The sequence below is a fragment of the Cellulosimicrobium sp. BMG9.23 genome (genome assembly GCF_059159985.1).
Genome location: NZ_JBZGBZ010000003.1, coordinates 335,843 through 392,227, shown reverse-complemented (window position 1 = coordinate 392,227; position 56,385 = coordinate 335,843). Strand labels below are relative to the sequence as shown.

General features: G+C 73.4%; 50 protein-coding genes (2 of these 50 only partly in view). 27 read left to right on the top strand and 23 right to left on the bottom strand.

Annotated elements, in window-relative coordinates:
• Positions 1-2,608, top strand: partial view of a metallophosphoesterase gene (locus AC4H2G_RS06155; RefSeq protein ID WP_494364870.1) — the 3' portion only. 2,021 nt of this gene lie to the left of the window's left edge; only the last 2,608 of its 4,629 coding nucleotides appear in the window; the start codon falls outside the window, past its left edge; the stop codon is at positions 2,606-2,608.
• 124 nt (positions 2,609-2,732) lie between these two features.
• Here the strand turns inward: AC4H2G_RS06155 and AC4H2G_RS06150 are convergent, their stop codons facing one another.
• The gene (locus AC4H2G_RS06150; RefSeq protein ID WP_494364869.1) at positions 2,733-3,194 is read right to left on the bottom strand and encodes a VOC family protein; all 462 of its coding nucleotides are present in this window, start codon (positions 3,192-3,194) and stop codon (positions 2,733-2,735) included.
• 82 nt (positions 3,195-3,276) lie between these two features.
• On the opposite strand from AC4H2G_RS06150, the gene AC4H2G_RS06145 reads away from it, so the two are divergent.
• A complete protein-coding gene (locus tag AC4H2G_RS06145) occupies positions 3,277-3,753 on the top strand; it encodes a hypothetical protein (RefSeq protein ID WP_494364868.1) in 477 nt (158 codons plus the stop codon).
• 86 nt (positions 3,754-3,839) lie between these two features.
• Here the strand turns inward: AC4H2G_RS06145 and AC4H2G_RS06140 are convergent, their stop codons facing one another.
• From AC4H2G_RS06140 to AC4H2G_RS06125, 4 genes are all read right to left on the bottom strand, one after another.
• Positions 3,840-4,793: an ion channel gene (locus tag AC4H2G_RS06140; RefSeq protein ID WP_494364867.1), complete on the bottom strand. Its 954-nt coding sequence runs from the start codon at positions 4,791-4,793 to the stop codon at positions 3,840-3,842.
• Between the two features lie 146 nt (positions 4,794-4,939).
• A complete protein-coding gene (locus tag AC4H2G_RS06135) occupies positions 4,940-5,242 on the bottom strand; it encodes a hypothetical protein (RefSeq protein WP_494364866.1) in 303 nt (100 codons plus the stop codon).
• A gap of 153 nt (positions 5,243-5,395) precedes the next feature.
• Positions 5,396-5,824, bottom strand: a complete 429-nt coding sequence (locus AC4H2G_RS06130; RefSeq protein ID WP_494364865.1) for a type II toxin-antitoxin system VapC family toxin — start codon at positions 5,822-5,824, stop codon at positions 5,396-5,398.
• Positions 5,821-6,099, bottom strand: coding sequence for a FitA-like ribbon-helix-helix domain-containing protein (locus AC4H2G_RS06125; RefSeq protein ID WP_494364864.1), 279 nt, complete (start codon positions 6,097-6,099; stop codon positions 5,821-5,823). The genes AC4H2G_RS06130 and AC4H2G_RS06125 overlap by 4 nt, the downstream gene beginning before the upstream one ends.
• Before the next feature lie 346 nt (positions 6,100-6,445).
• Here AC4H2G_RS06125 and AC4H2G_RS06120 point away from each other — a divergent pair, with 346 nt between their 5' ends.
• Complete coding sequence (locus tag AC4H2G_RS06120) at positions 6,446-11,317, top strand: DUF3418 domain-containing protein (RefSeq protein ID WP_494364971.1); 4,872 nt, start codon at positions 6,446-6,448, stop codon at positions 11,315-11,317.
• 47 nt (positions 11,318-11,364) lie between these two features.
• On the opposite strand, the gene AC4H2G_RS06115 is transcribed toward AC4H2G_RS06120, so the two are convergent.
• Positions 11,365-12,069, bottom strand: coding sequence for a flavin reductase family protein (locus AC4H2G_RS06115; RefSeq protein ID WP_494364863.1), 705 nt, complete (start codon positions 12,067-12,069; stop codon positions 11,365-11,367).
• Between the two features lie 204 nt (positions 12,070-12,273).
• On the opposite strand from AC4H2G_RS06115, the gene AC4H2G_RS06110 reads away from it, so the two are divergent.
• The gene (locus AC4H2G_RS06110) at positions 12,274-13,482 is read left to right on the top strand and encodes a beta-ketoacyl-[acyl-carrier-protein] synthase family protein (RefSeq protein WP_494364862.1); all 1,209 of its coding nucleotides are present in this window, start codon (positions 12,274-12,276) and stop codon (positions 13,480-13,482) included.
• A 104-nt stretch (positions 13,483-13,586) separates the two neighbouring features.
• On the opposite strand, the gene AC4H2G_RS06105 is transcribed toward AC4H2G_RS06110, so the two are convergent.
• Positions 13,587-14,963 (bottom strand): APC family permease, encoded by a 1,377-nt coding sequence (locus AC4H2G_RS06105; RefSeq protein ID WP_494364861.1) that lies wholly within the window; start codon positions 14,961-14,963, stop codon positions 13,587-13,589.
• Between the two features lie 128 nt (positions 14,964-15,091).
• Here AC4H2G_RS06105 and AC4H2G_RS06100 point away from each other — a divergent pair, with 128 nt between their 5' ends.
• On the top strand, positions 15,092-15,307 hold the full coding sequence (locus AC4H2G_RS06100) for a PspC domain-containing protein (protein ID WP_494364860.1): 216 nt from the start codon (positions 15,092-15,094) through the stop codon (positions 15,305-15,307).
• Between the two features lie 220 nt (positions 15,308-15,527).
• Here the strand turns inward: AC4H2G_RS06100 and AC4H2G_RS06095 are convergent, their stop codons facing one another.
• Positions 15,528-18,536: an esterase-like activity of phytase family protein gene (locus AC4H2G_RS06095; protein WP_494364859.1), complete on the bottom strand. Its 3,009-nt coding sequence runs from the start codon at positions 18,534-18,536 to the stop codon at positions 15,528-15,530.
• Between the two features lie 392 nt (positions 18,537-18,928).
• On the opposite strand from AC4H2G_RS06095, the gene AC4H2G_RS06090 reads away from it, so the two are divergent.
• The gene (locus tag AC4H2G_RS06090) at positions 18,929-21,112 is read left to right on the top strand and encodes a hypothetical protein (RefSeq protein WP_494364858.1); all 2,184 of its coding nucleotides are present in this window, start codon (positions 18,929-18,931) and stop codon (positions 21,110-21,112) included.
• Between the two features lie 156 nt (positions 21,113-21,268).
• Entirely contained in the window at positions 21,269-22,075 is an 807-nt protein-coding gene (locus AC4H2G_RS06085; protein WP_494364857.1) for an SDR family NAD(P)-dependent oxidoreductase, read from the top strand.
• On the opposite strand, the gene AC4H2G_RS06080 is transcribed toward AC4H2G_RS06085, so the two are convergent.
• From AC4H2G_RS06080 to AC4H2G_RS06060, 5 genes are all read right to left on the bottom strand, one after another.
• Positions 22,066-22,758, bottom strand: coding sequence for a hypothetical protein (locus tag AC4H2G_RS06080; protein WP_494364856.1), 693 nt, complete (start codon positions 22,756-22,758; stop codon positions 22,066-22,068). The two genes, AC4H2G_RS06085 and AC4H2G_RS06080, sit on opposite strands and share 10 nt — an antisense overlap.
• 68 nt (positions 22,759-22,826) lie before the next feature.
• Positions 22,827-23,720 (bottom strand): energy-coupling factor transporter transmembrane component T family protein, encoded by an 894-nt coding sequence (locus AC4H2G_RS06075; protein ID WP_494364855.1) that lies wholly within the window; start codon positions 23,718-23,720, stop codon positions 22,827-22,829.
• Positions 23,717-25,474, bottom strand: a complete 1,758-nt coding sequence (locus tag AC4H2G_RS06070) for an ABC transporter ATP-binding protein (protein ID WP_494364854.1) — start codon at positions 25,472-25,474, stop codon at positions 23,717-23,719. Before AC4H2G_RS06070 ends, AC4H2G_RS06075 begins: the two co-directional genes overlap by 4 nt.
• 56 nt (positions 25,475-25,530) lie before the next feature.
• A complete protein-coding gene (locus AC4H2G_RS06065) occupies positions 25,531-26,535 on the bottom strand; it encodes a DUF8171 family membrane protein (protein WP_494364853.1) in 1,005 nt (334 codons plus the stop codon).
• Between the two features lie 63 nt (positions 26,536-26,598).
• Entirely contained in the window at positions 26,599-28,527 is a 1,929-nt protein-coding gene (locus AC4H2G_RS06060) for an HAD family hydrolase (RefSeq protein ID WP_494364852.1), read from the bottom strand.
• Positions 28,528-28,658: 131 nt separating this feature from the next.
• On the opposite strand from AC4H2G_RS06060, the gene AC4H2G_RS06055 reads away from it, so the two are divergent.
• Entirely contained in the window at positions 28,659-29,675 is a 1,017-nt protein-coding gene (locus AC4H2G_RS06055) for a LacI family DNA-binding transcriptional regulator (protein WP_494364851.1), read from the top strand.
• Positions 29,676-29,784: 109 nt separating this feature from the next.
• Here the strand turns inward: AC4H2G_RS06055 and AC4H2G_RS06050 are convergent, their stop codons facing one another.
• Positions 29,785-30,636 (bottom strand): ABC transporter permease, encoded by an 852-nt coding sequence (locus AC4H2G_RS06050; RefSeq protein ID WP_494364850.1) that lies wholly within the window; start codon positions 30,634-30,636, stop codon positions 29,785-29,787.
• A complete protein-coding gene (locus AC4H2G_RS06045; protein ID WP_494364849.1) occupies positions 30,633-31,832 on the bottom strand; it encodes an ATP-binding cassette domain-containing protein in 1,200 nt (399 codons plus the stop codon). Before AC4H2G_RS06045 ends, AC4H2G_RS06050 begins: the two co-directional genes overlap by 4 nt.
• 104 nt (positions 31,833-31,936) lie before the next feature.
• Here AC4H2G_RS06045 and AC4H2G_RS06040 point away from each other — a divergent pair, with 104 nt between their 5' ends.
• From AC4H2G_RS06040 to AC4H2G_RS06020, 5 genes are all read left to right on the top strand, one after another.
• On the top strand, positions 31,937-32,797 hold the full coding sequence (locus AC4H2G_RS06040; protein ID WP_494364848.1) for a TetR/AcrR family transcriptional regulator: 861 nt from the start codon (positions 31,937-31,939) through the stop codon (positions 32,795-32,797).
• A gap of 103 nt (positions 32,798-32,900) precedes the next feature.
• Positions 32,901-33,551, top strand: coding sequence for a DNA-3-methyladenine glycosylase I (locus AC4H2G_RS06035; RefSeq protein WP_494364847.1), 651 nt, complete (start codon positions 32,901-32,903; stop codon positions 33,549-33,551).
• Positions 33,552-33,597: 46 nt separating this feature from the next.
• A complete protein-coding gene (locus tag AC4H2G_RS06030) occupies positions 33,598-35,049 on the top strand; it encodes an L-serine ammonia-lyase (protein WP_494364846.1) in 1,452 nt (483 codons plus the stop codon).
• 127 nt (positions 35,050-35,176) lie between these two features.
• Positions 35,177-35,743 (top strand): AAA family ATPase, encoded by a 567-nt coding sequence (locus AC4H2G_RS06025; protein ID WP_494364845.1) that lies wholly within the window; start codon positions 35,177-35,179, stop codon positions 35,741-35,743.
• Between the two features lie 55 nt (positions 35,744-35,798).
• A complete protein-coding gene (locus AC4H2G_RS06020; protein WP_494364844.1) occupies positions 35,799-36,443 on the top strand; it encodes a shikimate kinase in 645 nt (214 codons plus the stop codon).
• Here AC4H2G_RS06020 and AC4H2G_RS06015 read toward each other — a convergent pair.
• Positions 36,427-37,044, bottom strand: a complete 618-nt coding sequence (locus AC4H2G_RS06015) for a TetR/AcrR family transcriptional regulator (protein ID WP_494364843.1) — start codon at positions 37,042-37,044, stop codon at positions 36,427-36,429. The genes AC4H2G_RS06020 and AC4H2G_RS06015 overlap by 17 nt on opposite strands.
• 119 nt (positions 37,045-37,163) lie before the next feature.
• On the opposite strand from AC4H2G_RS06015, the gene AC4H2G_RS06010 reads away from it, so the two are divergent.
• Both AC4H2G_RS06010 and AC4H2G_RS06005 read left to right on the top strand, forming a co-directional pair.
• Positions 37,164-37,586 carry a DoxX family protein gene (locus AC4H2G_RS06010; RefSeq protein WP_494364842.1) on the top strand — a complete coding sequence of 141 codons (423 nt, stop codon included), beginning with the start codon at positions 37,164-37,166 and terminating at the stop codon, positions 37,584-37,586.
• A 75-nt stretch (positions 37,587-37,661) separates the two neighbouring features.
• Positions 37,662-38,309 (top strand): methyltransferase domain-containing protein, encoded by a 648-nt coding sequence (locus tag AC4H2G_RS06005; protein WP_494364970.1) that lies wholly within the window; start codon positions 37,662-37,664, stop codon positions 38,307-38,309.
• Positions 38,310-38,643: 334 nt separating this feature from the next.
• On the opposite strand, the gene AC4H2G_RS06000 is transcribed toward AC4H2G_RS06005, so the two are convergent.
• Both AC4H2G_RS06000 and AC4H2G_RS05995 read right to left on the bottom strand, forming a co-directional pair.
• Complete coding sequence (locus AC4H2G_RS06000; protein ID WP_494364841.1) at positions 38,644-40,260, bottom strand: MFS transporter; 1,617 nt, start codon at positions 40,258-40,260, stop codon at positions 38,644-38,646.
• 193 nt (positions 40,261-40,453) lie between these two features.
• Entirely contained in the window at positions 40,454-40,840 is a 387-nt protein-coding gene (locus AC4H2G_RS05995; protein WP_494364840.1) for a MerR family transcriptional regulator, read from the bottom strand.
• 49 nt (positions 40,841-40,889) lie between these two features.
• Here AC4H2G_RS05995 and AC4H2G_RS05990 point away from each other — a divergent pair, with 49 nt between their 5' ends.
• Positions 40,890-41,810 carry an NAD(P)-dependent oxidoreductase gene (locus AC4H2G_RS05990; RefSeq protein ID WP_494364839.1) on the top strand — a complete coding sequence of 307 codons (921 nt, stop codon included), beginning with the start codon at positions 40,890-40,892 and terminating at the stop codon, positions 41,808-41,810.
• Here AC4H2G_RS05990 and AC4H2G_RS05985 read toward each other — a convergent pair.
• The 3 genes from AC4H2G_RS05985 to AC4H2G_RS05975 all read right to left on the bottom strand — a co-directional run bounded on the left by AC4H2G_RS05985 (position 41,807) and on the right by AC4H2G_RS05975 (position 43,750).
• Positions 41,807-42,178: an iron chaperone gene (locus AC4H2G_RS05985; protein WP_494364838.1), complete on the bottom strand. Its 372-nt coding sequence runs from the start codon at positions 42,176-42,178 to the stop codon at positions 41,807-41,809. The two genes, AC4H2G_RS05990 and AC4H2G_RS05985, sit on opposite strands and share 4 nt — an antisense overlap.
• 82 nt (positions 42,179-42,260) lie before the next feature.
• Positions 42,261-43,133, bottom strand: a complete 873-nt coding sequence (locus AC4H2G_RS05980) for an RNA polymerase sigma-70 factor (protein WP_494364837.1) — start codon at positions 43,131-43,133, stop codon at positions 42,261-42,263.
• Positions 43,130-43,750, bottom strand: a complete 621-nt coding sequence (locus AC4H2G_RS05975) for a carboxymuconolactone decarboxylase family protein (RefSeq protein WP_494364836.1) — start codon at positions 43,748-43,750, stop codon at positions 43,130-43,132. Before AC4H2G_RS05975 ends, AC4H2G_RS05980 begins: the two co-directional genes overlap by 4 nt.
• A gap of 240 nt (positions 43,751-43,990) precedes the next feature.
• On the opposite strand from AC4H2G_RS05975, the gene AC4H2G_RS05970 reads away from it, so the two are divergent.
• From AC4H2G_RS05970 to AC4H2G_RS05945, 6 genes are all read left to right on the top strand, one after another.
• On the top strand, positions 43,991-44,413 hold the full coding sequence (locus AC4H2G_RS05970; protein ID WP_494364835.1) for a hypothetical protein: 423 nt from the start codon (positions 43,991-43,993) through the stop codon (positions 44,411-44,413).
• 289 nt (positions 44,414-44,702) lie between these two features.
• Positions 44,703-44,873 carry a hypothetical protein gene (locus AC4H2G_RS05965; RefSeq protein ID WP_494364834.1) on the top strand — a complete coding sequence of 57 codons (171 nt, stop codon included), beginning with the start codon at positions 44,703-44,705 and terminating at the stop codon, positions 44,871-44,873.
• The gene (locus AC4H2G_RS05960; RefSeq protein WP_494364833.1) at positions 44,870-45,580 is read left to right on the top strand and encodes a hypothetical protein; all 711 of its coding nucleotides are present in this window, start codon (positions 44,870-44,872) and stop codon (positions 45,578-45,580) included. The genes AC4H2G_RS05965 and AC4H2G_RS05960 overlap by 4 nt, the downstream gene beginning before the upstream one ends.
• A gap of 498 nt (positions 45,581-46,078) precedes the next feature.
• Entirely contained in the window at positions 46,079-46,819 is a 741-nt protein-coding gene (locus AC4H2G_RS05955; RefSeq protein ID WP_494364832.1) for a methyltransferase domain-containing protein, read from the top strand.
• Positions 46,820-46,981: 162 nt separating this feature from the next.
• The gene (locus AC4H2G_RS05950) at positions 46,982-47,587 is read left to right on the top strand and encodes a SigE family RNA polymerase sigma factor (RefSeq protein ID WP_494364831.1); all 606 of its coding nucleotides are present in this window, start codon (positions 46,982-46,984) and stop codon (positions 47,585-47,587) included.
• A complete protein-coding gene (locus tag AC4H2G_RS05945) occupies positions 47,584-49,119 on the top strand; it encodes a hypothetical protein (RefSeq protein WP_494364830.1) in 1,536 nt (511 codons plus the stop codon). The genes AC4H2G_RS05950 and AC4H2G_RS05945 overlap by 4 nt, the downstream gene beginning before the upstream one ends.
• Before the next feature lie 98 nt (positions 49,120-49,217).
• Here the strand turns inward: AC4H2G_RS05945 and AC4H2G_RS05940 are convergent, their stop codons facing one another.
• Positions 49,218-50,066, bottom strand: a complete 849-nt coding sequence (locus AC4H2G_RS05940) for a glycerophosphodiester phosphodiesterase (protein ID WP_494364969.1) — start codon at positions 50,064-50,066, stop codon at positions 49,218-49,220.
• 42 nt (positions 50,067-50,108) lie between these two features.
• Entirely contained in the window at positions 50,109-51,263 is a 1,155-nt protein-coding gene (locus AC4H2G_RS05935; RefSeq protein WP_494364829.1) for an RNA-guided endonuclease InsQ/TnpB family protein, read from the bottom strand.
• On the opposite strand from AC4H2G_RS05935, the gene AC4H2G_RS05930 reads away from it, so the two are divergent.
• The 5 genes from AC4H2G_RS05930 to AC4H2G_RS05910 form a co-directional block, all read left to right on the top strand.
• On the top strand, positions 51,201-51,551 hold the full coding sequence (locus AC4H2G_RS05930; protein ID WP_494364973.1) for a hypothetical protein: 351 nt from the start codon (positions 51,201-51,203) through the stop codon (positions 51,549-51,551). The genes AC4H2G_RS05935 and AC4H2G_RS05930 overlap by 63 nt on opposite strands.
• Before the next feature lie 180 nt (positions 51,552-51,731).
• A complete protein-coding gene (locus tag AC4H2G_RS05925; RefSeq protein WP_494364828.1) occupies positions 51,732-52,331 on the top strand; it encodes a sulfite oxidase-like oxidoreductase in 600 nt (199 codons plus the stop codon).
• Positions 52,324-53,157 (top strand): ferredoxin reductase, encoded by an 834-nt coding sequence (locus AC4H2G_RS05920; RefSeq protein ID WP_494364827.1) that lies wholly within the window; start codon positions 52,324-52,326, stop codon positions 53,155-53,157. The genes AC4H2G_RS05925 and AC4H2G_RS05920 overlap by 8 nt, the downstream gene beginning before the upstream one ends.
• Positions 53,158-53,302: 145 nt before the next feature.
• Positions 53,303-54,628: a serpin family protein gene (locus AC4H2G_RS05915; protein WP_494364826.1), complete on the top strand. Its 1,326-nt coding sequence runs from the start codon at positions 53,303-53,305 to the stop codon at positions 54,626-54,628.
• A 181-nt stretch (positions 54,629-54,809) separates the two neighbouring features.
• Positions 54,810-56,385, top strand: the 5' portion of a protein-coding gene (locus tag AC4H2G_RS05910; protein WP_494364825.1) for a discoidin domain-containing protein. It continues 1,835 nt past the right edge of the window; 1,576 of the gene's 3,411 nt are visible here — the first part of the coding sequence; its start codon is at positions 54,810-54,812; its stop codon lies beyond the right edge, outside the window.

Below are 56,385 nucleotides of genomic sequence, written 5' to 3'. Positions count from 1 at the left end.
CGCGGCCATGAACCTGCGGCTCGCCCTGCCCGACGGCCGGGTGCTGCGCCCCGAGGTGTGCGGCGGCGCGGGCGAGGGCCAGGAGGAGACGGTCCGCGAGTGCCCCGACCCCACCACGCGGATCGGCTTCAACGACGCCAACCAGGTCTACTTCACCGCCACCTTCTCGGTGCCTCAGGACGCGTTCGACTCGCTCGCGCACACCTGGGACACCACCGCGGTGGACGACGGCGAGCACACCGTCTCGGCGAGCAGCGGCAGCGGGGCGGGCGCCCGGTCCGTGACGCGCACCGTCGTCGTCGACAACACGGCCCCCGAGCTCAGCACGGCGCTGGTCGACGGCGAGACGTACCGCGGGAGCTTCACGATCGACGCGCAGGCGTCGGACTCGGGCTCCGGCGTCGACTCCGTCACGGCCACGCTCGACGGCGAGGAGATCGACCTGCCGTACGCGACGTCGTCGCTCGAGCTCGCGGCCGGCGACCACACCCTGGTCCTGAGGGCGACGGACGCCCTGGGCAACCTCGCCGAGCGGACGCTCGGGTTCACCACGCCCGACGAGGTCCCGACGGTCGAGCTCGGTACGCCGGCCGACGGCGCCACCGTCGAGGCCGGTGACGTGACGCTGTCCGCCACGCCAGGCTCGGCGACCGGTGACGACCTGGACGTGGAGTTCCGGGTCGGGCACACCCTCGACGCCGCGGACCCGGGGGTCGAGGCGTTCTCCGGCACCACGACGGACGCCTCGTCCACCGACCGGGACGGCAGCACCGTCCTGAGCGCCGACGAGCTCGACAGGATCGTCGGCACCGACGGTCTCACCGCAGAGGTCTCCTCCGACACCGAGCTCCCGTACCAGCTGTTCACGGTGGACGTCCCCGAGGACGCCGCCGCCGACAGCGAGGTGCGGATTGCCTGGTCCGGATCGGCGAACGCCGACGCGAAGGTGCTGCTGTCCGTCCTCGACGTGGCCGGCGACACCTGGCAGGAGGTCGACCGCCACGTCACGACCGACGGGGCGGCCACCGAGTTCGAGCTCGGCGGGACCGTGCCCGTGGAGGGTCATGTCCGCGACGGTCAGGTGACGGTGCTCGTGCAGCACTCCGAGGGTTTCGCCGGGACGCCGCGCTCTGGCCGTGAGGACGTCGCCACGCCGTTCCACCCCGACGCCACGCCGCGGTCCGGGTACGACTTCACGATCGCCTGGGAGTCGGACACGCAGTACTACAACGACAACCAGGGGCAGCCGACGGACGGCTCGGGCGACGAGTGGTACGCGCACCAGGAGGCCATCCACGACTTCGTCCTGGAGGTCCGCGACGAGGTGAACCTGCAGTACCTCGTCCACACCGGTGACATCGTCGACAACTGGGACCAGGAGCACCAGTGGCTCAACGCCGACCCGACGTACCGGAAGCTCGACGACGCCGGGCTGCCGTACGGCGTGCTGGCGGGCAACCACGACGTCGGCGGGGCTCTGGCCGACTACTCGGAGTACTCGACGTACTTCGGTGCCGACCGGTTCTCCGCCAACCCCTGGTGGGGAGGTGACATCCAGGACAACCGGGGGCACTACGACCTGGTGAGCGCGAACGGCGTCGACCTGCTCCTGCTCTCCATGGGCTGGGCGCCGGGTGACGAGCACATCACGTGGATGAACGACGTCATCGCGAGGTACCCGGAGCGCACGGTCTGGATCAACCTCCACGAGTACATGCTCACCACCGGGGGACTCGGGCCGATCCCGCAGCGCATCCTCGACGAGGTCGTGGCGCCGAACCCGAACGTCGCGCTCGTGAGCTCCGGCCACTACCACGACGCCTACACCCGGACCGACGACTTCGACGACGACGGCGACGGCGTCGCCGACCGCACGGTGTACTCGATGCTGTTCGACTACCAGGGCCTGCCGGAGGGCGGGCTCGGGTACCTGCGGCTGCTGCACTTCGACAACGACGGTGGCACCGACGGGAGCGGCCGGATCGTCGTGCGGACGTACTCGCCGTCGCTGGACGACTTCGACTCCGACGACGCCGCGCTCAACGACCCGGCCGGCATGCAGGACTTCGAGATCCCCTACGCCGCGCTCGGGCTGGAGCCGACCACGAAGCGGCTGGCGACCGACGGCCTGACGGTCGACGTGCTCACCTCGACGACGATCGACGAGGTGTCCGGCGTGCCGGCCGGCACCGTCGCGTCGGGGACCTGGTCCGACGTCGGGCCCGGTGAGCACGGGTGGTACGTGGTGGTCTCGGGCCCCTACGGCGGCACCGCGATCTCGCCGGTGCACACCTTCACCGCCGCCCGGACCACCGGGCCGTCGATGCTCTCGGACGTCACGGCGGAGGCCCGCTGCCTCGCCGGCCGGGCCTACGTCGCGGTCCGCGTGGGGAACGCCGACGACGCCGCGCTCGACGTGCGGTTCGACACGCCCTTCGGGGCGAGGGACTTCGCCGCGGTCGCCCCGGGCAGGTCTGCCTACCAGTCGTTCTCGACCAGGTCCGGCACGGTCGAGGACGGCGAGGTGACCGTCACGGCATCCGCCGCGGACGGCACCGGTCCCGAGGAGAGCGTCACCGTCCCGTTCGAGGGCGTCGCCTGCGGCTGACGACCCGCACCTCACGCCCGTGGCCCGTCCGCCCGTCCCCGGGCGGGCGGGTCACGCCGTCCGGGCGGGGGGACGCCGTGCGGGCGGGGAACGCTGTCCTCGCGGCAGGACCTGGCCGACGTCCTCAGTCGAGGCAGAACTCGTTGCCTTCGGGGTCGGCCATGACGATGAACCCGACGCTCGTCGGGGGCTCCGGCTCGAAGCGCCGCAGCCGCGAGGCACCGAGCGCGACGAGCTCGTCGCACCGGGCTTCCAGGGCCGCCATCCGCTCGTCGCCGCGCAGCTCCGGTGCCGTCCGCACATCCAGGTGCACCCTGTTCTTGGCCACCTTCTCCTCGGGCACCTGCTGGAAGAAGATCCGCGGACCCTTGCCGTCCGGGTCCTCCAGCGCCGACGCGCTGTTGCGCTGGTCCTCGGGCACGCCCGACCGCTCCAGGAACTCGTCCCACGCCGCGAGCGGGTCCGCGCCCTCCGGCAGCTCGACGCCCGGCGGGCCCGGGTGGACGTAGCCCAGCAACTCCTTCCAGAACGTCGACAGGGCGCGCGGGTCCCGCGCGTCGAACGTCACCTGGACCGTGCTGCTCATGGTTCCTCCCCGCTCGGCGATGTCGTCCGAGCGTCCCACTGCCCCCCGACACCCGACACCCGACACCCGCTACGGTCGCGGCATGACACGCACCGGCGCGACGGCGCGCCCGCGCACCCGGCACCCGGCGTCCCGACAAGGACGACGGCGCGCCGTCATCGCAGCGGCCCTCGTCGCGCTCGGCACGGGTGCGGCGGGCGGCTGCGCCTCGCTGTGGCCAGGGTCGGGCGGGGTCACGGTCGACGAGGTCGCGCTATGGGGCGAGAGCGTCGGTGCGGGCGACGACGCCCTCCTCGAAGCACGCCTGACGGTCGAGGAGGGGTGCGTGTACGTCACCGACGACATCGGCACCCGCTGGCTGCCCGTGTTCAGCAGCGACCTCGTCGCCTGGGACGGCGAGACGCTGAGCGGCGCGGGCGGGTCGTACACCGACGGCGACGCCGTCGCGCTCCCCGGCGGCGTGCTCGTCGAGGACGCTCCGGACGGCTGGCGACCGCCTGAGGGACTCCACGTCCCCCCGGCGTGCGAGACGACGAACGTCTGGAGCGCGACGCGCTGACCTCGTGCGGCCCCGCGGTCGCGCCGCCGCCCGAGACATCGCCACGGTCAGTCACCGTCACGACGGGACGCGGACGCGCCGTCACGTCACGCGCGATCGGCGCCTGACGTGCCCGGTGCACCGGGCGCTCGTCGGGTGTCGTGCGGAGCAGTCTGCTGGTCCTGGTCGTCCGCGTAGGCGGCGAAGACGTCGCTCGTCGAGCCGCCGGTGCGCAGGTACGTCTCGTCGAGCAGCGCGGCGAACCGGTCGAGCGTCCACCGGAGCGACGCGCCCGAGCGTCGTACCGCGGGGTCGTCCGAGCACATCGCGCCGTCCGCGAGCGCGACGCCCGTCCCGATCGCCGCCGGCAGGGCCTCGTCGGTCACCGAGTCGCGGAAGTAGTAGGTCTCCCCGTAGTGCCTCATCTCGACGTGGATCGTGCCGATCTCCTGCACGAGGCCCTCGAGCGTCGTGACGGGGACGGCCACCCTCTCTCCGTCGGACACGCCCGACGCGCGCTCCGCCGTGGCGAGCGCGGTCAGGCGCCGCGCCAGCGCACGACGCCGCGTGAGCGCCGGCGACACCTGCAGGACCCACGACATCGACGCGCTGAGGAGCGCGAACCCGACGATCGCCTGCAGCGCGGTCCAGGTCCGCGTCCACGGCGTCGTCGGCACGATGTCGCCGATCCCCAGCGTGGACAGGCCCACCATCGAGACGTAGCCGGTGTTCACGAGCCTCTCCCACACCGTGGCCGGCGGGGGACCGGTGGTGTCGTCGAAGCCGCTGGGCATGTGCGGCCAGAACACCAGCCCCCACGCGACGAGCACGCCTGCGACCCACATGAGCACGACGGCGGCGAGGACGAGCGGGCCGGCCAGGTCCATGAGCAGGCGGCGCGGCCTCGACCTCGCCGGCAGGCGGTGCACCGCACCCCAGACGCCGCGGCCCACCAGGCCGCTCAGGCGTCCCTCGCCGGCCGGGTGCCACAGGGTGTGGAACACGTCGCGCAGCACGAGCACGATGACGGCGACGCCCGCCACCGTCAGGACCACGTCCATAGGGCTCCTCTCGGCGTTGGATCACGGTAGGCGCGCTGCAGACGGCACGCTCCCCCGAACGCCTCTCCCGAGCCGGGAGGGGTTCCTCGTCCAGGTCCTGGGCCGAGGGTGCCGCGCAAGGGCAACGCTGCGGTACACGACGCGCGCTACCCCACCCGCAGGAACGCGCTCACCTCGCTCGAACAGCTCTTCGAACTGGTTCGCCAGGACGTGTGCCCCCGCCGGCAACGCTCGGTGCCCATCACGTCGCGAGAGGTGCGGCGCCTCTGCAGAACATCGGGCGCGACACGGTCACGGCTGTTGAGCTGGTCGTTGAGCTGGTTCACCAGATGCTGAGCCGCGTAGAACGTGGGGTCGGCCAGGTGGTCCGAGTGCAGCGCCTCGAGGTCGTCCACCGAGCCCGCGGACACCGCATTCGCAAGGGCGTCGCGGAACTCCTTCAGGTTCAAGGAGTCGTACCCGTCGATCAGGAACTGAATGCGCGGCGAGCACGTGAAGCGCGCGGATGATGGCGCCGGTCCGACGCGCTCTGCCCGGGCGATCCCTGCCCACGCTGCAGAGCGAACGAACCAGCACGACGGCGACGAGAAGTACGCCTCGTGTCAGTGACCATCAACAGTCCACGGATCGACGACGTCCACGCCCGCCTCCACGAAGTCCCGGACGTTGCGCGTCGCGAGCGTCGCGCCGTGGACCCGGCAGATCGCGGCGATCTGCGCGTCCGCGATGCTCATCGGACGCCCGGTCCGCTCGCGGAGGGCGAGGAGCGTGCCCTGCACCCGCGCGGCCGCGACGTCGTAGGCGAGGACCCTCCCGGCGAACGTCACCGTGAGGTGCTCGTCCACCTGAGCCGCGATCCGGTTCCGGCGCATCCCTTCCGGGAGCCGGGCCACACCGTGGACGAGCTCGCCGACGCTGACCGCCGTGATGCACAGGTCGCCGGGGCTCTGGGCATCCAGCCAGCGCAGGACGCGCTTCTCCGGTGCGGGCCGGATCGCCTCGGACACGACGTTCGTGTCGAGGACGATCATGCGTCAGCGCGCTCGGTGTCCGGCGCCGCGGAGAAGTCGGCCCCGCGACCGTGCTCCGACCGCTCCGGCAGGTCGAGCTCGACCGTCAGCCCGGCGTCCGCGAACGACCTGTGGATGAACGTGCCGAGCCCTTGCTCGAACCCCCGCGGAGGTGACACCGCGGACGCCAGGATCTCCCGCACCTCGGCCTCCATCGACCGACCGTGCTCCTTCGCCCTCGAGCGCAACCGCTCCCGGACGTCGTCGTCCACGCCCCGGATCGTCAACGTCGCCATGGTGACCACCTCCGCGCCGATGCTAGCACTTTGACAGCGTCGTGGACGGTTCTCGCTCGGCGAAGCCCGCACGGTGATTTGCGGTTGCCACCGCTTGAGAGAATGGGTCGTCGTGAGTCCCGAGTCCCCTCAGCCCCAGCCTGACGTGCGCCCTCACCAGCAGGGCGGCGCCACCGAAGGCACCCCGCGTGCGGACGGCGCACCGCGTGCGGCGGGCAGGCGGCGCGGCAACCGTCGCCGGGGGCGCGGGCCGCAGGCCGCCGGCCAGGCGCCGAACGAGACCCAGGGCGCGGGACCGGGGACCCGGCCCGACCGGCGCGAGCGGACGACGTCGGGCACGCGTCAGGTGAGCCGGGCGCAGCTCGAGCGGGCGGCCGAGAAGCGCGCGGCCGTCGAGGTCCCGCCGATCGTCTATCCGGAGCAGCTCCCCGTCAGCGCGCGCCGCGACGACATCGCGGCCGCGATCCGTGACCACCAGGTCGTGGTGGTCGCGGGCGAGACCGGCTCCGGCAAGACGACGCAGCTGCCGAAGATCCTCCTCGACCTGGGGCGCGGGCGCGCCGGGCAGATCGGGCACACGCAGCCCCGCCGGATCGCCGCGCGCACGGTGGCCGAGCGCATCGCCGAGGAGCTCCAGGTGCCGCTCGGCGGCGTCGTCGGCTATCAGGTGCGGTTCACCGACACGTCGAGCGAGGACACGCTCGTCAAGGTCATGACCGACGGCATCCTGCTCGCCCAGATCCAGCGCGACCCCCAGCTGCTCGCGTACGACACGATCGTCATCGACGAGGCGCACGAGCGGTCCCTGAACATCGACTTCCTCCTCGGGTACCTCGCGCGGCTGCTCCCGCAGCGCCCGGACCTCAAGCTCGTCATCACGTCCGCGACGATCGACTCCGACCGGTTCGCCGCGCACTTCTCCCCGGCGCACCTCGCCGGGCTCGGCGGCGCGCCGGACTACGTGGTCGACGCCCTGCCCGACGCCGCGCCCGTCGTCGAGGTCTCCGGCCGCACGTTCCCGGTCGAGATCCGCTACCGCCCGCTGTCCCCCGACGTCGATCCCGCGACCGGGAAGACCGTCGGCAAGGCCAGGGCGGAGGAGAAGGACCTCGTCACGGGCATCGTCGACGCGTGCGACGAGCTGATGCGCGAGGGCTCCGGCGACATCCTCGTGTTCCTCTCCGGCGAGCGCGAGATCCACGACGCCGCCGACGCGCTCGAAGGCCACCTCAAGGACCGCGTGCGCGACCCGAAGCACCCGCAGCGCGTCGAGATCCTGCCGCTGTACGCGCGGCTGTCCTCGGCGGAGCAGCACCGCGTGTTCCAGCAGCACGCGTCGCGCCGCATCGTCCTCGCGACCAACGTCGCCGAGACGTCGCTCACCGTGCCGGGCATCCACTACGTCGTCGACCCGGGCACCGCCCGCATCTCGCGCTACTCCAAGGCGACGAAGGTCCAGCGCCTGCCCATCGAGCCCGTCTCGCAGGCGAGCGCCAACCAGCGCTCGGGCCGCTCCGGCCGCGTCGCCGACGGCATCGCGATCCGCCTCTACTCTGAGGACGACTTCGGTTCCCGCCCCGAGTTCACCGAGCCCGAGATCCTGCGCACGTCCCTCGCGTCGGTGCTCCTGCAGATGATCTCGGTGGGCGTCGTCGACTCTCCCGACGACGTCGCGCGCTTCCCGTTCGTCGAGCCCCCGGACACGCGCGCCGTGCGCGACGGCGTCCAGCTCCTCACCGAGCTCGGCGCCCTCGAGACCGTGGACCTGTCAGCGCCCCAGGGGTCCCGAGACCGGCCCGGTGCTGACACGATCTCCGGCGCGACGAAGTCAGCGCTGCACGGGTCCTCCGACCGGCCCGGCGCTGACAGTTCGGCGACCCGAGGCGTCACGCGCCTGACCGAGGTCGGCCGCGTCCTCGCGCAGCTCCCCATGGACCCGCGCCTCGCGCGCATGATCTGGGAGGGCTCGACGCTCGGCGTCGCGCGCGAGGTCGCCATCATCGCCGCCGTCATGTCCATCCAGGACCCCCGCGAACGCCCCGCAGAGCAACGACCGCAGGCCGACCAGCTCCACGCCCGTTTCACCGACCCCCACTCCGACTTCCTCACCTACCTCAACCTGTGGGAGTACGTGCGCGAGCAGCAGCACGACCTCTCGTCGTCGGCCTTCCGCCGCCTCTGCAAGGCCGAGTACCTCAACTTCCTGCGCATCCGCGAGTGGCAGGACGTCGTCGCCCAGCTCCGCGACATGGCCAAGCCCCTCGGCATCGACATGTCGTACCGTCCGCGCGGTTCACGGTCGAGCACGACGGCGGAGGGGGCGGGGTCGCCCGCGGCGACCGGCTCGCCAGGGCGAGACGACCGCGGAGCGGCGGCTGCGCCCGAGGATACGAAGGGCGTGGGGGGCCTGGCGGGAGGAGCCCGAGGAACGAGGGCTCCGGATGCTAGCCCGAGCACCTCGGGGGCAGCTGTCGCGAACCCAGCCATCGCGCCCGACCCGAGCACCGCGTACAAGCGCGCCTGGGACGGCGACACGATCCATCGCGCGCTGCTCGCCGGGCTGCTGTCGCAGATCGGGATGCAGGACACGGGCGACGTGAAGGCGTCGTCGGTCGCGCACCTCAAGGGCGAGGCGCGCGCGAAGGCGCTGCGCCGGGCGCAGAAGCAGGCGCGCAACGAGTACACCGGCGCGCGTGGTGCGCGGTTCGCGATCTTCCCGGGGTCGCCGCTGAGCAAGAAGCCGCCGGCGTGGATCATGGCGGGCGAGCTCGTGGAGACCAGCCGCCTGTGGGCGCGCGACGTCGCCCGCATCCAGCCGGAGTGGGCCGAGGACCTCGCGGGCGACCTCGCGCGGCGGACCTACTCCGATCCGCACTGGTCGACGAAACGCGGCGCCGCGATCGCCGTCGAGAAGGTGCTGCTGTACGGCGTCCCGATCGTCGCGGACCGCAAGGTGCTGTACGCCAAGGTCGACCCGGAGGGCGCGCGCGAGCTGTTCGTGCGGCACGCGCTCGTGCAGGGCGAGTGGACCACGCACCACCAGTTCTTCCACGAGAACCGGCGTCTCCTCGAGGAGGCGGAGGAGCTCGAGGCGCGCTCGCGCCAGCGCGGTCTCGTGATCGACGACGAGGCCCTGTTCGCCTTCTACGACGAGCGCGTCCCCGACGACGTCGTGTCCGCTGCGCACTTCGACCGCTGGTGGAAGACGGCGCGCCGCGACGACCCCGACCTGCTCACGTTCACGCTCGAACAGCTCGTGCCCGACGCCGAGCAGATCGACACGTCGCAGTTCCCCGAGACCTGGCCGCAGGGCGAGCTCACGCTCCCGCTCACCTACCAGTTCCAACCCGGCACCGAGGCCGACGGCGTCACCGTCCACGTCCCGATCTCGGTCCTCAACCGCGTCGTCCCCGACGGCTTCGACTGGATGGTCCCCGGCCTCCTCGACGAGCTCGCGACCGCGACGATCCGCTCTCTGCCCAAGCCGGTCCGCGTCCAGCTCGTGCCCGCCCCGGACGTCGCCCGCGACGTCGTCGCCTGGCTGCGCGAGAGCACGCCCGCCTGGGAGGACATGGCCCGCGCCGGCGACATGGCCGAGCCGTTCCCCGCCGCGTTCACGCGAGCGGTCCGCGCCCTGCGCGACGTCGTCATCCCCGACGACGCCTGGGGCCCCGAGCAGGAGTCCCGCCTCCCCGCGCACCTGCGCATGACCTTCCGCGTCGTCGACCCCCGCCGCCAGGGCGAGGTGGTCCTCGACGAGTCGAAGGACCTCCGCGCGCTCCAGCGCCGCCTCGCCGCCCAGAACCAGGCGGCGGTCCGGGCCGCCGTGAAGGGTGCGGTCGGTGCGGCGTTGCGTGAGGCCGGGTCGTTGGCTGGGGCGGCGCCGGAGGGGGCGTCGGCGCTCGGGCTACCATCCGCATCGCTCGTTCCTCGCGATGCTCCCGCCAGGCCCACCACGCCCTTCGCCACCGACGCCCCCTCCCCCGCCTCCGCGTCCGGCTCACCCCGCGGCGGTGGCTCCACGGTGCCCGACGGCGCCGGGTCACCTCGCGCGGCCGGCTCACCCGGGCGACGTGATGCGAGAACCGACGGCGCGGCGTCGGGCACGGCCGGCCAGTGGCGAGATGACCGCGGAGCGGCGGCTGCGCCCGAGGATGCGAAGGGCGTGGCGGGCCTGGCGGGAGGAGCCCGAGGAACGAGGGCTCCGGATGGTAGCCCGAGCACCTCGGGGGCAGCCGCCGCGGACCCGACCACCACCGCGAACCCGACCACGGCAGCCCTGGTGGCCGAGCAGACCGACCTGAAGACATGGCCGGAACTGCCGGACAGCACCCTGCCGGAGACGGTGTCGACGGACCTCGGGGGCGGTGTCGTCGTGCGCGGGTATCCGGCGCTCGTGGAGGAGCAGGACGCCAAGGGGAAGCCGAGCGTCGCGCTGCGGGTGCTCGCCGACGCGAACGCTCAGGCGCGGGAGCACGCGCGCGGCGTGCGGCGGCTGCTGCTCGGGGAGGTGGCTCTCACGACGGGTCGGATCACGAGCCGGTGGAGCGGGATGCAGTCGTTGACGCTCGCGGCGAGCCCGTACCGGAACACGGAGGCGCTCGTCGCGGACCTGCAGCTCGCGGCGGTGATCGCGCTGACGAGCGGGGGCAGCGGGGCGTACGGCGCGCAGCCGGACGCCGTCGCGATCCGCGGCGCCGTCGCCTACGCCACGGCGCGGGCGTTCGTCCGGGCGCACGTGGAGGACCAGGTGCACCAGGTGGTCGGGCACGTGGTCGCGGCGCTCACGGCGTCGCGGAACCTCGACGCGGAGATCCGGGCGGCGAACAGTCTCGCGCTGCTCAACACGCTCACGGACCTGCGCGACCAGGTGGCCGGACTGGTCCACGACGGCTTCGTCTCGGCGAGCCCGCCCGAGCGGCTGCCGCACCTCACGCGGTACCTGCGTGCGGCGTCGTACCGGTTGGAGAAGGCGCAGGCGAACCCGAACCGCGACGCCGAGCTGGCGTGGCGCGTGCACGACGTCGAGGAGGCGTTCGCGAAGGCCCGCGCCGCGTACGCGGCCGGCCCCAGCGACCTGGTGCGGGCGCAGGAGCTGGCCGAGGTGCGGTGGCTGGTCGAGGAGCTGCGCGTGTCGTTGTTCGCGCAGCAGCTCGGGACGGACGGCCCGGTGAGCGAGAAGCGGATCCGCAAGATCCTCAGCCCCGGCGGCTGGTAGCCCCGGGTCGACGTCCCGGCCCCGCGCAGACGTCACGGGCACCGACGTCAGCGGTACCAGTCCTCCTCGATCGACGCGAGGCGCGAGGGGTGAGCCTCGACGCCGAGCCCGTAGTACCGCTGGAAGCTCATCATGAGCGGTCGCCACCGGTCGGGGTCGATGCGGTGGTCCGTCCCCGGCACCCGGACGTGCTCGTGCACGTGCACGCGGGACACCGCGATCTCGAACGCGACGAGCGACCCGGCGCGCGCCGGGTCGTCCCGCCCCAGCGGGTGGGCGTGCGTCAGGGTTCCCTCCACGGTGACCGGGCACTCGGCGACGCGAGGCGGGGCGACGGTGTCCGCGGGAACGGGCGTGAGCCCGGCGCGCGCGAACTTGTCCGGCTCGTGCCGGTAGCCGACCGCGGCCTTCCGCGCGGGCACGGGATCGCGGCCCGTGGTGAGCGCGATCCTGTCGACGGCGTCCACCTCGCTCGTCGACGGCAGGTTGACGACCACCTCGCCGGTCGCGGCGAGGTTGAGCGCGGTCTGGGAGCGCGCGCCGAGACCGAGCACGACGGTGCGGCCGAGCCAGAAGACCGAGGACATCGGCGCGAGGTTCACCCGACCGTCGACGTCCACGGTGCTGAGCAGCGCGACGGGCGTCCCGAAGTACAGGATCCCCGGGTCGACGACGACGTGGGTGGGCGTCGCCGTCGGACCGGGCGTTCCGGGGGGCGCGGGCAGAGGAGAGGGAGAGGGACGACTCGTCATGCGCCCAGCCTCCCCATGTCCCGTCGTGACGTCTGGCGGTCATCGGCCATGTCATCGCGGGCGCCGGTCGGGAATCGAGTGGTGTGAGATCGCCCCGGCCGTCGTCGCGCGCCCCGAGACGACAGATGCGGCCTCCATGTCCTGGAATAGTGCCCATCAGCCGGCACCCGTCGCGGTGACGGGTCGAGGGAGCGGGGGGCGTCCATGACACGCGTAGTGGTGACAGGGTTCGGAGCGGTGACCCCTCTGGGGACCACCGCGGCGGCGACGTGGGAGGGACTGGTCGCCGGCCGCTCGGGCGTCCGGGCGATCGAGGACGAGTGGGCGCGGGACCTCCCGGTGCGGATCGCGGCCAGGGTCGACGACACGTTCGCGGAGTCGCTGAGCGTCCGGGAGTCGCGCCGGACGGACCGGGCCGAGCAGCTCACGCTCGTCGCCGGCCGTGAGGCGTGGGAGTCGGCCGGAGCTCCCGACGTCGACGCGACGCGCCTCGCGGTCGCGATCGGGTCCGCGAACGGGGGCATCGCGACGACGCTCGCACAGGCGAAGGTGCTCGACGAGCAGGGCTACCGCCGGGTCTCCCCCCACACCGTGACGATGCTCATGGCCAACGGGCCGGCCGCGTGGCTGTCGATCGTCCTCGGCGCCAAGGCCGGAGCTCGGGCGCCGATCAGCGCGTGCGCGGCGGGCACGGAGGCCATCGCGATGGGCCGGGAGATGATCCTCGCGGGCACGGCGGACGTCGTCGTCTGCGGCGGGGTCGAGGCGGGCGTGCTGCCGTTCTCGATCGCCGCGTTCGCGCAGTCGCGCGCGCTGTCCACGCGCAACGATCATCCCGAGCGCGCGTCGCGGCCCTTCGACGTCGGTCGCGACGGCTTCGTCATGGCCGAGGGGTCGACGGTGCTCGTGCTCGAGAGCGAGGAGCACGCGCGGGGGCGGGGTGCGACGGTCCACGGGGTCGTCTCCGGGGCCGCGCTCACGTCGGACGCGTTCGACATCGTCGGCGGCGACCCGGAGAACCAGGCGCGCACGATCACGCAGGCGATCCGGTCCGCGGGGCTCACGCCGGCCGACGTGGGGCTGGTGCACGCGCACGCGACGTCGACGCCCGTGGGGGACGTGAACGAGGCCACCGCGGTCCGCGCGGCCCTGGGTTCCCCGCCGCCCGTCACGTCGACCAAGGGCGCGACCGGGCACCTGCTCGGCGCCTCGGGCGCGCTCGGGGTGCTCACCGCGGTGCTCGTGCTGCGCGACGGCGTCGTGCCGCCCACCCTCAACCTCGACACGCAGGACCCGGCGATCGACCTCGACGTCGTGCGGGGTTCCGCGCAGGCGACGACGGCGCGGCACGCGCTGGTCAACGCGTTCGGGTTCGGCGGGCACAGCGCGAGCGTCGTGGTGTCGCGCGACTGAGCTCACACCTCGAGATCGGCACGAGAGCACGAGATCGGCACGACGGCGCGAGATCGGCACGACGGCGCGAGATCGGTCCTTCAAAGGGCCGATCTCGGGCTGGGCTACCGGTCTCGCGCCGAACTGCCGATCTCGGCGCGCGGGCGACGGTCGCGGCCGACGCCGCCCGTCCACCGCATCACCAGGTACAGCACCACCCCGACGGCGAGCAGCGCCCCCGCGCGGAGCCACGTCACGCCGTCCTGCTGGGTGAGCAGCAGCACGCACGACGCGACACCCAGCACCGGCACGACCGTCGCGACGCGGAAGTGCGGCTGGTCGACGTGGTCCCGCCGCAGCACGAGCACCGCGACGTTGGTCGAGGCGAAGACGAGCAGCAGCAGGAGGACGACGGTCTCGGCGAGGGCCGCGACGTCGCCCGTGAAGACGAGGCCCATGGCGACGATCGTCGTGACGACGATCGCGACCCACGGCGTGCGACGGCCGGGCAGCACGCGCCCGAGCGCGGACGGCAGGATGCCCTGCTCGGCCATCCCGTACGCGAGGCGGCTCGCCATGATCATCGTGAGCAGCGCGCCGTTCGCGACGGCGATGAGCGCGACGAGCGAGAACACCCACGCCGGCACGGAGCCCTCCGCGTCGACGACCTCGAGCAGCGGTCCTGACGAGCCCGAGAGCGTCTCCGGGGACACGACCGCGACCGCCGCGAGCCCGACCAGGACGTACACGACGCCCGCGGTGATCAGCGCGCCGAACAGCGCACGGGGATAGGTGCGCCGGACGTCGCGCACCTCCTCGGCGAGGTTGGCCGACGTCTCGAAGCCCACGAACGAGTAGTACGCGAGGATCGCGCCCGCGAGGACGGCGAGCGCCGGCGTCGTGCCCTCGGCGAACTGGGTGACGCGCGCAGGCTCGCCGTCGCCCCGCCCGAGCACGACCGCCGCGAGCACGACCACGAGCACGAGCCCGGACAGCTCGATCGCGGTCATGGCGACGTTCGCACGCAGCGACTCCTTGATGCCACGTGCGTTGAGCGCCGCGACGGCCCCGAGGAAGAGGACGGCGACGAGCCGGTCGGGCGCGTCGACGAACGTCGCGAAGTAGTCGCCCGCGAAGGCCAGCGACAGGCCGGCCGCGCTCGTGACGCCCGCCGCGAGCATCGAGAAGCCGACGAGGAACGACACGAGCGGGCTGCGGAACGCCCGGTCGGCGAAGACCGCGGCGCCGCCCGCTCGCGGGTACTTGGTGACGAGCTCGGCGTACGACCCGGCGGTGAGCAGGGCGAGCCCCAGCGCGACGAGCAGCGGGAGCCAGACGGCCCCGCCGACCTCGCCGGCCATCTCCCCGACGAGCGCGTACACGCCCGCCCCGAGGACGTCGCCGAGGATGAACAGGTACAGGAGCCGGCCGCCGACGGACCGGGACAGCCGCGTGTCCGGGTCCGCGCCCTGTGGGCTCTGCGAGGTGTCGGTGCTGCTCATCGGGCCAATGTGGCACCGTCTCCGGTTGCTCGCGGCCCGAACCGTCCGGGTCGGTGCCCGCCGGGACCAGGGTCGAATGGGGGGTTTTCCGGATGTCGCCGGGGAACGAGCGGCCGTAGCGTCGAGGCATGAGCACCTCAGCAGCCTCCGCCGGCAACTCCTCCACGCTCTCGCGCCCGCGTCAGGGCCGCATGATCGCCGGCGTGTGCGCCGGGATCGCGCGCCGCTTCGGTTGGAGCACGACCGTCGTGCGCGTCGTGACGGTCGTGTCGTTCCTGCTGCCCGGGCCGCAGGTCCTGGCGTACCTCGTCCTGTGGCTCCTCATGCCGAACGACCGGGACTGACCCGCGCGAGGGTAGCGTCCGACCGGCTCGGGTCGCCCTGGAGGGCGGCGTCGGTGCTCGGGCTGCCGCGCCGTCACCACGGTCTCCCGGCTGTCCGTCGCCGCGCGCGGCTCTGACGCCCTTCGCCCCCGACGCCGCCCTCCAGGGCTCGTGCTCGCGTCGCCTCCCGCCGTGACCCGCTCCCCGGGGCCTCGTGCTCCCGGGGAAGCGGGTCGGGCCGTCAGCCGGGGATGCGGCGCATCCGGCGGCGGGCGACGACGATGGCGACGCCCGCGCCGATGAGGACGATCGCGAGGCCGACGAAGGCGCCCACGTGCGCGCCGGTCGTGGCGAGACCGCCCGGCGACCCGGCGTCGTCGTCCTCGCTCGAGCCTGAGCCGTCGGCGAGCACCTCGAGCTCCGTCCACAGGACGCGCCCGTCCACCTGCCCGACGATCGCGAACCGGTGCGTCCCCGCCGCGACGTCGGCCGGGACGGTCACCGTCGCGGTGAGCACGCCGTCGGCGTTCGCACGGAACATCCCGAGCTCGACCCGCGTCGAGAACAGCGTCGCGGAGACCCACTCCCCCGGCGCGAAGCCCTCGGCGGTGGCCGTGACCTGCTGACCCGGGCGCACGGTGCTCGGCGAGAGCGTCACGCCCCCCTGGTCGGCGTCGGTGAGGTCGTCGGCGTCGACCGTGTGCAGCGCCGGCGACGGCGGCTCCTCGCCCGCTCCCGGCGTCTCGCCCCCGGGCCCGCCGGGCCCGGGCTCGCCCGGATCCGTCGGGTCGAGGTGACCCTCGAACACGTCCGCCGCGTCGCCGAGGCCGAGGAGCACCGTCTCGCCCGTCGCGTCGGACAGGCCGTCGTTGTCGGTGACGGCGTAGATCATGCCGTCGCCCCCGATCGTCAGGCCCTCGAGCTTCTCCTGGGTCCAGCCGTTCGTGGCGCGCAGGTCGGGCAGCACGTCGTGCGCGACCTCCTTGGTCAGCGCGACCGAGGTGGACGACGCCGCGCCGACCGCCGTCTGCGGCACGTCCACGACGTAGACGCGCTTCACCGCGGCCGCCGGGCCGTTGAGCTTGTCGCGCTCGATCACGGCGAGCGTGTCGTCGTCGACGACGGCGACCTCGCTGAGGCCCATCCAGTCACCCGCCGTCGTGGTCGTCTCCAGCGGGTAGGCGAACCAGTCCCACGTGCTCGTCGCGACGTCGTACCGGCCCAGTCGCGCGGTCCCGGCCGTGCCCCCGGCGTCGGTCGTCAGGCCGCGCTGGAGCGCGACCCACACCTGCTCGGTCTCGCCCGAGCCCTGGATCGCGACACCTTCGAGTCCCTGCTTGCCGAGGCCGGCGGCGACGCCGTCGGGCAGCGCGACCGTCTCGGCGACAGCCCCGTCCGCGCCGACGCGGACGACGGCGTTCTCCGCGCCCGACGCGCCCTCGACGGCGAGCCAGAACCCGCCGTCCGGGCGGGCGGCGAGGCCCTCGACGTCCAGGCCGACGGGCTCGCCGTCGGCGGTGAGCGTCACGGACCGGTCGATGACCGCGGGCGACCCGTCGCCGTGCGCGCTGACGTCGAGCGACAGGAGCTGCGTCACGGCGTACGCGGCGTCGGTCGCCGTCCACAGGCGCTGGGGATCGGCCGGGTCGGCGGTGAGGGCGCCGAGCGCGCCCCAGCCGATCGGCGCGCCCGCGGCGTCGCCCTCGGTCGCGTCCGCCGAGACGACGCTCGGGAACTGCGGCGACCCCGCGGCGTCGGCCCACTGCTCGCCGAACCCGAACACGGTGACGGCCGAGCGCACGCCCGCCTCGGAGTCGTCCTCCTCGCTCGACACGACGAGCAGGTCGCGCTCCGGCACGACGAGCAGGCCCTCGGGGCCGTTCGTCGTCGCGAGCACCTGGACGAACCGGGGCGAGGTGGCGTCGGTGACGTCGTAGACGGCGACGACGTTCGAGCGCTCCGACCCGACGAACGCGTAGCGCGTCCCGCCGAACGTCGCGACCGTCAGGCCCTCCGGCTCGGTGCCCTTGTTCTCCGCGCGGCTCTCGTTGTGGAGGCCCACGCGCGCGGCGAGGTGCTCCATCTCGGCACCGGCCTCCCACACGACCTCGCCGGAGGTCGTGTCGAACACGGTCCAGCCGCGCGAGCCGCCCTTCCAGTCGCCCTCGTCGGCGGTCGCGACGTGCGTGTCGTCGATCCAGCCGATCGCGTCCGGCTCGCGCGGGACGTCGGTGATGGACCCGGTGAGGTCGATGACGTCGTCCTCCACCGTGTCGACGCCCTCGACCGACGCGGCGCCCGCCGTGAACGCGCCCTCGAGCTCGCCCGTGGCGACGTCGACCAGCAGGATCCCGTTGTTCTCCTGCAGCGTCACCGCGGCCGTCGTCCCCGCAGGGTTGACCGCGACGTACTCGGGCTCCGGGTCCTGCGGCGTGTCGAGACCGGCCTGGACGAGCAGCGGCAGGGCCGAGCCGTCCTCGGCGACGAGCGGCACGGGGCGGGTCGACCAGGCCGCCGGGTCGTCGCCCGGCAGGTCGAGGATCTGCAGGAAGCCGGCGGGAAGCTGCGGCAGGTCGCCCTCGTCCGCGCCCTCGGGCGTCGCCTCCTCGTCGCGCTGGTTCTCCATCGCGACGACCGCGTGCTTCCCGTCCGGCGTGACGACGATCGAGTCCGGCTGTCCGCCGAGCTCGAAGGACGTCACCTTCTCGCGGGTCTCGAGGTCCACGACGTCGAGACGACCGCTCGCGTCGACGAAGCTCGCCGAGGTGTCGACGACGACGAGCACGTAGCCGCCCACGATCGCCACGGAGGTCGGCTCGTCGTGCTCGGACCCGAGCTCGGCGAGGCTCAGCGTGCCGAGACCCTTCGGCGCGCTCGGGTCGGAGATGTCGAGGAACCCGATGCGTCGCGCGGCGGCGTCGGTGTGCACGACGGTCTTCCCGTCCTCGCTCACCGCCGAGATCTCCGCGACCGTCGTGTCCTCGACCGCGGCGCCGCTCGGGCGGTTCTCGAAGACGGGGTACGTCGCGAGGCGGTGGAACGTCTCGCCCGCGGCGGGCTGCACCCAGGGGGACGTTGCCGCGCGGGCGAGGGGCAGACGTGCCTGCTGCGTCCCCTGCGTCCCGGTGCTCGACGGCGCGGCGGCCAGGGCGGGGACCGCACCCAGCCCGAGGGTGAGCGCGGCGCCGGTGGCGACGAGCGCGGCGAGGCGCGAGCGGCGGGTGCCGGTGCGCGCGGTGGTCGGTGGCATGGGTCTCCTTCGGCGGGTCGAACGGGCCGAAGCAGAGCGTCGTGGCGCCGCGTGGCGCGCGGGCGTCCGGTGCGGGACCTGCGGGTGACGTCGCGGTGAACAATCCACGGCTCTGTCCACCGCCGGTGGACGACGTCGGTTGCCGCGGGCGACGTCGTGGCCGACCAAGTACTGGATACTCCGCCCCCGTGACCGAATCGTGACGGGCTGGGCGGGCCGATCTACCTGCTACTCGCTGTCCTCCGTGGCGGTCGCGTTGCTAGCGTCGATCGAGACTTACCTGATACCCGGCGTCCCGCCAAAGGGGGCGGACGTCCGGCGGCCCACTCCCCGGGCCTCCCTCCCCGCTCCCGACCGCCCGGCGACGACGCCGGGCGCGAGGAAGGACGACCATGCCGACCACGCTGCACGCCGCCACGCGACCGTCCCGTACCCACACCGTCCTCACGTCCGTCGCCCTCGTGGTGCTGGCGCTGCTGGTGGGCGGTCTCGTCGCCTACCTCCTCGTCTTCAACGGCCGGGTTGCCGACGGCGCCACCCGGCTCGACGACGGCGCCTCCCGCCTCGACAGCGGCGCCGCCGAGCTCGCCGACGGCACCGCCACGGCCCAGGCCGGAGCCGTCCGCCTCGCGATCGGGGCGGGCGACCTCGAGGACGGGGCCGCCGAGCTCACCGCCGGGGCGCAGCAGGCGTCCGACGGCGCAGCGCAGCTCGCCGCCGGCGGGGTCACCGCGCTCGACGGCGCGACCGAGCTCGCCACCGGAGCGGACGAGCTGAACGACGGCGCGGCGCAGCTCGCCGCCGGCGCGGGGGACGCCGCCGCCGGGGCGTCCCGGCTCGCCGCGGGCGCCGCCGACCTCGACGTCGGCGCTGACCGCCTGCGTGCCGGTACCGCGCGAGCCGCCGACGGCGCCAACCAGATCGCCGACGGTGCGAGTGGCCTCCGAGACGGTGCGGCCCAGCTGTACGCCGGGAACACGGCAGCCGCCGAGGGCGCCGGACTCCTCGCAGAAGGCACGTCCGTGCTCGCGACCGGTGCAGCGACGCTCGCCGACGGGTCGTCCGCCGTCTCGACCGGAGCGTCGTCGGTCGCTGCGGGATCGGCACAGGTGTCCTCCGGCGTCTCGAACGCCGCCGCAGGCGCAGGCACGGTCGCCGCGGGAGCGGACGGGCTCGCGGCCGGAGCCGGGTCCCTCCACTCGGGCACGATCGCTGTCGCCGACGGCGCGACGACCGTCGCACGCGGTGCGCGCTCGCTCCACGGCGGCACTGTCGGGCTCGAGGCTGGGGCGCAGGACGTCGCTGCCGGCGCCGGTGCTCTGCACGGGGGCGCGCAGACACTCGCCTCCGGCGTCGCTGCGGCGCGGGACGGAGCGGAGTCGCTCGCCACGGGCGCGGGGTCGCTCGCACAGGCCACCGGTCAGGTGCACGACGGCGCGAACGCCCTCGCGACGCAGCTGACCGGCCTCGCCACGTCGACCGACGACCCGGCTCTTCGCGCGAAGCTGGAGGCGCTCGCCATCGCAGCCGGCTCCGTGCGTGACGGCGCCGCAGGCGTCGACGCCGGTGCCGAGAGGCTCGTCGCGGGCTCCGCGACCCTGCGCGACGGCCTGGCCGGCGAGAAGGGTGCAGCGGCTGGGGCGTCCCGGCTCGCCGCTGGGCTGGGCACGCTGCACGGCGGTGCCCAGGAGGTCGCGGTCGGGGCCGGCTCTCTCCGTGAGGGCGCGACGGTCCTCGCCGACGGGACCGCCGTGCTCGAGGCCGGGGCCGTGCAGGTCTCGGGTGGCGCGAACGAGCTCGCAGGAGGTGCCAGGAACCTGCGGACGGGCAGCGCCGACCTCGCCTCCGGGACCACGACCCTCGCGAAGGGCGCATCAGACCTCGCCACCGGTTCTCGGGACGTCGCCGACGGCGCCGCCCAGATCTCGGCGGGGGCGGTCGACCTCGCCGACGGGAACGCGTCGGCCGCCACCGCGTCGGCGGCTCTCGCGGAAGGGACGACATACCTCGCTGACGGTGCGTCTCGGGTCGCGGGCGGCAACGCCACCCTCGCGACGAAGACGTCAGAGCTCGCCGCGGGCACGGGAGAGCTCGCCACCGGGGCGGTCGACCTCAAGGCGGGGACCCTCCGGGCCGCCGACGGCGCGGGCGACCTCCGCGACGGCGCCGCGCGGCTCGCCACGGGCTCCGGCGACCTGTTCGCCGGGACGACGCGCCTCGAGGACGGGACGCTGCGGCTCCAGGGCGGCCTCACGACGCTCTCGACCGGCGCGACGACGCTCGCCGACGGCAACGCGGCGCTCGCGGCCGGTTCGGTCACGCTCCACGAGGGCACGACGACGCTCGCCGACGGCGCGTCGGACCTGAGCGACGGCAGCGCGAAGATCGCCGACGGCGCCCAGACCCTGTCCGACGGAACGGGCACGCTCCGGGCCGGGACGACGGAGCTGAAGACCGAGGTCGAGGACTCCCCCGCCGGCAGGCTGTCGGTCGGCGCGTCGGCGCTCCTCGGCGGGAGCGTCCTCGCGGGCGTCGCCGGGATCGGGCTGGGCGTGCGGCGTCGGCTCCAGGCCTGACGCGCGGTCACGAGCTCGAGGGCGGCTTCACGTCGACGGTGCCGCCCTCGCGGGGCGGTGGTCGCGGTGCACCAGGGCACCGGGACCACCGCCCCTTCTCTCGTCACCGACGCGTCGCGGGCGACGCACCTCGCCGGAGTTGGCAGAGTGGGCGCCGTGGCCGCCTTCGAGAGCTTCGAGAACCGCCTCGCCGTCGTGACGGGGGGCGCGTCGGGGATCGGGCGCGACGTGGTGCTCGAGCTCGTTCGTCGTGGCGCGCACGTCGCGGTCTGCGACGTCGACGGCGACCGGCTGGCGGCGACGGTGCGGCGTGCGCAGGCGGTCGGCCCGGCGGTCCGCGTGACGGGCCACGTGGTCGACGTCTCCGACGTGGACGCGGTCGGCCACTTCCGCGACGAGGTGGCGACGCAGCACGCGACCGACGCGGTCCACCTCGTGGTCAACAACGCCGGGATCGTGGGCGGGACGTCGTTCGTCACCAGCCCGCAGGCGGAGTGGGAGCGGACGTTCGACGTCTCCTGGCTCGGGACCTACCACTGCACCCGGGCGTTCCTCCCGCTGCTGCTGGCGGCCGACCAGGGCGCCGTCGTCAACATGTCGTCGGTGAGCGGGCTGTGGGCGAGCCTCGGGCCGAGGACGCCGCACAGCGCCTACTCGTCGGCGAAGTTCGCCGTGCGGGGCTTCACCGAGTCCCTGCTCGTCGACTTCCGGGCGCACGCGCCGCACCTGTCCGCCGTGCTCGTCCTGCCCGGTCACGTCCGCACCCGGATGCCGTCCCCACCGCGGACGTGGCGGCGAGCGCTCGGCTCGCTCTTCGCGGACTACCAGCCCGTCACGAGCGCGGCCGCGGCGACGGCGATCGTCGAGGCGGTGCGGCGCGGGGACTGGCGGGTGGTCATCGGTGCAGACGCCACGGCGGTGGACGAGCGCGTCCGGTCGGACCCGTGGACGGCCTACGACTGACCGCGGTCCCGGCCCCGGGATCCCCGTCGGGCCGCCGCGTACACGGGCGCGCGGAGGGCGTCCTCCCACGCGTACGTGCCCAGTCGGCGGGGTGCGTTCCGGGTCGGGTCGAACCGGACGCCGGGGTCGTCGCCGTCGCGCGTCGTCCCGGCCGGCGGCCCGTGCAGCTCGATCGCGCCGAACCGTCGCCACGGCCCGAGCGGCGACGCCTCGAGGACCTCGAGGACGGGTGTCCCCCGGGCGCGCGTGGCGCCCGGGTCCGGGCGCAGCCCGAGCACGACGGGGCCGTGCGGCGAGCGCAGCGGCATGAGCGTGGAGAAGGCGCCGTGCATCAGGCGTCGTCGCGGCGCGAGGACGTACCGCGTGACGCGCCCGCGTCCCGCGGACGAGAACAGGACGTCCTGGGGCGCACCGCCGTCGGTCCACCGGACGGCGACGCCGACGACGTCCGGCCAGCCCCGCGGCAGGCCCACCGCGAGGGACACCCGCACCAGGGCGTCCGTCCGCCCCTGCGGCACGGCGACCGCTCGGGCCTCGTCCTCGGCGACGAGGAGGGTGGCGCGCAGCAGCACGCCTCGGGGGTGGAGCGGCCGACGGCCCAGCGCACGGGCGACGACACCGGTCATCGCCGCGAGCGCCGTCCCGACCGGTCGGACGACGTGCTCCTCGATCGCTCCTGCCACGCCGTCACGGTCGCACCACCCTCACCCGCCCGCACGGTCGGCAGCGCTTCTGGCCCTCTGGCACGGCGTCACAGGAGCACGAGCACCGCCCCGACGACGGCGACGGTCGCGCCGATCAGGACCACGTCGCCCGCCGTGTACCGCAGGTGGGCCAGGCGCAGGCGGCGACCCGCGCCGTCGCGCGACGCGGACGTGAAGCCGCGCGTCTCCAGCGCCTCCACCGTGGTGCGCGTCCGCTTCGCGGTGTTGAGCACCAGCGGGTAGAACGCCTGCACGGCGATGGAGGCGCCGCGCACGACCGTGCGCCACCCGAGGAAGCCGTGGCCGCGGGGCGGAGCGCCGCGCATCCGGTGGCCGTCGACGATCGTGCGGAACTCCTCGACCAGCACGGGCACCATGCGGTACCCGTAGCTCACGGCGAACCCGAGGATGGCGGGCAGCCGCAGGGCGAGCAAGGCGTCCGAGATCTTCTCCGGGTCGAGCGACACGAACGCCGCCATGCTCACCAGCGACACGGTGCTCAGCTTGAGGAACGCCTGGGCGAGACCGACGAGGGCGCCGAGGTCGCCGTCGAGCACGAACGCCAGGACGAGCACGTAGACGAGCTCACCGACCGTCCCGAGCACGAACAGTCCGAGCAGCAGCGGCCCGATCCGCGCCGCGAGCGCGCAGCCCAGCGCGAGGACGAAGAACACGCCCAGCACGCGCAGGTCGTAGGTGAACCACGGCACGACGGCGCACACCGCGTACCAGAGCACGACGGCGCGCGGGTCGCGCCGCGCGAGGAACCCGCCGCGCGTGGCGTAGGCGACGCGCATGAGCTCGAGCACGACCCACTCGACCGACGCGCGGTCGAACCCGGTCCTGCGCCGGCCTGGCTCCCGCGCGTCGGCACCGGCCGCCGCGCCGTCGTCCGGGACCGCGAGCGCCGGTGGTGCGGTGGTGGACGGGCCGGCGGTCATGCGGGCACCTCCACGGGGGCGAGCCGACGGACCAGCTCGTCGACGGTCAGCGGCACGGGGACGACCCCCAGCGCAGCGCCCACCTGCGAGACCTGCGGCGGGACGAGGCGGGCGGCGGCCAGGACGACGGGCGACGCGAACAGGGTCGCGGGGTCCGTGTCGGCGAGCACGCGGCCCTCGTGGAGCACGACGACGCGGTCGGCCCACTCGGCGACGAGGTGCATGTCGTGCGTCGCGACCACGGTGCACCGGATGTGCGCGGACAGGGCCGCGAGCATGGCGATGACGTCGTCGCGCGAGCGCAGGTCGAGGCTCGACGTCGGCTCGTCGAGGAGCAGCAGCCGCGGCCGCATGGCCAGGGCGACGGCGAGCGCCGCGCGCCGCTGCTGCCCGCCGGACAGCAGGCGCCCGTCGCGGTCGGCGAGCGCCGTGAGCTGCACCTGCTCGAGCACGCGGTCGACGAGCTCGTCCGCGTCCGGCACGCCGCGGCCGCGCGGGTGCATCGCGACGTCGCCGCGGACCGAGTCCTGGAGGAACATCTCCTCGGGTCGCTGCACGAGGTAGCACACGGCGTCGGACAGCTCGGCCGCGGTCGTGGTGCGGGTGTCGCGGCCGTCGACGGTGATCGTGCCGCCCTGCGGCAGCGCGATCCCGGACATCAGGCTCAGCAGCGTCGACTTCCCCGCGCCGTTCGACCCGACGAGCGCGACCCGCTCACCGTCGTGCAGGGTGAGGTCGATCCCGTCGAGCACGGTGGAGCGCGGCCCGGCGACCGTCCGGTAGCCGTGGGTGACGCCGCGGAGCTCCGCGACGACGGCGACCTCGGTGCCGAGCACGGGGTCGGCCACCGGATTCGCGGTGGATCGGTGGCCCACCCCGTGCTCGGCGGTGGCTGATCCCGTGCTCGGCGAGGGTCTGCCGACGACGGACGCCAACGCGGCGGCGCACGCCGTGACCGTGAGCGGCGGAGGCCCGCCCGCGCGGACGACGGGGTCCAGCGCGCGGGCGAGCGCGACGACCTGCGGCGCGGGGATGTCGGCGGCGGCGAGGTCGTCGGTGCGAGTCATGGCCTCGGTGACGGGCAGGTGCCACCGGGGCGCGCCGTCGGCCATGAGCACGACGGACCGTGCGTACCGGGCGACGAGCTCCGCGTGGTGCTCGACGACGACGACGGTCACGCCCCGCTCGTTGAGCAGGGCGAGGTGGTCGTAGATCGCCGCCGCACGCCCGGGGTCGACCTCGGCGGCGGGCTCGTCGACGACGAGCAGGCGCGGCGCGAGCGCCATCGCGCCGGCGAGCGCCACGAGGTGCTGCTGACCGCCGGAAAGCTGCCACGTGTAGCGGTCGGCGATCGGGCCCAAGCCGAGCACGTCCAGCGCGCCGTCGGCGCGGGCCGCCCAGTCCGCGCGCCCCAGGTTGAGGGGCGCGAACGCGACGTCGTCGCGCACGGTGGGGCGCACGAGCTGGTTGCCGAAGTCCTGGAAGACGTACCCGACGTCGTCCGCGAGGTCGGCGACGGCGAGCGTCGAGGTGTCGCGCCCGAAGACGCGCACCGTCCCGGCCAGGTCGCCGTTCCAGAAGTGCGGCACGAGCCCGTTGAACGCCTTGCACAGCGTCGTCTTGCCCGAGCCGTTGCCGCCGACCACGGCCACGAAGTCGCCCGCCTCGATCCGGAGGTCGACGCCGCGCAGCGAGTCGTCAGCCGCCCCGGGGTACCGGAACGTCAGCCCCTCGACCTCGACGGCCAGCTCCACCGCTCGCTCGTCAGCCGAATCGTGGGACGACTCGTGGCCGATGGTCGGCGTGCCCATCAGCGGCCGTCGCCCGGGGTCTCGTCGCCCGCGCGAACGCCCGCGTCAGCCCGGTCGCGCCGTCGGTTCACGACGGCGGCGATCGCCACGACCACGGCCAGCCCGACGACGAGGCCCACGACGGCCGCGACCCACGGGAGGTTCTCCCCGTAGGCGTCGACGAGCTCCGCGTCGAACGAGCCGATCGTCGTGACGGCGTCCTCACGGCCCGCGTGGTCCTCCCACTGGCTCAGCACGCCCACGGCGGCTGCGGCGGCGACGCCGAGCGCCGCGACGAGCCAGAAGCTCACGCCCCACGGGCCGACGAGGCGCGGCGGGTTCTGCGGGTCGCGCGGCCGCAGCCCCATGAGCGGCTCGATCTTGCCGTAGAGGCGGGGTGCGAGCCACATCGCGGCGAGCCCGCCGAACAGCACGCCCGTGACGAGCAGCGCCCCGAGCAGCTCGAGGCTCTCCGCGACGACCACGGCACCGAGCGTGCCGCCGGACTCGTCGAGCGCGTCGGGGTCGACGCCGACCGCGACCTTGACGACGTCGATGGCCGCGGAGCTCACCTTGTCGATCGAGACGAGGGCGATCGCCGCCCAGAAGAGCTGACGCCGGTTGCGCGGGTTGCGCACGATGCAGCCGGCGACGTACGTGCCGACGAAGATCTGGAGGAAGCCCTCGATCTCGCCGAACCCGCCGAAGCTGCCGAGCAGCATGTCGGCGATCATCGCCTCGCCGATCGCGACGCCGAGCGCGACCCACAGCGGGGTGAGCAGGGCCGCGAGGACGACGGGGATGAAGGCGAAGTACGCGATCTCCACCTCGAAGGACCCGACCTCGAACGACGGGAGCATGTCCGCGACGATGTCGGCGACGCCGTACAACGTCATGGACAGCACGAGGATCATGAGCTTCTGCGAGCCGGAGATGCCGTCGGGGTCGTGCACGAGGCGGCGGACGGAGGGGCGGGCTGTCTTCGCAGGGTTCGTGGGCGAGGTGGTGGTCGGCGAGCCGGTCATGAGGGCCTTCCTCGGGTCGGGTGGTGCTCGTCGGATGCTGGTGGTCGGGCGGCGCAGGAGCGGTCAGGGGAGGACGAGGGGCAGGAGGTCGTCGATGCCGTCCACGATGAGGTCCGGGCTCGTCGCGCAGACGTCGGGCGCGACGGCGCCGGTCCCGTCGAGCGAACCGAGGGCGTCGAGCTCCGCGTCGGGCGTGGAACCGCCACGGACGAGCACGACCGTGCCCACACCGGCGCCGCGGGCCGCGGGCACGTCGCGCCCCGGCTTGTCGCCGACGAACCAGGCGCGCGCCGGGTCGGCGTCGAGCGCGACGAGCGCCGTGCGCGCCGTCGTCGGGTCGGGCTTGCGGACGCCGAGCTCGTCGGAGTAGACGTGCGCGCCGACGAGCTCGTCGAGGCCCTCGTCCACGAGCTCGTCGCGGACCGCGCGTCCGCACACCGTGTTGGACACGACCGCCACCGGGACGCCGAGGTCGCGCGCCCGCTCGAGCAGCGCGCGGACGCCCGGGCGCACGGTCGGCACCGACTTGCTCCGCGCGTACCGGACCATGAGGTCGTGGCACTCGGCGCGCAGCCAGTCGCGCATCCCGGCACGCGGGTCCTCGACCACGTCGTCGAGGCACGGTGCGACGAGGTCGACCCAGAACGTCGCGGCGTCGATCTCGGGCACCGCGGCGCCGGGCGCCGCACCGGCACCGGCACCGGCACCGGCACCGACGGAACCGCCGACGCCGTCCTCGTGCGCGGTCTTCCAGGCGCGGTGCCGGACGCGGGCCTCCTGGAGGGCCGACGCCGCGCCGTCGGTCGACACCGGGTACCCGGCGCGGGTCAGCCGCTGCGCGAGGTGCTCGGCGAAGCGCCGGCGGACGGCGTCGTCGGGCGTCGAGACGGCGATCACCCCACCGTGGTCCAGCAGGATCGCCGACGGCAGGTCGTGCCGCTCACGGGTCGTCGCCGCGGCCTCCTGCGCGGCGCCGTCCTGCGCCGCACCGCCCCACGCCGAACCCTGGGTTGTGCGTCGATCCGGGGCCTCTGCGCCGCGTAACCCGGGGTTCGGCACCGAGAGGTTCGCTGCGCGAGCCGACCCGGACGGCACGGCCTCGACGCCGTCGCGGGCGTCGGCGTCGCGGAGCAGCGGGACGAGTCCTTCGGGCGTGTCGAGGACCGCGTCGGCGGTCTCGCGGACGGGGAACGGCGGGTGGTCGGTGTGCGTGTGCCGGGTGAGCACGACCGCGGCGGCGCCCGCGCGGCGGCCTGCGACGACGTCGCGGTCCTGCGTGTCGCCGACGTACCAGCACCGGGACGCCGTGGTCCCGAGAGCGCGCGCGGCGAGCTCGATGATGCCGGGGTGCGGCTTGCGGATCCCGACCTCGTCGGAGTACACCTGCACGGCGAACCGGTCCTCGAGCCCGTGGCGTGCCAGCAGCGCGCGGTGCGCTCGCCCGCTGTGCGCGTTGGAGACGATGCCGACCGGGACACCGAGGTCGTCGGCGAGGTCCAGCAGCTCGGGGATCCCGGGCCGCACGACGTGCTCCGCGAGCGTCGCGGTCAGGAGCTCCTGCAGCGCGCCCGCGCTCCCCGCGAGGATCTCGCGCGCCGGCTCGGGCAGCGGGCCCCCGTAGAACTCGCGCCAGATGGTCCGGTGGTCGAGCTCGGTGGGCTCGAGGCGCCGGGACTGCGCGTGCTTCCAGTGCTTGAGCGCGACCTGACCGCCCTGCAGCACGGGCAGCAGCTCCTCGGCGCCGATGCGCTGGCCGCCGCGGGCCAGGACGTCCGCGACGTGCGCGGCCATCGTGGCCATGCCGTCGGGGAGCTTGCGCGTGGCGAAGACGACGCCGCCGAAGTCGAGCAGCAGGGCGGTCGGCCGGGTCGTCAGCCCCTCGGCCGACGACGCCGCCACCGCGGCCGTGCTCGCAGCCGTGCTCGCGGCCGTGCCCGGGCGTGCCGCGGGGCGATCGGTCCAGGCCGACGGGACGGGAGTGGTGAGGGTCACGACGGCGACGGTAGGGACGGCCGCCCAACCGCCGTCGTCCGGCAGGTGGCGCGACGGTGAACGGCACGGGAACTTCTGGAACGTTCCAGATCGCCGAGAAACGCACGCCATCGACGCGCGAGGATGGACCTGTGACGCTCACGACCGGCCCCCGCCGACCCACCCTGCTCGACGTCGCCGCGCACGCCGGCGTCTCCAAGTCGCTCGCGTCGCTGGCGCTGCGCGGCGACGCCGGTGTCAGCGATCGCACGCGCGAGCGGATCCTCGCGTCGGCCGACGCCCTCGGCTACCGGTCCAACACGCTCGCCCGCGCGCTCAAGCAGGGCCGCAGCATGCTGCTCGGCGTCGTGCTGTCCAGCCTGGACAACCCGTACCACACGGAGATCGTCGCGTCGGTCGAGGCCGCGGCGGAGGCTGACGGGCTGTCCGTCCTGCTCGCGCACGGCTCGCGCGACCGCGGCCATCTCGCCGGGCGGGTCCAGCAGCTCCTCGACCTCGCTGTCGACGGGCTCGTCGTGGTGTCGTCGTGGGTCGAGCCCGAGGTGCTGACGACGGCGGCCCGGCGCGCGCCCGTCGTCATGGTGGGCCGCCCGGCCGCGCCCGTGGCCGGCGTCGACCTCGTCAACAACGACGACGAGCGCGGCGCGGCCCTCGTCGTCGACCACCTCGTCGCCACCGGGCACTCGCGCATCGCGCACGTCACCGGTTCACGACGCCCGGCGGGGCTCGCGCGCCGCCGCGGCTACGAGGCGGCGATGCGCGACCACGGCCTCGGCGACGGCGTGCGCGTCGTCGAGCACGACGGCGTCGTCCCCGCGCTGGACCCGCTGCTCGCGGCGGGGTACGACGCCGTCTTCGCCCGCAACGACGTCGAGGCGTTCGACGTCCTCGACCGGGCGCACGACCTGGGGCTGCGCGTGCCGGAGGATCTCGCCGTCGTCGGCTACGACGACACCGCGCTCGCGACGCGCGCCCGCCCGAGGCTGACCAGCGTCCAGCAGCAGCGCGAGCTGATGGGCCGGCGCGCGGTCGAGCTGCTCCGCGAGCGAGCCGGCGGGCGCCGCGAGGACGTGCACGAGGTGCTCGCCCCCACGCTCGTCGTGCGCGGCTCGAGCGCCGAGGAGCCTGCGACCGGCACGGCAGGCTGACCTCGGACGCGTCCACGCTTCGGCACCGAGTGCTCGAGCTCGGCACCGCGAGCTGCCGAGCTCCGGCGGGACTGCCGACCGACGTACCCGGTGCCGAACCGTCAGCCGACTACTGCCGACGACGGCGCGCGAACACGTACGCCGCCGCGCCGAGGAACACCAGCACGATGCCGACGCACCACGCGAGGGCGAGCGCCGCCGTCGCACCGAGGTCGGTGACGGGCGCCCCGGTCGAGTCCATCCCGACGAGCAGACCGCGGATCGTCTCGATGACCGGCGTGACGGGCTGATGCTCGGCGAACCCACGCAACCACGCCGGCATGGTCTCCGGCGGCACGAACGCGCTCGACACGTACGGCAGGAACAGCATGAAGAAGCTGAACCCGCCGGCCGCCGCGGGCGAACGCACGAGCACGCCCACGAACGCCGCGACGCTCGTGATCGCCAGCACGTACGCGGCGACGATGCCGACGGCACCGACCCACTCGAGCACGTTCGCGTCGGGCCGGAACCCGATGACGAACGCCACGCCGAGCACGACCGCCGTCGTGACGAGGTTCTTCAGCACGCTTGCCACCACGTGCCCGACGAGCACCGTCGCGCTCGCGATCGGCATCGACCGGAAGCGGTCCATGATCCCGCCGGACATGTCCTGCTCGACGGCAATCGCCGTGTTCGACGCGCCGTACCCCGCGCACAGCAGGATGATCCCCGGCGTCGCGTACGTGACGTAGGCGGTGCCGACGTCCATCGCCCCGCCGAACACGTACACGAACAGGACCATGAGCATCACCGGCAGCACGAGCCCGAGGATCAGCTCGTCCGGCTCACGCCGCACGAGGCGCAGCGAGCGCGCGACCATCGTGCCCGCGTCCAGGAGCACGTGCCGCCCGGGGCGGGGCGTCGGGGCCGGGAGCCGCGCCGTCGTGCCCGACGACGCAGCAACGGTCTGGGCGGTCATGCTGCGGTCTCCTCGTGGTCGTCGTGACCGGCGCGATCGGCCGGGCGCGAGGCGCTGTCGTCGCCACCGCGCGTCCTGGCGGCGTGTCCCGTCAAGGTGAGGAACACGTCGTCGAGCGTCGGCTCGCGCACCTCCCACCGCACCGGCTCGACGCCCGTCGCCGCGACGGCGGCGAGCACGTCGCGCACGTGCGCGACCGACCCGTCGGTCGGCACCCGCAGCGTGCCGTCGCCGACTGTCCGAGCGAGCGTGGACGAGCGCCCGGAGGGCTCAGGGCGTCCGCCCGCAGAGGGCGAGACGGCAGGCTGAGCGGGCGTGGGGGCGGAGGAGGCGAAGGGCGTGGCGGGCCTGGCGGGAGCGCCGCGAGGGACGAGCGGCGCGGATGGTAGCCCGAGCCCCTCCGCCCCCATGCCCGCGGAAGTGAGCGCGGCGGGTCCGAGCGCGGCACGTGCACGTGCGGCGTCGTCCGGCGTCGCGAACGTCAGCTCGACGGCGGCGTCGCCGACGCGGCGCTTGAGCTCGGACGGTGCTCCCTCGGCCACGACGCGCCCGTCGTCGATCAGCGCGACGCGGTCGGCGAGCTGGTCGGCCTCCTCGAGGTACTGCGTCGTGAGGAACAGGCTCGTGCCGTCGGCGACGACCTGCCGCACGACCTCCCACATGGTCTGGCGGCTGCGCGGGTCGAGGCCGGTCGTCGGCTCGTCGAGGAACATGACGCGCGGTCGCGTCAGGAGCCCTGCGGCGAGGTCGAGGCGGCGGCGCATGCCGCCGGAGTACGTCGCCACGCGGCGGTCGGCGGCGCCCGCGAGGCCGAACGCGTCGAGCAGGTCGTCGACGCGGCTGCGGACTGCGCGGCGCGGCAGGTGCGCGAGGTGGCCCATCATCATGAGGTTCTCGCGGCCGGTCTGCTTCTCGTCGACCGCCGCGTACTGCCCGGTGAGGCTGATGACCTCGCGCACGCGGGCGGCGTCGTGCACGACGTCGTGGCCCGCGACCGTCGCCGTGCCGCCGTCGGGCAGCAGAAGCGTCGACAGGATGCGGACCGTCGTGGTCTTGCCGGCCCCGTTGGGACCGAGGAGCGCGACGACCTCGCCCTCGGCGAGCGTGACGTCGACCCCGTCGAGCACGGGGACGGGCTTGCGGGGGCTGCCGAAGGTCTTGCGCAGCCCGACGGCCTGGACGAGAGGCGGTGACATGGCGACTCCTGGAGCGTTGGACAGAAACTGTTTATGTCGATACCAGTTAAGCGTACGGTAGACACAGTTTCGCGACGGGTCAATGCCCGCGAGAGGATGTCCGCATGGACGACGACGCGCCGGACGAGGCGACGGTGGCTCCCGAGCCCGCGCTCTCCCCCACGCTGCAGCGCCTGTGGGGTCGCGACACGCCGCGCCGCCGCGGGCCGAAGCCCGCACTGAGCGTCGACCAGATCGCTCGCGCGGCGGTCGACCTCGCCGACGCGGAAGGGCTCGACGCCGTGTCGATGGCCCGCGTCGCCGAGTCGCTCGGCTACTCGTCGATGGCGCTGTACCGGTACGTCGCGAGCAAGGACGAGCTGCTGTCGCTCATGGCCGACGCCGCCTCCGCAGACCTCGCGCTCCCCCCGGTGGTCGAGGGCGACTGGCGTGCCGGCCTCGAAGCCTGGACGCGCGTGCAGATCGAGGGCATCATCGCCCGCCCCTGGTACCTCGAGCTGCCGCTGACGACCGTCCGCCTCGGGCCGCACCGGGTCCGCTGGATCGACCGCGCGTTCTCGGTCCTGCGCGACGTCGGCCTCACGACGGACGAGAAGTTGCAGATCATCGGCCTGCTCGCGCAGCACGTGCTCGGCGAGGGGCGCGTGATCATCGAGACCCAGCGCGCCGCGGCGGTCGCCGTCCGCCGTGAGCAGGAGCTGCCGGACGACACCCCGGAGTCCGAGCTCGACCCTGTCGCGCTCGAGCGCGCGAACCCCTACTACGACTTCGAGGCCGTCCTGCAGCACCTCGCGACCCCGGCGGAGTACCCCGACCTGTTCGCCGCGCTCGCCGCGCTGCCGCCGTCGACGTCCGACGCCCCCCGGCACGAGGACGAGTGGGAGGACGGCTTCGACTTCGGGCTGCAGATCGTGCTCGACGGCATCGAGGCGTTCGTCGAGCAGCGCACGGCACTGCGCCGCTGAGCGGTTGCGCACTGGTCGTCCACAGCCCCTGCTCGAGCCGGTTCCGTCCACAGATCCACGTCGCCGGTTCCGCGATGTCGGCGCTGCGCGGCACAGTGGGGCCATGACGACCGACACGCCCGGCACCGCCGCCCCCGAACGGACGACTCCCCTGGCGGTGCCCGACGACGCCCCGGTGCGACCTCCGTCCGGGGCCCGGTGCTTCGGCGACGGGGACCCGCTCTACGAGAGCTACCACGACACCGAGTGGGGCGTCCCGGTCCGCGGCGAGGCGGCGCTGCTCGAGCGGATCGCCCTCGAGGGTTTCCAGTCGGGCCTGTCGTGGCTGACGGTGCTCCGCAAGCGGCCCACGTTCCGCGCGGCGTTCGCGGGCTTCGACCCCGAGGTCGTCGCCGGGTTCGGCGAGGACGACGTGACGCGCCTGCTCGGCGACGCCGGCATCATCCGCAACCGCCAGAAGATCGAGGCCACGATCTCCAACGCGCGCGCCGTGCTGGCGCTGCATGCGCAGGGCGGCACGCTCGAGGAGCTGTTCTGGTCGTTCGCACCCGAGGCCCGGCCGGAGGCCGCTCGACCACGGACGTGGGCGGACGTCCCGTCCTTCTCCCCCGAGTCCGTCGCCCTGGCGAAGGCGTTCAAGAAGCTCGGCTTTCGGTTCATCGGGCCGACGACGGCGTACGCCGCGATGCAGGCGTGCGGCCTCGTCGACGACCATCTCGTGACGTGCCCGGTCGTGCTCGCGCGCACTCCGTGACCTCCCGACTTGTCCGCATCATGAGACGAGGTGCGACGATGGACGCATGAGTTCCTACGTGTCCGTGCTGGACCTGTTCTCGATCGGCGTGGGCCCGTCGAGCTCGCACACTGTGGGTCCGATGCGCGCGGCCCGCGCCTTCGCGCAGTCCCTCGCCGAGGCCGGCGCGCTCGATGAGGTCGCGGGCGTGCGCGTGGTGCTGTGCGGGTCCCTGGGCGCGACGGGTGTGGGGCACGGGACGCCCGACGCGGTGGTCGCCGGGCTCATCGGCCTCGACCCGGAGACGTGCGACCCGGACCGGGTGCCGGGCGGGTGGGAGAAGCTCGGTGACGGCGCGAGGCTCTCGCTCCTCGGTCGCCACGACGTGACGGTGCGCCAGGAGAATGTGCGGCTCGCCCCGCTGACGCGGATGCCGGGGCACCCGAACGGGATGCGGTTCACCGCGCTGTCCGCCGCAGGCGACATCCTCGCCGAGGAGGCGTACTACTCGGTGGGCGGCGGGTTCGTCCTCACGGCGGCAGAGCTCGCGGCCGCGTCGGCGAACGAGGCGGCCCAGATCGGGGCGGAGCTCTCGGGCGAGCCGGTCGACCGGGCGACCGAGCCGGCCGACGTGCCGTACCCCTTTGCGAACGCCGCCGAGCTGCTCGCGACGTGCGCCGCGCACGCGACGACGATCGCCGCCATCGCGTGGGAGAACGAGACGTCGCTGCGCCCTGCCGAGGAGGTCGGGGCCGGGATCGACCGGATCTGGGACGCGATGAGCGCGTGCGTGGACGCCGGCCTGGACCGCCAGGGCGTGCTGCCCGGCCGGCTGGGGGTGCGACGTCGGGCACGGGCGCAGCGGGAGCGGCTCGAGGGCCAGGAACGGGACGGGTCGAGCGCGGTCGACCACTCGATCGAGTGGCTGCAGGCCTACGCGATGGCGGTGAACGAGGAGAACGCCGACGGTCGCCGCGTCGTGACCGCCCCGACGAACGGCGCGGCGGGGATCATCCCCGCGGTGGGGCGCCACTTCCTGCGGACCCACGCGGACCTGGCCGCGGACGGCGAGCGGCGCCGTCGGGCGATGCGGACCTACCTGCTCACGGCGGCCGCCATCGGCGCGCTGTACAAGCGCAACGCGTCCATCTCGGGCGCGGAGGCCGGGTGCCAGGGCGAGGTCGGGTCTGCGTGCTCGATGGCCGCGGGAGCGCTGTGCGCCGTGCTGGGCGGCACGCCCGCTCAGGTCGAGAACGCGGCGGAGATCGCGATGGAGCACAACCTGGGCCTGACGTGCGACCCGGTCGGCGGGCTCGTGCAGGTGCCGTGCATCGAGCGCAACGCGATCGCGGCGTGCACGGCCGTGTCCGCGGCCCGGCTCGCGCTCCAGGGCGACGGCTCGCACGTCGTGTCGCTCGACACGGTCATCGAGACGATGCGCCAGACCGGCGTGGACATGTCGACGAAGTACAAGGAGACGTCGACGGGTGGCCTGGCGGTCAACGTCATCGAGTGCTGAGCCGGAGCGCAGCGAAGCAAGCGAAGGCTTCAGCACGACCAGCAGATCGAGTGCTGAGCACGAGTGCTGAGCCGAAGCGCAGCGAAAACCCTCGCTCGGGGTGAGATCCGCGGCGTACGGTCCGGACATGACGTCGCTGCCCGTGCCGAGCACTGCCACGTCTTCAGCGGCCCTGGCACCGGTCGTCGTGGTCACGGGCGCGATGGCCTCCGGGAAGTCGACCGTCGCCGACGCGCTGGCCCGCTCCTTCCCGCTCGCGGCGCACGTGCGAGGCGACGTCTTCCGACGCTTCGTCGTGAGCGGTCAAGCGTCCATGGACCCGCCGCTCTCGGCCGACGCACGAGCCCAGCTCGACCTGCGGCACCGTCTCGCGGCGCGAACCGCGGACACCTACGCGGCGGCCGGGATCACCGCGGTGGTCCAGGACATCCTGCTCGGGCCGGACCTGGAGCGATTCGCGGCGACCGTCCGGACCCGGCCGTGCTACGGCGTCGTGCTGACGCCCGACGCCGCGACGCTGGCGGCGCGCGACGCCGCCCGGCACAAACAGGGGTACGGGGCCTGGACACCCGAGGAGTTCGCTGTCGCGGCCCGGGAGACTCCCGGGGGCCTGCACCTCGACACCACCGGGTGGACCGTCGCCGAGACGGTGCGCTGCATCCTCGACCGCCTGGACGAGGCACGCGTCGCCTGATCCCGGCGTGCCGTGCACAGCGAGGTGCCAACGCCGCCGTGAGAGCATCGCGGGCGTGCTCGCCGTCCCCCGCCTCGTCCTGATCGGCCCGCCCGCCGCGGGCAAGTCGACGCTCGGCGCCCTCGTGGCCGCACGGGTCGGCGCGCCGTTCGTCGACCTGGACGCGGTCGGCGACCGCTACTACGGCGAGGTCGGCTGGAGCGTCGAGCGCCTCGTCGAGCGCGTCGCGGTGGTCGGTCGGGTCGCGGCGGAGCGCGAGTGGGAGCCGGCGAGAGCGCACGCGGTCCGGCGGGTGGTGGCCGAGAGCCCCGGTGCCGTCGTCGCGCTCGGCGCCGGGCACACCGCGTACACCGCTGACGAGCACCTGTCCGCGGTCCGCGCCGCACTGGCCCGCGTCCCCCACGTCGTTCTCGTCCTGCCCGCTGCCGACCGCGACGCGGCGCTGGCCGAGCTACGACGTCGGTCCCTCGCGAGCAAGGGCACCGACTGGGTCCGGGACGGCCACGACCTCCTCGCCGGCTGGCTCGACGACGCAGGCACGCGGGCGGCGCTCGCCACCACGGTCCTGGTCACGGGTGCGGATCTCCCGGATACCGCGGCCGCCCGGCTCGCGGCGCTGGTCGACGGCGATCCACCGAACCCGGGCGGTCCACCCTGCGAACAAGCGATCCTCGACCGTCGTCTCAGGCGTCGCTGCTGACGAAGACGGCTCGCAGCAGGCCGGACAGGTGATCCACGTACTTCTCGGTGGGCCAGCCGCGGTCGATCATCAGGTTGTCCATGAGGTCGTGGGACATGAGCGCCCACAGCATGTCGGTGGCATCGTCGACCGTCCACGACGGCTTCAGCAAGCGTTCGCGATGCAGCGCCTCGATCAGGTGGCTGCAGAGCCGGCGTTGGTTGGCGGCGACCACCTCCCAGTGGGCGGCGAAGTCGGGGTCGCTGCGTCGTTGCCGTTGTATGGCTACCGCGACTGGCCGGACCCGTTGACGGAGCCTGCCGAGATAGGCAGCGAACTCGTCCAGCGCAGTGACGGGATCCGGCGCGCTCAGCACCGGACGAACGGAATCGGCCAGTCCCTCGACCTCGGCAACGTGGTCGTACAGCGCTAGCAGCAGATCCGCACGGGTCGGGAAGTGGAGGTAGACCGTCCGCCTCGTCACCCCGGCCCGTCTGGCTGTGGCGTCCATCGTCAGCGCCTCCGGGCCGAGCTCTTCCAGCAGCGCACGTGCGGCGGTGAGCAGGGCGGCGCGCGTGCGCCGGCTCCGTGCGTTGGCGGGGACCGCGATCGATCCGCTCATCGCAACCTCCTTCGATGTGGCGGACGTCACTTGCGACGAACTATACACAGAGAGTACTTTTACAAAGTACACATCCCGTATAGTTCCCCGCCGCCTGTCACTCCCGGAGGACCTCTGCCATGGCCGTGAACGACATCGACACCACACCGCTCACCCGTCGCCCGGCGGTCAACGTCACGCTCTGGATCACGCAAGCGCTGCTGGCCGCGCACTTTGCCTTCGGTGGCCTGACCAAGCTCGCCGCGCAGCCCGAGGTCGTCGCGACCTTCGAGACCATCGGCTTCGGCCAGTGGTTGCGGATCCTCACCGGCGTGATCGAACTGGCCGGAGCCATCGGGCTGCTGATCCCTCGGCTGTCCGGGCTAGCAGCCGTCGGACTCATCGGTGTCCTGACCGGTGCGACAGTCACCCACCTGTTCCTGCTGCCCGGAACGGAGGTGGTCGCGATCTTCACCACCGTAGAGGCGATCGTGCTCGCGCTGGTCGCCTGGGGACGGTGGCCGCTGACCAGAGGTCTCCTCGGCAGGGTCTCTCCTCGATAGCCGCACGCACGCCGTCGACGGCACCGCCTACCGCGGCAGACTGCCGAGACCGACCCTGAAGCCGTCACCCGCGCGATCGTCGCCACGGCTGGTAGCCAGCAGCACGAACTAGCGGCGCGACAGCAGCGGCAACTGCAGAACCGACGGCTTCTCGGGCCGCGTCCTGCGCGTCCGGGGTCGCTATGGGCGGCTGCAGGCTTGGACCTGCACCTGGGAGATGCGGCGGCTACAGGCCTTTCCGCTGCCCGCGCCGACGTGGTGTTCGCCCGAGCCCTGGTGCACCACGTCGCGGACCTGCCCGCGGTCGTCTGCGAGGCACACCGACTGCTGCGCGAGGGAGGCCGCTACCTGATCCAGGACCGGACGATGGCAGACGTCGACCAACCGGGGAACGAGCGCCACCCGCGGGGCTGGCTGTTCGACGTCTTTCCCCGCCTACGACAGGTCGAAGCCGCACGCCGTCCCGACGAAGCCGGTCTCCGAGGCGCGCTCAGCGCTGCCGGGTTCGATGCCCTCAGCGTCCATACGCTGTGGGAAGTTCGACGCAGGTACGACGACAGGGAGGCCTACCTCGCCGAGATCGCCACCAGGACCGGTCGCTCGATCCTGCACGAGCTGGACGACGACGAGCTCTCGCACCTCGTCTCAGAGCTACGCCGGCGACTGCCGGCCGGGCCGGTGCTCGAGCGCGACCGCTGGACGTTGTGGTGCGCCGCTCGCTGACGTCGTCCAGAGCAGCTCGGCAGGCAATTCCAGCACAAGATTCGGCGAGGCCTGTCGTTGACCAACGGCGGGTTGTGCGCAGCGTTGCGCCGGCCTGTGATGCTCCGACCGCGGCGAGGGACGTCATGACCAGCAGTAAACCTCCGGGGACGAGCCGCGGGCCCACCGTCGGACAAGGCGATAGCCCACGATCGCGATGGTCAGGGCGACCTCTTGGGCGCCACCGTGCGTGAGCGCCGTGAGCGAGCCCATCGGACTGGTTCGGTAGTCGTCACCGTCTCCTCTCGTCGTGGCCTGTCGTGGATGTCGCGCCGTCGGGCGACGCGCAGCGCGGTCATACGCGGACCGTCACGGTCTCCTCACCCTCGCCGACGCTCGTGGCCGGCACGACCTCGGCGGGCACGGCGACGTCCGCCGGCCCGTCGGGCGTCGCGCCCGCGCTGCGGCGCAGGACCACCCCGGCGAGCACCGCCACCGCGACGACGAGGGCCGCACCGGTCCACGCCGCGGCGGTGAAGCCGTCGGCGAAGGCGCTGGTCGCCGACGCGACGAGCGCCTCGCCCGCGCCGGCGGGCGCGTCCTGCGCGGCCGTGAGCGCGCCCGCGAGGGTTTCGCGCGCGGCGTCGGCGGCCTGCGGGTCGAGGCCGGGGACGGCGTCGACCATCCCGATCCGGTACAGCGCGGCGCCGACGCTCCCGAGCACCGCGAGGCCGAGGCCGACGCCGAGCTCGGTGCTCGTCTCGCTGAGCGCGGACGCGGCACCGGACTTCTCCGCCGGCGCGGCGCCGACGACGATCTCCGTGCCCAGCGCGATGACCGGTCCGCCACCGGCGTACACGAGGACGAACCCCACGACCACGAGGGCGAGCCCGCCGGTGGGCGGGACCTGGGCGAGCACGAGGTAGCCGACGGCAGAGAGCGCGAGGGACGCGGTCACGACCACGCCGGGCCGTACGTGGCGGACCACGAGCGGCGCAGCGAGCGACGTCGCGACGAGCACCCCCGCCGCGGGGAGCAGCCACAGCCCCGCCTCGAGCGGCGACAGGCCGATCACGAGCTGCAGGTACTGGGTGATGAACAGGTAGATGCCGCCGACGGCGCCCGTGCTGACGAGCAGCACGACGAGCGCGACCCGCAGTCGACGGCTGCGGAACAGCGCGAGGTCGAGGATCGGCGCCTCGACGCGCGCCTGTCGTCGGACGAACCCCGTCCCGAGCACGAGGCCCGCCGCCAGGGCGGTGAGGGGCAGGACGGCCATACCGTGCGTGGCGAGCTCCTTGATGCCGAGGACCAGGGCGAGCATGGCGCCGACGGCGAGCACGACGCTCGCGAGGTCGAGCCGGCCGGCGGCCGGGTCGCGGTACTCGGGCAGCAGGAGCGGACCGGTCACGAGCAGGAGCGCCATGATCGGCACGCCGAGGAGGAACACCGAGCCCCACCAGAACTGCTCGAGCATCAGACCGCCGACCACGGGACCGATCGCGATCCCCGCGGAGAACATCGCGGCCCAGATCCCGATGGCCAGGCCCCGCTGGCGCAGGTCCGTGAACATCGTGCTGATCAGCGCGAGCGTGGAGGGCATGAGCGTGGCACCGGCGACGCCGAGCAGCGCGCGGCTCGCGATGAGCATCTCGGCGCTCGTCGACCAGGCCGCGGCAGCCGATGCGGCACCGAACGCGGCCGCCCCGACCAGGAGCAGCCGGCGGCGACCGATGCGGTCGCCGAGCGTGCCCATGGTGACGAGGAATCCGGCGATCATGAAGCCGTAGACGTCCAGGATCCACAGCAGCTGCGTGCTCGACGGCTGCAGGTCCGCGGCGAGGTGAGGCACAGCCAGGTGCAGCACGGTGATGTCGAGGGAGAGCAGGAGGGTCGGGAGGGCGAGGACGGCGAGGCCGAGCCACTGACGCGGGCCCGCCGTCGGGGCGCTGCTCCCGGGTGTCGAGGACATGCCACCATCGTTCGGGAAGCATGGTTCGTGACGGAAGTACGCACTTTCAAGTGCGGTACTCACCTGGAGGAAAGCATGGAGGAATGGGCCTGACCCCAGATCTCGGAACCGCTGGATCCGCCGCGAGGCCGGAAGCCAGAATCGGGTCCACCATGACCTGGGAGCGCCCCTGCGCGGGTGTCCGACTCACAGATCACCGCCCGACGAGGGTCGGGCAGCTCTCGTCATCCGTCCGCTCGGCGACCGCGATGTAGTGGACGAGCGCGGCGCGAGACCTGTCGAGCCTGGCGGCCTGGTCCTCCAACCGCTGGAGCCGTGACCGCATCGCGGCCAGCAGCTCGGGACACCCCTGCAGCTCCGGTTCCTCGCCGACGGCGCAAGGCAGCACGTACGCGATGTCCTCGGACGACAGACCCGCACCGAGGAGGTGGCGGATCTGCGTCACCCGGAGCACGGCGTCCTCGCCGTAGTCGCGGTAGCCGTTCGCGCTGCGCCCGGCGACCAGCAGGCCCCGAGACCCGTAGTAGCGCAGCTGGTGGGCGCGAACGCCCGTCCGTCGACTCAGCTCTCCGATCCGCATGCCGCTCCCCCTTGACCTTCACACCGGTACGAACGTCGACGATTCCCCCATGGACAACACCTCCGGCACCCCTTCGTCATCCGACCTCCCCGTGTCCGTCGTCGGCCTCGGCCTGATGGGTCGCTCTCTCGCCCGGGCGTTCCTGCGGGCCGGGCACCCCACCACCGTGTGGAACCGCACCGTTGCCACGGCCGAAAAGCTGGTCGCCGACGGAGCGCACCTCGCGCCCTCGGTCGGTCATGCCCTCCGCGACGGCTCCCTCACGGTCCTCTGCCTCACCGACTACGCCGCCGTCCACGAGGTGCTCGACGGGGTCGGGCTCGACGGCGCCACCGTGGTCAACCTGACCTCGGGCAGCTCGGCCGACGCTCGGGAAGCGGCCCGCTGGGCCGAGAGCCGGGGCGCCCGGTACCTGGACGGCGCCATCATGGCCGTCCCGCCCGCGATCGGGACCGCGGATGCGGTCGTGCTGCACAGCGGGCCGAGGTCCGACTTCGAGAAGCACGAACCGACCCTCGCAGCGCTGGGCACCGTCACGCACCTCGGCGACGACCCCGGGCTGGCGGCGTTGTACGACGCCGCCGGGCTGACCATGATGTGGAGCGTCCTCGACGCGTGGTTGCACGGCACCGCCCTGCTGAGGACGGCCGGGGTCGACGCCGCGGTGTACGCGCCGTTCGCGCAGCAGATCGCGACCGGTGTGGCCGGGTGGCTGCCCGGGTACGCAGAACAGGTCGACCGCGGGTCGTTCCCCGCCGAGGTCTCGGCCCTGGAGACCGACGTGCGGGCGATGTCGCACCTGATCGCCGAGAGCGAGGCTGCCGGTGTGAACGACGAGCTGCCACGTCTGCTCAAGGCCATCGCGGACCGTTCCGTCGCGGCGGGGCACGGCGCCGAGCAGTACCCCGTGCTGATCGAAGAGTTCTCCAGGCCGTCCACGACCGGCCAGGCAGAGCCCTCCGGACGCTAGGTCCTGGCGCGATCCTCGCCCGGGAGGTCGCGCGACGCTCGCACCAGCCGTTCGACGAGGTCGTCCGGGATCGGATTGCGGGGCGAGAAGGTGATGCCGGTCTTGGTCGCCTTGAGGCCGGCGGCCTGGATATCCTCGGCATGCTCGGAGATGGCGCCGGGAAGGAGATACAGCCCGCACTGCTTGCTGAACGCCGCATAGCTCGCGACCACCGTGCCGCCGATGCTGAACCCCGGCATGTTGTACGCGACGATCTCGTCCGCCTCCGGCAGGAGCCGGGACAGCAGCGTGCGCAAGCTCCTGAGGGCGGGCTGGAACTGCTCGGGCGCCGCGGCGATGTAGGCGTCGTGGTCGGGTGTCGTCGTCATGGAGGTGTCCTGCTCCTGATCCCTCGTTGCTGTCACGATCTTCGCGGAGGTCCTCCCGCAGAGCAGACACCCTAGGCGCGCCCTACCGCGCGAGCAGCGCCTCGTCGTCGAGCCACGCCAGCTTCTCCGGGTTCGCCATGCCGAAGAGCCGTGTGATCCTGCCGTTCTCGACGACGATGCCCACGGCGCTCGCCAGCTCGCCGTCGACCTCGATCCGGAGGCCAGGCGAGCCGTTGATCCAGGCCGCGCTCGCGGACACGGTCCCCGCGGCCTTCGCGAGCCCGCCCAGCATGTACCGCGCGAGCTTGTCCGCCCCCACCACGGGACGCCGCGCGGCCGAGACGACGCCGCCGCCGTCGGACACGAGGACGACGTCGGGGGCGAGGACGTCGAGCAGGCCCTGCACGTCGCCGGTGGAGAGGGCCGCGAGGAACCGGTCCACGACCTGCCGCTGTTCCGCACGGTCCACCCGGACCCGGGGCCGCCGCGCCGCGACGTGGTCCCGTGCCCGGTGCGCGATCTGCCGCACGGCCGCGGGCGAGCGGTCGACGGCCTCCGCGATCTCGTCGTACGGCACGTCGAAGACCTCGCGCAGGACGAACACGGCGCGCTCGGCGGGCCGGAGCGTCTCGAGCACGGTGAGCATCGCGAGCGAGACGCTCTCGGCGAGCTCGACGTCGTCGGCCACGTCGGGACTGGTCAGCAGCGGCTCGGGCAGCCACTCGCCCACGTAGTCCTCGCGCCGCCGGGACTGCGTGCGCATCCGGTTGAGCGCCTGTCGGGTGACGACCCGCACGAGGTAGGAGCGCGGGTCGCGCACGTCGTCCTGGTCGACGCCGGCCCACCGCAGCCAGGACTCCTGCACCACGTCCTCGGCGTCGGCGGCGGAGCCGAGCATCTCGTAGGCGACGGTGAAGAGCAGGCCGCGGTGGGTGACGAACGGGTCGTCGCTCATGCGCCCACCCTGTCACCGACCTCGGGCCCGCGTCCGCCGGCGCGCGAGGCGGGTGCGGCGAGCGGCGCCAGCCCGCACGACGCCGCGAGCTCCTGCGAGCGGATGCCGAGCGCCACGTTGGCGCGCGCCGTGGCGTTCAAGAACCCGACCTTGGCCGCGAGCTCCACGAGCGCGGCGGGACCCAGGTCGGCGAGCAGCGCGTCGGACAGCTCGTCCGACACCGTGGGCGGGGTCTGGCACATCGCCTCGGCGTACTCCATGACGCGCCGCTCGGTCGGCGTGAACACGTCGGACTCGCGCCACCGCGGGACCTCGCGCGCCTTCGCCTCGTCCAGGCCCTTGTCGTGCGCGAGGAAGTAGTGCAGGTCCAGGCAGAACTCGCACCCGACCGTCGCGGCCGTCGCCATGTGCGCGAACGTCGCGAGGTTCGGGTCGAGCGCGTCCCACTTCTCGGCCTTGCGGCCCATCGTCATCAGGTCCTTGAACACGGGCCGGTTGTTCCACATCACCCCGAGCGATTCCGGGACCTGTCCGAGCATCCGTCGGCTCATCGTCTTCACCAGGCTGCCGTAGATGCCGGTGACCTCGATCTCGGGGACTCGCGCGCTGCCGGTCATGTTTCCTCCAGTGGTCGGGTGTGTCCGTCGACATGAAGACACCGGCCGTGCAGCACGTGTGACAGCTCCTGCCCGCGACTGTCGGCGCAAGGCTGTCGAGAGGCACGTCGCCGGGTCGATGCACGTCGCTGCTACTACGGTGTTGCCCCGTGGGTGACGTGGAGCTCGGTCCAGGCGGCCTCGCGGGCCAAGGCCTGTACGCAGCGCGCGACTTCGCTGCCGGCGAGGTGGTCGTGGCCTATGAGCTCCGGCCCCTCGACGAGGCTGAGTACGCGGCGTTGCCCGCTGGCGAAGACGTGTTCGTGCACAGCTTCGGGGGTCGACACCCGCGAGGAGACCGCACGCGAGCTCGAGATGTTCCTCGAAGCCGTCCGGCGGGCCCTGGAGGGGACGTCTCGAACGCTCCTCGACGCACTGGTCGACCGGGACGCCACTCTGTGGGCAGCTGGTAGCGCAGCTCGACGACGGGAAGCCGTGGTCACCCGACTGCTCGAGCTCGACGTGCTGTCCATCTCTGACGTCGAGTGGACGGTCGGAACCGGCCGCTGGGAAGCCCTCTGTTCCGCGCGAGGAGTGACCACGACAGGGAACTCGGAGCACCACACCCTGCTTCTCAAGGTTGTCGAAGGAAACTGGCAGATCGTCTACCACCACGCTGGCTGAACGCGCAGCGAGGACGCGCCGGCGAGGTCGCACGTACCGCTCTCCGGTCAAGGTGCCACGCTCGGCGTCGGTCGATCTCGGGTGCATGTCGACTGAATCGCTCCGGGTTCGGTGGGTGGTCCCGCGACGAGCCCGAGTCGTCCAGGCGGGCGAACGTGGTCAGTAGGGGTATGCCCCCGGGTGATCCGGGAATACCTCCTCCTCGCCAAGGGCCCAGACCCCGTGTCTCGAGCGCGGTGACGGCGAATGCTGGGAGAAGTCGGCAGAGCGTCGACGAGAAAGGAACGTCATGTCCACGCTCTCGATCGACACAACCCTGCGCCGCATCGGCATCCCGCATAGCGGGCTGGTGCTGGCCGGTGTGCTCGCCGCCGGAGTCGTCTTGGCCGCCGCCGACATCTTGCTGGCCGTGCTGTGCGCCGTGCTCGTCGTGTACGGATTCGGCGGGACGCGGCGATGACTACCACCATTCGGCGCGCGACACCCGAAACCATCCGACCACGTGCGGACCTCCGCCGCTTGGACCGAATCGTCGCGGCGATCCTCATGCCGCTCGGGCCGGCCGCCGTCGCCTTGCTGCGGTTCGTCATCCCCGGCGAACCCGTCGCCGAATCGGTCGCCGCGGATCCCAGCGCCCAACGTCTCGTTCTCGCCCTCGGAGTGGTCGCGGTCTTCACCCTCCTGCCGGGCGCATACGCGGCCATCCATCTGCTGCGGAGGAGCGCGCCCCGCCTCGCGGCCTGGACCGCCGCGCTGCTCATCCCCGGCTACCTCGGCATGAGCGCGCTGTTCGGTCTCGACGCCTTCAACATGGCTGGCCACGACGCGGGAATGGCCCCCGCGGACACCGATCTCGTGGCTGACGCGATGATGGCGCTGCCCACTTCCACGATTCTGATGGTGGCGTTTCTGGTCGGTCACATCGCCGGAACTGTGCTGCTCGGAGCCGCAGCCCTGTCCGCGCGCGCCATCCCCCTCGTCGTCGCCATCCTGTTGATCATCTCCCAGCCACTCCACCTCGTCGCAGTGATGACGTCGCTGCGCTGGCTCGACCTGCTCGCGTGGGGACTCACCGCACTCGGGATGGCGGCGCTGGCATGGCGCGTGCTGCGCACGACGGACGAAGAGTGGGACCTGCCCGCGACACCGGGGCGGCTGCACAGTTGATCTTCAGGCGGGTAACAGGCCGTCGGGTTCGTCGGGCCGCGGCGCGCAGAGCGGGTCGGATCCACCGGTTTCCGGCGTGTCGTTGCAGCGTGATTGCATAGGTCATCACCGCCGGACAGCGCGGCGACGGTCCGCGGTTCGGTCCCGACCCCGACCAGGTCCGGGTCAAGAGGCCAGGTGGCACCGGTGGGGTCCCCACCGGTGCCCGGACCGGGGTGCGGGCTGACAAGGCGAACGCCTGCGCCGCGAACCGCCGCCTGCTGCGTCGCCGCGGCGTCATCTCCACGATCCCGGAGAAGAAGGGACCACCGCACCCACCGGCTGCCAAACGGCTCCATGGGCAGGCGCCCACCGAAGTTGGACCATGAGATCTACGAGAAGCGGCACGCCGTGGAGTGCATGCTCAACCGGCTCAAACGGTGGCGCGCGTCGCGACCCGGTTTGGCAAGCTCCAGGTCCGCGACGGGCTCAAGCATGCCGCCGACCTAGGGTGGGGCGATGTCGAGCATGCACTTCGAGGGGATGGCCGCCGTGTACGCGTCGGCACGCCCGCCGTACCCCGCCGTCGTGTTCGACACCCTGGAGTCGGTGGGTGCGATCGGTCGTGGCGTGCGCGTCCTCGAGGTGGGCGCGGGCTCCGGGCTCGCCACCGCGGAGCTCGTCCGCCGCGGGACCGACGTGGTCGCGATCGAGCCGGGCGAGCGTCTGGCAGCCCTCGCGCACGCCGCCGCCCCGGCATCCGAGGTGCTCGTGACCCGGCTCGAGGACGCACGGCTCCCGGACGCCGCGTTCGACGCCGTCGTCGCGGCGACGTCGATGCACTGGGTGGACCTGGAGGTCGGGCTGCCTGCGCTCCACGCCGCCCTGCGGCCGAGCGGCTGGCTCGCCGTGTGGCGGAACGTGTTCGGCGACGACGTCACCACGCCGTTCCGGAGCCGCGTCGGCGAGATCGTGTCCCGACGCGAGCGCCCCGACGACGCGCCCGCCCGCGAGCTGCGGCCGACCGTGCCGGAGCTGTCGGCGGGCGGCCTGTTCGAGCACGTCCGGTCCGAGCGCTGGCGCTGGTCGATCGACCTCGACCGCGACCAGGTGCACCGGCTCTTCCGCACGTTCAGCGACTGGAGCGCGGAAGAAGCGGAGCATGCAGCGCGCGCGGTCGACGACCTGGGCGGCACCGTGACCGAGCACTACCAGTCGGTCCTGCACCTCCTGCGTCGCGCGACGGGCTCAGCCGCCTGACTCGTGCCCCCGCCGACGTCGCGTGGAACGGGAAGTCGTTCAGGCATGGACTGCGTCTCGTGCGACACGGCCGCTCGCTCCTGAAGCGCCGAGGGATCGGTGGCAACCTTTCGCCCGCGGGCGGCGTCTGTGTTGCGTGACTTCACGACGAAAGCGGTGGACATGACGAGCGACAGCGCCTCGGCGCTTCTCGGTGAGATCGGCGACGAACAATTCCGGGTCGTCGCGGCGGGCATGACGCCCGCGGAACGCTTCACGGCGTTCGCGGCGGCGAGCACTCCCGCGCTCTCCCGGATCGCATACCTGCTCTGCGGCGACGAGCATCGCGCGGGCGACCTGGTCCAGCTCGCGCTGGAGCGGACGTACCTGGCGTGGGGGCGGGTCGGCGACGGCGAGCCCTTCGCCTATGCGCGGCGCGTCATCGCGACGGCGCGCATCGACGGCTGGCGGCGCACGCGCCGCGACGTGCTGTCGGACCCGGTGGACCTGCGCCCGGCGCCCGTGCCCGACGGGACGCGCACGGTCGTGGACCGCGACGAGCTCGTGCGGGCGCTGCGGCAGCTGCCCGAGGCGCAGCGCCGCGTCGTCGTCCTGCGCTTCCTGCTCGACTGCTCGGAGGTGCAGACCGCCCACGAGCTCGGGATCTCGGTCGGCGCGGTGAAGTCGGGCGGGTCGCGAGGCCTGGCGAGGCTGCGCAAGCTGCTGGGCGCGGACGGTACGGCCGGCGCGGCCGACACGGTACGGACGAGAAAGGGGACGGTCCGATGACCCTCCAGGACGACTTTGTTGCAGAGCTTCAGCACGCGGCCGAACGGGTCGGCCCGGTCGCCGGGCTCGACGGCATGGCGATGGGGCGCCGCGCGGTGCGGCGCGGGCGGGTGCGCCGCGCCGCCGTGACCGGCGTCGGAGTCCTGGCCGCCGTGGGTGCGGTGGCGGGGGTGGGAGTGCTCACGAGCTCCCCGACCGCTCTCGCCCCCGCAGTGTCCGACGTGCCGTCGGGATGGACGCCCGTCGCCGTCGGCGGGGTGCGCTTCGCCGTGCCGCCGGGGCTCGAGTCGAGCGCCGACGGCGTCTGGAAGGACGACCAGGCCGTGGGAGCACAGAGCTTCGTGCAGGTCCAGACGGGCGAGGACCTGCCGCTCGTGCCACCGGGCTCCGCCCTCACGCCGACCGACGTCCGGATTCCCGGCGCGGTGTCGGCGGAGTACGTCACCGAGGACAACTCGGACATCCCCAGCATGGTCCAGGACTTCGTCGGCACGCTCCAGGTCCACCTGGACTCCGGCGACGTGGTACAGGTGAGCCTGGTCTGGGGGGACGCCGACCAGGGCGAGGAGATGTTCGGGGATCTGGTCCGCTCGGTGTCGGTGGGCGAGGAGTCCGCACCCCTGCCATCGCCTGAAGGGGTTCCGGAGCTGCAGCAGCTCGAGGGGTTCGCAGCCGGCGTCCCGGACGGCTGGAAGGAGGCCGAGTTCGCCGGGCTGGAGTACGCGGTCCCGCCAGGATGGGTGGACGACGACACGACGTCCGACGCGTTCCCCTCCGGGTCGGCGTTCCGGGCGGAGAGCGGAGACGGTACTGCGGCCCTCACGATCCGGCAGGTGGCGGACGCCGCCGGCTGGCCCGACTCGCTCGCACCCTCGAACCTCTACCCCGCGTTCACGTTCCCGCTCGAAGGCGCCGACGTGGTCCTGGTGGAGCCCCGGTCCGCCGACGACCGTCGCACCACCACCACGAGCGTGCGGCGCGCGGACGGGCGTGCGTACTTCGTCACGACGGAGACGCCCGACACGTCCGACGGCCGTGCGCTGACCATGCAGCTCCTCGGGACGCTCGGCCTCGGTGCCGGGTCGGAGTCCGTCCCGGGCCCGGACGACCTTCCGCTGCTCCCGACGTCGGACGTCCCCCAGGGGTGGGTCGAGGTGCAGGGCTCCGAGCTGCACCTCGCGGTGCCGCCCGGGTGGACGGAGGTCCCGACGCCCGACGGGGCCGGCTGGTCCTCTGACCCGGACGACGAGCAGCCCGAGGAGACCGTCGACGTCTCTACGACGACGCTCGGCGACGGTCCCGGCACCGGCCCCCGGCCCTACGGTTACCGGCACGACGTCCCCGGCGCCGAGCACACCTCCATCCAGGTCGGGGAGGATTCCACGACCGACGGCGTGGCGCGCTTCCTGGGCATCGTCGAGCTCTCCCGCGGCGACGAGGTCGTGGTGCTCGAGTACTGGGGGCCGCTCCACGGCGACTCGAAGGAGCGGTTCGGCCAGCTCGTCCGGTCGCTCCGGCTCGCCGGGAGCTGACGTCCTCCACGACGGCGGCCGGCGCACGGGATGCGCCGGCCGTCGTCGTGCTGCTCAGGCGCCCGGACCGGCCGCTCCGGACCGGCCCGGCCACGCGGTCAGCCGCAGGCCACGCCCGCGTACGGGACGGTCCGCACCTCGTGGTGCCCGACGCCGTCCCACAGGTACCCGGCGACGGTCGCCGACCCGGCGGGCACCGTCGTCGCACCGGAGTCCACGAGCGCGTAAGCCCCGCCACCCGGCCGCACCGCGCTGCGCTTCGCGTCGCCGAAGGGCGTCGTCAAGCGGACGTCGATGCGGACCTGCTCGCCGTTGACCGCGTAGACGGCGACGTGGGCGCGGCCGTTCACGCACTGCGCGCGGGCGGCGAGGTTCACGAGCCGCGGGTCGCCCTCCCACACGTAGCCCTTGGGCAGGTCGTAGCCGCGGTCGGCGAGAACCTCGCGCAGCACGTCGGGCCGGTCGGTGATGATCCCGTCCACGCCGAAGTCGACCAGGTGCTCGAGCGTGGGGCGGTCGTCGACGGTCCACGGCACCACGCGGATGCCGGCGGCGTGCGCGTCGTCGACGAGCTCTTGCGTGGTGAACGGCACGTAGCCGGGGTCGTCGATCGACCCGTTCTGCGGGTCGCCGTGCACCGGCGAGATCGCGTCGGCGCCGAACGAGTCGACCGCGGCGACGAGGTCCCCGTCGAAGTCGTCGATGTCGATGCCGCCGAGCCACGGCGACGCCCCGGGCATCCCCACCTGGAGGAACTGCTGGCCGTTGGTGAGCGCGACGACCGGCAGCTCCGGCATCACCTCGCGCACCCGCATGAGGGATCCCCAGTCGAAGCTCTGGATCGTCACCTGGTCGGCCATGCCGTTCGAGGAATCTCGGTGATTCCTTCTTCCTGCTTCGTTGACCGTTGCCTGCCCTGGCGGGCGGGGCTTACGTGGTCTCGACAGGCGTTTTGGGTCTCTCGGGGAACTGCCCGGCGACCGTGAGGTCTACGCGGCGAGGCGTAGGAGGTTGAGGGCGGCGGTCCGGTCGCGGTCGTGAACGGTGCCGCACGCGCAGGTCCAGCGTCGGTCGGACAACGTGAGGTGGCTGTTGACGTCGCCGCACGAGCTGCATGTCTTGGTCGAGGGGTACCACCTGTCCGCAACGACCAGCTTCGAGCCGTACCAGGCTGCCTTGTATTGCAGCTGGCGGCGCAGCTCGGCCCACCCCGCGTCGGCGACGTGCCGGGCCAGCCTTCTGTTGCGGACCATTCCTGCGACGGCGAGGTCCTCGATGACGATCGTTGAGTTGGTTCTCGTCAACGACGTCGTGAGCTTGTGCAGGAAGTCAGCACGGGCGTGCGCGACGTCCAGGTGGACCTTCGCCACGGTGCGGGCGGCCTTGGCGCGGTTCGCCGACCCACGTTGTGTTCGTGCGAGGGCCTTGTTCGCCCGCCGCAGCCGCCGCAGCCGCCGGTTCAGGTGGCGTGGGTTGGCCACCTCAGTGACGGAGCCGTCGTCGGACGCGATCGTGGCGAACGTCTTCAGGCCGAGGTCGATCCCGACCGCCGGACCGTCCGCTGGGGCGGCCCTGCGGGCGTTCAGTTCCGTGCGGTCGACGTCGACCTGGAAGCTGATCCACCACCGCCCGGAACGCTGCTCGATGCGGGACCCGATCACCCGCGCTGTCCCGGCAGCGACACGGCCGGTGAGCCAGCCCATGTCCTCACGAGTGGCCACGGCCCCGACGGCAGGTACACGCGCGTGACGAGGGTCGACGGGTCGGGCGCGGTCGGCGTCCATCCGGAACCGCGCGCCGTCCTTACGCCGCCGGAACCTCGGGAACCGGACCCGGCGGCCCTTGCGCGCTCCGGTCCTGGACTTGGCCCAGTTCGACAGCGCGGCCGCCAAGGCCCTGCACGCCTCCTTCGGGACCCGCGAGCTCAACGCCTCATCGGTGAACCACGGATACACGTCGCGGTGGGTGGCGCGCCAGTACCGTTCCAGCGCGGGCGCGGACCACCCGATCCCCGGCGTCAATTCCGCCTCGCCGATGCCGTACGTCTTCTCCGCGGCACGTTGATCCATGACGGCCTTGACGTGCGCGAGCGCGTGGTTGAACACGACCCGGTGCAGCCCGGCGTGCTGCGCGAGCCGACCCATCTGCTCGGGCGTCGGTGCCAGCTCGACCCGGAACCCCTGCAAGGTCACCCGGCAACCCTCCCAGACACCCCTGACATCGCCACCACCGCCCGATCTGCGCGACGCCTCGCGCAACGGCGCCCGCACGGGCGGGCGCAGAACGAGGATGAGGATCTCGGTCACGTCCCGGACAACGTCATCGGCAACCTCGACATCGGCGAGCACGAGAATCTGGTGGCCCTACGCACCCAGGGCAGCCTGCAGATGTTCGACACCAATCCGGGCCGCGCGATCAACTGGCCAGAGTGAGGTCTTTGACGTACCGCCCGACGGTAGGAGCGACAGGTGGCGGGCGGTCGATCGTCGGACGACGTCCCGGTGAACAGGACGTGGCCGGGCACGCGTCGTCGGCCCGGGGGTACCGACGGTGTACGGCGAGCCGGTCACCTGACGGATGACGCGCCGTCGGGCACGGGCCTACCGTGAGACATGGCCACTCTCACGCCAGGCTTCCAGGGGCGCCCGCGCCCGCAGGGCGTCGCCCTGCCGCCCGGGCAGTACGTCGAGGACGGGTTCCCCGTCCTGTCCGCGGGCCCGACCCCGAACGTCGACACGAGCACGTGGCGGCTCGACGTCGTCACCGAGACCGGCGCCACGCGCTCCTGGACGTGGGACGACCTCATGCGGCTCCCCCAGGACGAGCCGACCGTCGACATCCACTGCGTCACGCGCTGGTCGAAGTTCGGCACGACGTGGCGCGGCGTCTCGCTCGACACGCTCCTCGCGGACGTGGAGTCGACGGCCGACTTCGCGATGGTCGGCTCCTACGGCGGGTACACGACCAACCTTCCCGTCGCCGACCTGCTCGGCGACAAGGCGTGGATCGCCCACACGTTCGACGGCGCGCCGCTGCACCCGGTCCACGGCGGCCCGGCGCGGCTCATCGTGCCGCACCTGTACTTCTGGAAGTCCGCGAAGTGGGTCAACCGCATCACTCTCATGCCGATGGACGAGCAGGGCTTCTGGGAGCGGCTCGGCTACCACGACCTCGGCGACCCGTGGCGTGAGCAGAGGTACCAGGGTGACTGAGGAGGTGACCGACGGCGTCGCCTCCCCGGGCACCGCGGGGCCGGCCGGCGCAGCCCGGCTCGGGGCGCGCTACGCCATGCCGTCGGGCTGGCGCGTCGCGACGCTCGTCGACGCGTGGGCGGAGAGCCCGACGGCGCGCACCCTCGTCCTCGAGGTCCCCGGCTGGCCGGGGCACCTCGCCGGGCAGCACCTCGACCTGCGCCTCACCGCGGCCGACGGCTACACGGCCGAGCGCAGCTACTCGGTCGCGAGCCCGGCGACCGACCCGTCGGCGTCCGCCCGCGTCGAGGTGACCGTGCAGCGCGTGCCCGGCGGCGAGGTGTCCGGCTACCTCGCGGACGCGTTCACGGTGGGCGACGCGATCGAGGTCCGCGGTCCGATCGGCGGCTGGTTCGTGTGGTCGCCCGAGCGCGACGCCGGGACGCCGGTCCTCCTGGCGGCCGGGGGATCCGGGATCGCGCCGCTCATGGCGATGCTCCGCACCCGGCGCGACGACGGCGACCGCACGCCGTTCCGCCTCGTGTACTCCGTGCGCCGGCCCGAGGACCGCCTCTACGCCGACGAGCTGGCCCGGCTCGCCCGCGCGGGCGACGGCCTCGACGTGAGCGTCGCGTTCACGCGCGCCGCGCCGCTCGACTCCCGGCGCGGGCCGGGTCGTCTCACGCTCGCGGAGCTCGGCGCCTGGGGCTGGCCGCCCGAGCTCGGGCCCGCGTGCTTCGTGTGCGGTCCGACGGGGTTCGTCGAGGCCGTGTCGCGCTCGCTCGTCGGGCTGGGGCACGACCCGGCGCGCGTGAAGACGGAGCGCTTCGGCCCGGCGGTCGACTGAGCCGCGACCCGGCTCGGGCGCGCGCCTCGCGCTCGGCGAGAGGATCGCTGCAAGGTGCGGGTCCGCCGCCACACACTCCCTGCGAGGGGCGCGTCTGCGGGCAAGGGCCTGCACTGCGCCGACCAGCACGTCTGAGGGGGACGGCATGGGAGCCACGACGCGCAGCACCACGGGGGCACGGCCAGCACCGGCTCGATGGGGAGCGGGAGCGACGGCGCTGCTCCTCCTGCTCGCCGGGTGCGCCGGGCCGCGGTCCACGCCGCCGGACCTGCCGCTCGCGACGGCGGACGTGCCCCGCGAGATCGTGGGGTTCGCGGACGCCGGGGCCGTCCCCGACGTCGTCGCGGCGACCGACCGGCTCGGGACGACGCTGCTCGCGACCGCCCCCGACGACGTGAACGTCGTGGTGTCCCCGGCGAGCGTCGTCGTCGCGCTGTCGATGCTCGCGGAAGGTGCGGGCGGCGCGACGTCCGTGGCGCTCGACGACGCGCTCGGCGCGTCCGGGGCGGCACGCACGGAGGCGGTCGGTGCGCTCCTCGCCACGGTGGGCCAGCACGACGGCGACCCCGCGACGGTCCGGGCGGCGGAGCTGCCGAAGAAGCCGCTCGCGCACGTCGCGAACCAGGTCGTGGTCGACGACGAGGCGAAGATCCTGGAGACCTACCTCGACACGCTGGGCGCCGGGTACGGCGCGGGCGTCCTGCCCACCGACCTCGGCTCGGCGGCCGGGATCGAGCCGCTGAGCGAGTGGGTCCGCTACCACACCGGTGGCCTCGTCGAGGGCTCGGCGATCGAGCCCGACCCCGACCTGCGTCTCGTGCTGCAGAACGCGACCCTCTTCGCCGCACGCTGGCAGGAGCCGTTCGAGGACGACGAGACGACGGACCGGCCGTTCTTCCTGGCGTCGGGCGAAGAGGTCCGGGCCGAGACCCTGCGCCAGACGAACGCTGCGCGCTATGCCGAGGTCGACGGCTGGCGCGCCGTCCGGCTCCCGTACGTCGAGGCCTTCCACGCGGACGTCGTGCTCCCGCCCGAGGGGACCGATCCCGCGTCCCTCACCGCCGGGACGAGCGCCGCGCTGCGGGACGCGCTCGACGCGGCGGACGACGTCCCGGTCGACCTCACGATGCCGACGCTCGACATACCCGCCGAGGAGCCGCTGGACCTCGCGCCCGCGCTCACGGCGGCGGGGCTCGGCGCGCTCTTCGTCGCGCACCCCGCGCCCGACCTGAGCGGGATCAGCGACGAGGAGCTCGTCGTCTCCCAGGCCGTGCAGCAGTCGGTGCTCCAGGTGGACGCCGAGGGGACCGTCGCGGCCGCCGTCACGGAGGTCGGTGTCGGCACCGTGTCCGCGGAGGTCCCGATCGAGCCCGTCGTCGTGCGCGTCGATCGGCCGTACGTCTTCAGCGTCGCCCACTCCGAGACGGGCTGGACCCTCTTCACGTCCGCGATCCGCGATCCCCGGCACTGACCACCACGCCTCGCCCTGCGCGGCGACCGGGTCTTGACGCTCGGCGTGCGCGCTGAGTACGTTGCTTGCGTATAGTTGCAAGAAGTTGACATGCCACTGTGCGGTGCGGCACAGGTGCTCGCAATTCTCGAAGGAAGTGACCCTACGCCCGTCAACGACGACGGGAGATCGAGGACGACCCATGAGTCATCGACCCAGCACGTCGCACCGCGCCCGCTCTTTCCGGACCGGGACACCACCACGCCCGCCCCGCTTGCCGCGGCACAGGCTGCGACTCCTCGCCGCCACCGCGGCAGCGAGCGCCCTGCTGCTCCCGCTCGGCCTCGCGACGACGGCGACCGCCGCGCCCACCGTCCTGTCCACGGGCAAGGCGACCGCCGCGAGCAGCAACAACTCCCCCTACCTGTCCGGCAACCTCACCGACGGCAACCAGGGCACCTACTGGGAGTCGACGAACAACACCTTCCCGCAGTGGGCCCAGGTCGACCTCGGCACGGCCGGGACGGTCGAGGACGTCGTGCTCAAGCTCCCCACCGGCTGGGAGACGCGGAGCCAGACCCTCAGTGTCCAGGCCAGCACCGACGGGTCGGCGTTCACGACGCTGAAGGCCTCCCAGGCGTACACGTTCAACCCCGCGTCGGGGAACACCGTGACGGTCGACGTCCCGGACACCTCGGCCCGGTACGTCCGCGTGAACGTCACGGCGAACACGGGGTGGTCCGCCGCACAACTCTCGGAGCTCGAGGTGCGCGGCACGGCCGGGACCGGGAACCCGGGCGGACCCGGTGAGCCCCAGCCCCCGACGGGGACCAACCTCGCGTTGAACAAGCCGATCGAGGGATCCTCCACCGAGTGGCAGTTCGTCGCGAAGAACGCGAACGACGACAGCACCTCGACGTACTGGGAGGGCGCGGGCGGCCAGTACCCGAGCACGCTCACCGTCTCGCTCGACGCGCCGACGCAGGTGACGAACGTCGTGGTCAAGCTCCCGCCCGCGAGCGCGTGGGGCAACCGGACGCAGACGTTCGAGGTGCAAGGTCGCGCGAGCGCGACCGCCGCCTGGCAGACGCTCAAGGCGTCCGCCGGCTACGCGTTCTCCCCGAGCAGCGGGAACACGGTGACGGTCCCCGTCTCCGGCACCGCCAAGGACGTCCGGCTGCGCTTCACCGGCAACACGGGGTCGGGCAACGGCCAGGTGGCCGAGCTGCAGGTGTTCGGCACCGCCGCCCCCAACCCCGACCTCGTCGTCACGAGCGTCACCGCGACCCCGGCCTCGCCGCTGGAGTCGCAGGCGATCACGCTCTCTGCGGTCGTGAAGAACATCGGCACGCAGGCGTCCGCCGCGACCGACGTCGCGTTCACCCTGGCCGGCCAGACCGTCGCCACCAAGCCGGTCGGCGGCCTCGCCGCGGGCGCCCAGGCGACCGTCACCGCCGACATCGGCGCCCGTCCTGCGGGCTCCTACGCGATCGGCGCGAAGGCCGACGCCGCCGGCAGCGTCGCCGAGCAGAACGAGGGCAACAACGCCTACGCGAACCCGACCGCGCTCGTCGTCACCGCGGTGCCCAGCTCGGACCTCGTGCCCACGCTCACGTGGTCGCCGAGCAACCCGGCGGCGGGCAACACCGTGACGTTCTCGGCGACGCTCGCCAACCAGGGCAACGTCGCGACGTCGTCCGCGGCCAAGAGCCTGACGGTGACCCTGACGAACAAGGCGACGGGCGCCGTCGTGCGCACGCTCACCGGCTCCGTCAGCG

What these genes read in the sequence shown, in the direction of transcription:
- AC4H2G_RS06150 (WP_494364869.1), bottom strand. Translation starts at nt 3,194, where the DNA reads ATGAGCAGCACGGTCCAGGTGACGTTCGACGCGCGGGACCCGCGCGCC.
- AC4H2G_RS06145 (WP_494364868.1), top strand. Translation starts at nt 3,277, where the DNA reads ATGACACGCACCGGCGCGACGGCGCGCCCGCGCACCCGGCACCCGGCG.
- AC4H2G_RS06140 (WP_494364867.1), bottom strand. Translation starts at nt 4,793, where the DNA reads ATGGACGTGGTCCTGACGGTGGCGGGCGTCGCCGTCATCGTGCTCGTG.
- AC4H2G_RS06130 (WP_494364865.1), bottom strand. Translation starts at nt 5,824, where the DNA reads ATGATCGTCCTCGACACGAACGTCGTGTCCGAGGCGATCCGGCCCGCA.
- AC4H2G_RS06125 (WP_494364864.1), bottom strand. Translation starts at nt 6,099, where the DNA reads ATGGCGACGTTGACGATCCGGGGCGTGGACGACGACGTCCGGGAGCGG.
- AC4H2G_RS06115 (WP_494364863.1), bottom strand. Translation starts at nt 12,069, where the DNA reads ATGACGAGTCGTCCCTCTCCCTCTCCTCTGCCCGCGCCCCCCGGAACG.
- AC4H2G_RS06110 (WP_494364862.1), top strand. Translation starts at nt 12,274, where the DNA reads ATGACACGCGTAGTGGTGACAGGGTTCGGAGCGGTGACCCCTCTGGGG.
- AC4H2G_RS06105 (WP_494364861.1), bottom strand. Translation starts at nt 14,963, where the DNA reads ATGAGCAGCACCGACACCTCGCAGAGCCCACAGGGCGCGGACCCGGAC.
- AC4H2G_RS06100 (WP_494364860.1), top strand. Translation starts at nt 15,092, where the DNA reads ATGAGCACCTCAGCAGCCTCCGCCGGCAACTCCTCCACGCTCTCGCGC.
- AC4H2G_RS06095 (WP_494364859.1), bottom strand. Translation starts at nt 18,536, where the DNA reads ATGCCACCGACCACCGCGCGCACCGGCACCCGCCGCTCGCGCCTCGCC.
- AC4H2G_RS06090 (WP_494364858.1), top strand. Translation starts at nt 18,929, where the DNA reads ATGCCGACCACGCTGCACGCCGCCACGCGACCGTCCCGTACCCACACC.
- AC4H2G_RS06075 (WP_494364855.1), bottom strand. Translation starts at nt 23,720, where the DNA reads ATGACCGCCGGCCCGTCCACCACCGCACCACCGGCGCTCGCGGTCCCG.
- AC4H2G_RS06065 (WP_494364853.1), bottom strand. Translation starts at nt 26,535, where the DNA reads ATGACCGGCTCGCCGACCACCACCTCGCCCACGAACCCTGCGAAGACA.
- AC4H2G_RS06050 (WP_494364850.1), bottom strand. Translation starts at nt 30,636, where the DNA reads ATGACCGCCCAGACCGTTGCTGCGTCGTCGGGCACGACGGCGCGGCTC.
- AC4H2G_RS06045 (WP_494364849.1), bottom strand. Translation starts at nt 31,832, where the DNA reads ATGTCACCGCCTCTCGTCCAGGCCGTCGGGCTGCGCAAGACCTTCGGC.
- AC4H2G_RS06040 (WP_494364848.1), top strand. Translation starts at nt 31,937, where the DNA reads ATGGACGACGACGCGCCGGACGAGGCGACGGTGGCTCCCGAGCCCGCG.
- AC4H2G_RS06035 (WP_494364847.1), top strand. Translation starts at nt 32,901, where the DNA reads ATGACGACCGACACGCCCGGCACCGCCGCCCCCGAACGGACGACTCCC.
- AC4H2G_RS06030 (WP_494364846.1), top strand. Translation starts at nt 33,598, where the DNA reads ATGAGTTCCTACGTGTCCGTGCTGGACCTGTTCTCGATCGGCGTGGGC.
- AC4H2G_RS06025 (WP_494364845.1), top strand. Translation starts at nt 35,177, where the DNA reads ATGACGTCGCTGCCCGTGCCGAGCACTGCCACGTCTTCAGCGGCCCTG.
- AC4H2G_RS06015 (WP_494364843.1), bottom strand. Translation starts at nt 37,044, where the DNA reads ATGAGCGGATCGATCGCGGTCCCCGCCAACGCACGGAGCCGGCGCACG.
- AC4H2G_RS06010 (WP_494364842.1), top strand. Translation starts at nt 37,164, where the DNA reads ATGGCCGTGAACGACATCGACACCACACCGCTCACCCGTCGCCCGGCG.
- AC4H2G_RS06000 (WP_494364841.1), bottom strand. Translation starts at nt 40,260, where the DNA reads ATGTCCTCGACACCCGGGAGCAGCGCCCCGACGGCGGGCCCGCGTCAG.
- AC4H2G_RS05995 (WP_494364840.1), bottom strand. Translation starts at nt 40,840, where the DNA reads ATGCGGATCGGAGAGCTGAGTCGACGGACGGGCGTTCGCGCCCACCAG.
- AC4H2G_RS05990 (WP_494364839.1), top strand. Translation starts at nt 40,890, where the DNA reads ATGGACAACACCTCCGGCACCCCTTCGTCATCCGACCTCCCCGTGTCC.
- AC4H2G_RS05985 (WP_494364838.1), bottom strand. Translation starts at nt 42,178, where the DNA reads ATGACGACGACACCCGACCACGACGCCTACATCGCCGCGGCGCCCGAG.
- AC4H2G_RS05980 (WP_494364837.1), bottom strand. Translation starts at nt 43,133, where the DNA reads ATGAGCGACGACCCGTTCGTCACCCACCGCGGCCTGCTCTTCACCGTC.
- AC4H2G_RS05975 (WP_494364836.1), bottom strand. Translation starts at nt 43,750, where the DNA reads ATGACCGGCAGCGCGCGAGTCCCCGAGATCGAGGTCACCGGCATCTAC.
- AC4H2G_RS05970 (WP_494364835.1), top strand. Translation starts at nt 43,991, where the DNA reads ATGAGCTCCGGCCCCTCGACGAGGCTGAGTACGCGGCGTTGCCCGCTG.
- AC4H2G_RS05965 (WP_494364834.1), top strand. Translation starts at nt 44,703, where the DNA reads ATGTCCACGCTCTCGATCGACACAACCCTGCGCCGCATCGGCATCCCG.
- AC4H2G_RS05960 (WP_494364833.1), top strand. Translation starts at nt 44,870, where the DNA reads ATGACTACCACCATTCGGCGCGCGACACCCGAAACCATCCGACCACGT.
- AC4H2G_RS05955 (WP_494364832.1), top strand. Translation starts at nt 46,079, where the DNA reads ATGTCGAGCATGCACTTCGAGGGGATGGCCGCCGTGTACGCGTCGGCA.
- AC4H2G_RS05950 (WP_494364831.1), top strand. Translation starts at nt 46,982, where the DNA reads ATGACGAGCGACAGCGCCTCGGCGCTTCTCGGTGAGATCGGCGACGAA.
- AC4H2G_RS05945 (WP_494364830.1), top strand. Translation starts at nt 47,584, where the DNA reads ATGACCCTCCAGGACGACTTTGTTGCAGAGCTTCAGCACGCGGCCGAA.
- AC4H2G_RS05935 (WP_494364829.1), bottom strand. Translation starts at nt 51,263, where the DNA reads ATGGGTCGGCTCGCGCAGCACGCCGGGCTGCACCGGGTCGTGTTCAAC.
- AC4H2G_RS05925 (WP_494364828.1), top strand. Translation starts at nt 51,732, where the DNA reads ATGGCCACTCTCACGCCAGGCTTCCAGGGGCGCCCGCGCCCGCAGGGC.
- AC4H2G_RS05915 (WP_494364826.1), top strand. Translation starts at nt 53,303, where the DNA reads ATGGGAGCCACGACGCGCAGCACCACGGGGGCACGGCCAGCACCGGCT.